The sequence below is a fragment of the Azospirillum palustre genome, assembly GCF_002573965.1.
Taxonomy (GTDB): Bacteria; Pseudomonadota; Alphaproteobacteria; order Azospirillales; family Azospirillaceae; genus Azospirillum; species Azospirillum palustre.
In genome coordinates, this window is the sequence record NZ_PDKW01000043.1 from 518,653 (window position 1) to 574,941 (window position 56,289).

The window sequence follows — 56,289 nt, forward strand, 5'->3', positions numbered from 1 at the left end:
CCTCCGAAAGAGCGATACGGCCATCGAGGACCACGGTCTGGTCGGTCCTCGACGGTGGGTTTGGAGGCGGACCCCGTATGGGCATCCGCCTGACGAGCGAGAGATAATCGACGCTTTTTCCTGTTCAAGAGGGCGGTCGCACAAACGCCGGCCAGACCCCGCCTGGGGTTGCCGGGTACCGCCCAGTCACCAATTGTTAATCAGTTGCGGCAAGGCTCACGCTAGGGCCGTAAGTCCGCGGGAGGGGGCCGACGACCATGACTTCGCACACCTTCTTCTTCAACGGTCCCTACGACGAGACCATGGCCCTCTTGATCGAGGCGCGGAATTACATCGCCTATCATGATGCGGCCGAACACCGGAAGCTGCCGCCGCAGGTCCGCTTGCAGATCTCCTACGAGTCCATGCGGGTGACCAGCCGCCTGACCCAGGTGATGGCGTGGCTGCTGGCGCAGAAGGCCGTTCATGCCGGCGAGATGTCGAAGGAGCAGGCGGCGAGCGAGGATTTCGCGCTGTCCGGCGGCGAGATCTGTTCCGACCCCAGTGGCCCCGACAACGAGGAACTGCCGTCCGGCCTGCGCAGCCTGCTGGAGCGCAGTCACAGCCTCTACATGCGTGTCCACCGGCTCGACGCCATGGTCCGTGCCGATGTGGAGCGCGAGGCCGCCGCGGCGGCTGTGGGGTAAGCTTGCGGTGGGGTGGAGGACCGCCGCCGCGCCATACGCAAACGGAAAAGCACAAACGAAAAGGGCGTCCGAACCGGTCGGGCGCCCTTTTCGCATCGGCAGGATAGAAGTGCGGTAACGCTTACTTCTTGAGGCCGAAGTTCGCGAAGCGCTTGTTGAACTTGGCGATCTGCCCGCCGGTGTCCAGCAGCTTCTGCACACCGGTCCAGGCCGGGTGAGACTTCGGGTCGATGTCGAGGCGCAGCGTGTCGCCCGGCTTGCCCATGGTGGAGCGGGTCGTGAACGAGCTGCCGTCGGTCATGACCACGGTGATCTCGTGATAGTCGGGATGGATGTCAGTCTTCATGGCCGGGGTTCCTGCAAAGCGAGCGGCGTCTATACCAAAACGCCTTCGCCGGTGCAACCCCGGAATCGAGCCTCGTTCGCGGAGTCTTTGCCGCGTTCCAGGGCAGTTTCCACGGCGGTTTCGCCCGTCCATCGCCTTGTTGGCGTCGCCGCACCGCGCTATATGCCACCGATCCGCATCAATAACCCCAACAGACAAGCGGGAACCGCGTGGCTCGCCAACCCTCCCCCGACATGATCGCCGCCTCCGCCCGTGGCGAGGCGGATGCCCGCCGCCGCGACCTCGGTCCCCTGCGCCGGCTGGTGCCGTTCCTGCTTCCCTACAAGTGGCGCATCCTGGGCGCCATGGTGGCGCTGACCGTGGCCGCCGGCACCGTGCTGGGGCTGGGGCAGGGGATGCGGGTGCTGATCGACCAGGGTTTCGCCGGCGGCGACACCTCGCTGCTCGACCGCTCGCTCCTGGTGCTGCTGGCGGTGATCGCGCTGATGGCGGCCTCGACCTATGGCCGCTTCTATCTGGTCAGCTGGATCGGCGAACGGGTGGTCGCCGACATCCGGCGCGCGGTTTACGACCATGTGCTGACCCTGTCGCCCGGCTTCTTCGAGACGACCAAGACCGGCGAGATCCTGTCGCGCCTGACCACCGACACCACGCTGTTGCAGGTGGTGGTCGGTTCGTCCGCCTCCATCGCGCTGCGCAACGCGCTGCTGTTCCTGGGCGGCACCGGCATGCTGCTGATCACCTCGCCCAAGCTGACCGGGCTGGTGGCGCTGGTGGTTCCGCTGGTGGTGGCGCCAATCGTTTTCTTCGGCCGGCGGGTGCGCAAGCTGTCGCGCGACAGCCAGGACCGCATCGCCGACATCGGCTCCTTCGTGGAGGAGACGCTGGCCGCCATCCGGACGGTCCAGGCCTACACCCACGAGGCCATCGACCGCACCCTGTTCGGCAAACGGGTGGAGGAGGCCTTCGACGTCGCCATCCGCCGGGTGCGGGTACGCGCGGTGATGACGGTGATCGTCATCGTCCTTGTCTTCGGCGCCGTCGGCATCATCCTGTGGATCGGCGGCCATGACGTGGTGGCGGGGCGCATCACGCCGGGCCAGCTGTCGGCCTTCGTCATCTACTCCGTGGTGGTCGCCGGATCGGTCGGCGCCATCAGCGAGGTGATCGGCGACCTTCAGCGTGCAGCCGGCGCCACCGAGCGTCTGTTCGGCCTGCTCGCCATCGAGTCGGACATCCGTGCCCCGGCCGCGCCGAAGCCGTTGCCCAGCCCGGCGGCGGGAGCGCTGTCCTTCGACGCTGTCCGCTTCCATTACCCGTCGCGCCCCGACTGGGCGGCGCTGGAAGGCTTCTCGCTGGACGTGAGGCCGGGCGAGCGGGTGGCTCTGGTCGGTCCATCGGGCGCCGGCAAGTCGACGGTGTTCCAGCTTCTGCTGCGCTATTACGACCCGCAGGCCGGTTCGGTGCGGCTCGACGGGGTCGATGTGCGCGATGCCGATCCGGTGGATGTGCGCCGCCGCCTCGGCCTCGTCGCCCAGGACCCGGTGGTCTTCTCCGCCAACGCCTGGGAGAACATCCGCTATGGCCGGCCCGATGCGTCGGATGCCGAGGTGCGGGCCGCCGCCGAGGCCGCCCATGCGCTGGACTTCCTCGATGCGCTGCCGGAGGGGTTCGGCACCTTCCTGGGCGAGAAGGGCGTGCGGCTGTCGGGCGGCCAGCGCCAGCGTCTCGCCATCGCCCGCGCCATCCTGCGCGACCCGCCGGTTCTGCTGCTGGACGAGGCGACCAGCGCGCTCGATGCCGAAAGCGAGCGGATGGTGCAGGACGCGCTCGACCGGCTGATGCATGGCCGCACCACCCTGATCGTCGCCCACCGGCTGGCGACGGTGCTGAACGCCGACCGCATCGTGGTGATGGACAAGGGCCGCGTGGTGGAGACCGGCACCCATGGCGAGCTGGTGGCGCAGGGTGGGCTCTATGCAAGGCTGGCGGCATTGCAGTTCGACCGCGCGGACGGGGTGGCTTAAGTTCAGGGAACATTGGGACATCGACGCCTCCGGCCGACCGCGCTACCCTTGCCGCCATCCCCAGCCCCCATGAGGCAGTGCGATGGCGCGGATATCGGCAGGCCGCCTGATGGCGGTGATGGTGAAGGAATTCATCCAGATGCGGCGCGACCGGCTGACCTTCGCCATGATGGTGGGGGTGCCGATCCTGCAACTGATCCTATTCGGCTTTGCCATCAACTCCGATCCGAAGGCACTGCCGACCGCGCTTCTGGTCGCCGACTCCAGCCCCTTCGCCCGGACGCTGGTCGCGGCGATGGAGAATTCCCGCTACTTCGCCATCACCCGCACGGCCGATTCCGAGGCCGAGATCGACCGGCTGCTGGCGGAGGGGGAGGTGCAGTTCGCCGTCACCATCCCTTCCGGCTTCGCCCGCGACCTCCAGCGCGGCACCCGCTCGGTCCTGCTGGTGGAGGCCGACGCCACCGACCCGGCGGCGACCAGCAACGCCCTGTCGGCGCTGACCGCCATCGCCCGCCAGGCGCTGAACCCCGACCTGACCGGGCCGTTGGCGAGCTTGCGGACCGGTCCAGATCCGGTCGAACTGCGCGTCCACCGCCGCTACAATCCGGAAGGCATCACCCAGTACAATGTGGTGCCCGGCCTGATGGGCGTGGTGCTGACCATGACCATGGTGATGATGACGGCGCTCGCCGTCACCCGCGAGCGGGAACGCGGGACCATGGAGAATTTGCTGGCGATGCCGGTGCGCCCGTTCGAGGTGATGCTGGGCAAGATCGTGCCCTTCGTCGTCATCGGCTATGTCCAGGTGCTTCTGATCGTCGTGGCGGCGCGGCTGCTGTTCGACGTGCCGATCATCGGCAGCCTGGGGTTGCTGTCCGCCGTGCTGATCCTGTTCATCGCCGCCAATCTGGCCGTCGGCTTCACCTTCTCCACGCTGGCGCGCAACCAGTTGCAGGCGATGCAGATGTCCTTCTTCTTCTTCCTGCCGTCGATGCTGCTGTCCGGCTTCATGTTTCCCTTCCGCGGCATGCCCGGCTGGGCGCAGGCGGTGGGGGAGATCCTGCCGCTGACCCATTTCCTGCGCATCGTCCGCGGCATCCTGCTGAAGGGGAACGGGCTGGCCGAGATCGCCGCGGAGGTGCTGGCGCTGGCGCTTTTCCTGACGGTGGTCACGGTGGTGGCGTTGAAACGCTATCGCCAGACGCTGGATTGAGCCGCAGGAACCGCCAGGGGGCGCACCACCGATGGCCCGGCTCTGCGCCTGTCCGTTCGGTTGTGCCGCCGGGGCGCCTCCTCCATCATTCCTTAACCACGACTCCGCTATAGCCGTAACAGTGGCGGTGCTGGCGACGGTGAAGCGGGGGGCAGAGATGGGTTTTCGCGCTTTTGGCGGGCGTGCCTTCAAACTGGTCGCGTGCGTCGGGCTGGCCGTCGCCCTGCTGGCGGCGGGCGAGGCCGACGCCAAGCCCCGCAAGAAGAAGCCGGCACCGATCCCGGCCTATGCCACCAGCGTCGCCTGGGGGGCGGTGACCGGCCCCTCGCTGGGGGCCGCCAAGTCCATCGGCGGCTATGCCGCCGGCTGCATCGCGGGTGCCCGTGCCCTGCCGCCGGAAGGCGTCGGTTATCAGGTGATCCGCCTGTCGCGCCAGCGCAACTACGGACATCCGGTGCTGGTCGACATGCTGCGCGACTTCGGGCAGCGGGTGGCGCTCTCCGGGCTGGGCACCGCGCTGATCGGCGACATGGGGCAGGCGCGCGGCGGGCCGATGCCGTCGGGCCATGCCAGCCACCAGATCGGCCTGGATGCCGACGTCTGGCTGCGTCTGGACCTGCCGCCGATGGGCCGCGCCGGCCGCGAGCGGCTGGACGAGGTCAAATATGTCGATTACGACCGCATGCGGGTCACCGAGGACTGGTCGGACCGGCAGGCGAAGATGATCCAGATCGCCGCCAGCGATGTCCGTGTCACCCGCATCTTCGTCAACCCGGCGATCAAGCTGGCGATGTGCCAGCGCAGTTGGGCCGACCGCAGCTTCCTGAACAAGCTGCGCCCCTGGCACGGCCATGACGGCCACATGCACATCCGGCTGAGCTGCCCCGCCGGCAGTCCGCAGTGCGAGCAGCAGGATGCCCAGCCGGAAGGCGACGGCTGCGGGGACGAGCTGATGTCCTGGCTGGACAGCGCCGCTCCCGCCATCGAGCACCCGCCGGGTTACAAGCCCGAGCCGCGGGTGGTCCGCAAGATGCCGGCAGCCTGCGCTCCCGTGCTGAACGCGGCGGGCACCCGCATGGCGTCGCTGGCCGACTCCGCGGCGGTGCAGACGAAGGCCGCACGCTGACGGGTTGGCGTGTTTCCGCGGAGAAATTTTTCCACTTGCATGCAATTATCGTCCGTCTAACCTGAGGCTGGACAGATTCTTGCGGATGGTGTGCCCGGTGCGTACCGGACAACCGCAAGGATGCTGTGCCGGGCGCTGACGGCCGGGGGTGGCCGGCGGTGCCGGGAGTCGTTCGGCGGATGGGGTGCCACGGCGATGACGGACATGCGGAAATGACGGACAAGGACGGAGCGTCCGGACACGGACCGAGCCTGAAGACGCGCCTGTATGCGTGGTGGGAAGGCTATGACCTGTCCGGCATGAAGGCGAAGAAGGGCGACGAGCCGGCGCCCGAACCGGAGCAGCCGCAGCCTGCCGCTCCCGGTCCGGGCATGAACCGCTGGGGCAAGCCGCTGTGGACAGCCACCCGCATCGAGGTGGCCGAGAAGATGTGGGGCGAGGGCTTCAACACCCCCGGCGGCGCCGACCACATCCCCTATCTGGTCAAGCCGCTGGGCCTGAACCCGGCGATGAGCGTACTCGACCTCGCGGCCGGGCTGGGCGGCACCAGCCGCACCATGGCCGGCAAATACGGCTGCTGGGTCACCGGCCTGGAGGCGTCGGAGCTGCTGGCCAAGGAGGGCATGGTCCGCTCCTTCAAGCTTGGCCTGGAGAAGAAGGCGCCCGTCGAGACCTTCAATCCCGAGCATTTCGGCTATCCCAAGCGCGTCGACGCCATCGTCTACAAGGAAGGCCTGTTCTTCGTCCGCGACAAGGAGCAGATGTTCGACGGGATGGAGTTGGCGCTGAAGCCGCGCGGCCATCTGCTGATCACCGATTACATCGCCGAGGCGGATGTAATGGGGGCAAAGGCGGTGCAGAGCTGGTGCGACAAGGAGCCGCTGACCCCGAACCTCTGGCCCAAGGACCGCATGGCCAATGCGTTCGCCCAGCGCAACCTCGACCTGCGCATCGCCGAGGACATCACCGACACCCACCGCGGCCTGATCCTGTCCGCCATCCAGGGGCTGGTCGAGCATCTGGAGAAATTCCAGCTCGACACCCCGACCAAGCTGGCGGTGATGGAGGAGGTCGAGCTGTGGGCCCGCCGCGTCGCCGCCATCGAGGCCGGCGTGCGGGTCTACCGCTTCTATGCGATCAAGCCGGCGGAGTAGGCCGGCGAAGTAGGGGGCCCGTGCCCCTCTGCCGGGCCTCCCGAAAAAACTTTTGCGCGATTGCATTTTTTCACTTGAGCGCAGCCGCTGCTCTGGGTACATAGAGCGCCCCGCGTGACCCCAAGAAACGCGGACGCGCTTGTGGCGGAATTGGTAGACGCGCTAGGTTCAGGTCCTAGTGGCTGAAAGGCCGTGGGGGTTCGAGTCCCTCCAAGCGCACCAACACTTTCAGTGTTGGTGAAGAGTAAGAGAAATATAGTGGGGCCATAGCTCAGCTGGGAGAGCGCTACAATGGCATTGTAGAGGTCAGGAGTTCGATCCTCCTTGGCTCCACCATTCTCGGACGCCCGCCGGGGCGGAAAATTCCCGGCCAATCCCCGACCTTTCGAATTCACTCCGATCCCCGCTGAACGCGCCGGGATCTTTATCGGTACAGCCACTGTGGCCTTTCCGCATCAGGAAGGCGCGGACAGGGTGTTACCACCTTGGGGCGCATGGCCGAACGGGTGCCGCGCACGGATAATCGCGCCTGTCGAACTGCAAACTCTCTTCTGCACGCTTCGACACAAACACGCACCCACATCGCCCGCCATTCCGATTTTTCCGGAGCGCCCGCCATGTCCACACGGATGGAACACGGGTTGAGGACGCTTGTCCTCGCCCTTTACGATGAAGCTGCATTGACGGCGGCTGCTAAGGGCCTGACCGGGCTGTTGGCCGAACGGGCGGCCTTGAGCGAGGCCGCAAGCCTCGCGTCCGGCCCGGCCCGCCGGATCCTATCCGAGGAAGAGGTGTTGCGCATCGTGCTGTCGGCCCGCCGGCTTCAACGCATGGGCGGCTCGCGCGACGACGGCCCGGTGCTGGTCCCCGGCCTGTCGGCGGTTTCGCCGTTGCCGCCGCTGCATCGGGCGGTTGCTGCGATGAAGCCGCGCCGCGGCCGTCTGGCCCTGTGGGCGATGCGCTCACTGGCACGGCATCCGTCGGCGCCGTTGATCTGACGCGCGCCGGCTGACAGGCAGCGGTCCCGTGCCGGCGACTGGTCCCCGCCGGTGCGGACCGCTGCTGCCTTTCGCCACAACGGTCGGAGTTGCGCGGCAGGCGGCCCGGGACAGGGGCCGGGCCTGACCCTTGTGCCATGCGGCCCCGGTGCGCGCAGTCGGGGGAGGGCTATTGCCGATGCGTGCTGGCGCGCTGCGGCGCGGCAGGCTACATACGCAAGGCTGCGCTTGCGTCGCAGCGATTGCGTCGCGAGCATCCGCGTCTGCGTCGGATTGGCCTCCCCCGGAGTTGACCGTTGACCAGTGGACAGTTGACCAGCATGCCGCCCGTCACCTTTTCCCTGTGGCTTTTCCTGTGCCGGGCCTCGGCAGCCCGCCACCCGGCCTGCCGGCACTGACGGCCGGGGATCGGAACTGGCATGCGCAGGACGACGATGAAGCCGCGGGCCGACTGGCGCCCGGGTCTCCGCAAATACCCCTATGGTGTGCGCGCCATGTCGGCCGGGGCCGGCTGGCGGGAAGACACCGTCTATGAGTTCACGGCCTCGCAGATCGACCTGATCGAAAGCGTGGCGGACGAGCTGCACAGCATGATCGCCGTCGCCGTGCGCCATGTGATGGAGCACAAGCTGTTCGCCTCGCTCGGCATCCGCGGCGATCTGGCGCGCATGCTGGAGGCGTCCTGGGTCGATTACTGGGCCGGCGGACGGCGCAACGAACGGGCGGGTGGGCTGGCCGGCCGGTTGACGCTGGCCTATGACGGGCGCGACAGTGTCAAGCTGCTCGGGTGCAACTACGACACCACCGAAGGGCTGTTCGCCGCCTCGATGATCCAGCGGAACTGGCGCGAGGCGATGGCGCCGGATGCCAACCAGTTCAACGGCCTGCACGAGGCGCTGGTGGAGCGCTGGGAGGAGCTGGCGACGGGCGTGCCCGGCCGCGGCCGCATGCATGCGACCTGCGCCACCCCCGACCCGGTGCGCGAGGGCGAACTGGTCTATCTCGCCGCCACCGCGGCGGAGGCCGGCATCGACACCCGCCTGCTGCCGCTCCAATCCATCGCCTGGGACGGCCGCCGCTTCCTCGACGACGAGGGGCAGCCGATCTCCTGGCTGGCGAAGCTCTATCCGTGGGACGGGCTGGCCGACGACGGCTTCCTCCAGCGCCTGCGCAGCAGCGGCATGAGCGTGCTGTCGCCGCTGTGGTGCTGGCTGTGGTCGAACCACGGCCTGCTGGCGGTGCTGTCCTACCTGTATCCGCGCCACCCGAACCTGTGCCGTGCGGCGCTGGATCCCAGCGGCGTGGCCGGGGCCGACATGGTGACTGTACGCGCCCTGCACGGGCTGGACGGTGCGCCGACCCGGATGCTGCAGCATGGGGAGGTGATCGCCGACGACGGGCCGGACATCGGCGAGGATGTCGCGGCCCATGGTGCGGTCTGGCTGGAAACCCCGTCCTGCTTCAGGGAGGAGGACACCCGCGCCGTCCTGCACGCCTGGATCGTCGGCGACAAGTGCCTGGGCATGGCGGTGCGGGAATCCACCGACCCGCGGCTGGGGGCCGGTGTCGGGCCGGACGCGGCAATGGTCCCGCACCTGTTCAGGGGCTGATTGCCCGCCGGCTGTCCCGACAACCCGTCAGGGCGCGAACGGGTTCTTCAGTGCCGGGCCGAAGGTCGCCTTGCGGGCGGCGCGCCAGATGCTTTCGGCTGCCGCATCGTTGCCGCGGTCGGCGATGGCCATGCCGGAAACGCCGGGTTGATGGCTGAGCCAGTCGCGCAGCAGGTTTTCGAACCGCGTGACGTCACGCGGATCGTCGCTGGCCATGGTGATCGAAACGGTCAGTTCGGTGGTCATGGTCGGTTCCCTCCTGACGGTTGGACGGGCCGGTCGATCCAAAAAATCAGCCGGCCGAAACATCGGCCGGACCGGCGCCGTGGACGAGAAGGTGCCCCCTATGCACGGGGGCAAGCCTGCGCGCCCGGTCCCGCATGCGCAATGAAAAAGGCGGGGTATGACCCCGCCTTCCTCGCGTCCCGTCCACCGGGACCCTGTTCCGCCGGACGGGTCCGGCGGTCCGTTACTTCGTGTCCGACTTGCTGCCGGGAATGGCGATGCTGGCGATCTGCTTCTGCAATTCGTCGATCTGCTTCTGCAATTCGTCGAAGGTGGCGCCGCCCGGATTGGCCGCAGGCGCGGCGTTGCCCCCCTGGCCGGGCTGGCCGGCCGGGCGCTGCGCGCCGGGCACCTCGTCCCCGGCGCCGGGGGTGCCGAAGGGGGTGAACATGCGCATGGCGCGTTCGAACATCGCCATGTTCTGCTTGCTGACCTCGTCCAGCCGGCCGAACGGGAAAATGCCGCCCAGCGTGTTCTGGAAATAGTCGCGCATCTGCTCCTGATTGCGCGAGAAGGCCTGCATCGAATATTCCAGATAGCGCGGCACCACGGACTGCATGTTGTCGCCGTAGAAGCCGATCAGCTGGCGCAGGAAGCTGATGGGCAGCAGGTTCTGCCCCTTGCTTTCCTCTTCCACGATGATCTGGGTCAGAACGGACCGGGTGATGTCCTCCCCGGTCTTCGCGTCATAGACCACGAAGTCCAGCCCATCCTTCACCATCTGGCAGAGATGGTCGAGCGTGACGTAGCTGCTGGTGGCGGTATTGTAGAGCCGCCGGTTGGCGTACTTCTTGATCGTGATCGGAGCGGACTTCTGGTCTTCCTTGTCGGCCATCGCTGAGTCTTTCAAGAAGGGACGCGTTCCAGGTCACGTTCCAGGTCATGGAGTTCCGGAACACGCGTGACTGGCGGCGGAAATTGTTCCGTCATTAGGACTACTCGAAGGGATAGCAATTTGTCCAGCGTTGCGCCGCGGCATAGCGCCGCGGTTGCGCTCGGCCCGGCGGTGCGGATGGAGGATCGGTGCGCAAGCGGCTGCCTCCCGCCGATACCCGAAAGGTCAGGTAAGGGGCCATGCCGGACTGGTCAAGCCGGCCCGGCGGCCCCTATACTCCGGCCATGGCCGACCCGTCGAATCCAGACCGCCCCTCCGATCCGTCCGCCGCCGACCCGCCTTCCTACGAAACGCTGGCGCGCCGCTACCTGGACCTGTGGCAGGACCAATGGACGGCCTGCGCCGCCGATCCGGAAATGGCCGACATGATGACCCGCATGTTCCAGATGATGGGGCAGGGGGCGGGACCGTTCGGCTTCGGTCAGGCGGGGTTCGGCGCGTTCGGTGGCGGGTCCATGCCCGGCACCGGCTGGGATCCGCACCCCTGGCCATTCCCGAACAGCGGCTCCCCCCAACACGGACAGCCTTCCGATGAGCGAGCGTCTGGCGGACGACAGGCAGACGGGCGAGGTTCCGCCCAATCCGGCAGCGGGACCGGCGAAACGGCAGGGACCGCGCCCGCTGGCGCTCCATCTGACGGCGGCTCTGGCCAGCTTGCTCAGCTCCTCGGCCGCATTGCCGTACTTGAGGAGCGGCTTGCTTCCCTGGAACCCGGCCCTGCGGAGCCGGGCGGCGGCGCTTCGGGAGGACATGGCGCGGGCGGACCGGCTGCAGGGCGCCCGAATGCAGGAAAGCCGGGCGCAGGAAAGGGCGCCAGGTCCCGGCGACCGTCTGGCCAGGGAGGTTGACCGGGAGACCCGCCGCCGCATCGACGCCGTCCTGACCGGGGTCGAGCGCTACCGCAGCCACCCCTACCGCCGCGACCTGCCCGATCCGCCGGTGGTCTGGACGGAAGGCGGATCGCGCCTGCTGGATTACGGCCGGGGAGGGGGCGGCCGGCCGGTCCTGTTCGTGCCGTCGCTGGTCAACCGCGCCTATATCCTCGACCTGTCGCGCGACAAGAGCCTGATGCGCTGGCTGGCTGCGCATGGTTTCCGGCCGCTCCTGCTGGATTGGGGCAGGCCGGGGCCGCTGGAGCGGCGCTTCACCCTGACCGACTACATCGCCGGACGGCTGGAACGCGCGCTGGACTTCGCCGTGGAGACGGCCGGCGCGCCGGTCCCGGTGGTCGGCTACTGCATGGGCGGGCTGCTGGCCGCGGCTCTGGCGCAGCGCCGGCCGCGCTCGCTCGCCGGGTTGGGGCTGATGGCGACGCCCTGGGACTTCCATGCGGAGGATGCGGCGACCGCCCGACGGGTGGCGACCTTCATCCAGCCTTGGGGGCCGGTGCTGGACCGCTGGGGCGAGCTGCCGACCGACGCCCTGCAGGCGCTGTTCGCCCAGCTCGACCCGCTGCTGGCGCTGAAGAAATTCTCCGGCTTCGCCCGCATGGCGCCCGGCTCCCGTGCCGCCACCGCCTTCGTCGCGCTGGAGGATTGGCTGAACGACGGGGTGCCGCTGGTGGCCGGGGCGGCGCGCGACGCGCTGGCCGGTTGGTACGGGCGCAACGACACGATGGCGGGGGCCTGGATGGTCGCCGGGCTGCCGGTCGATCCCGGCGCCATCCGCGTGCCGACGCTTGCCCTCATCCCGGAACGTGACCGGATCGTCCCGCCGGCCTCTGCCCTGGCGTTGCCCGCTGCGATTCCCGGGGCCAGAATCCTGCGGCCGCCGCTTGGCCATATCGGTATGGTGGTGAGCGCCGGTGCCGAAACCGGAGTGTGGAATCCTCTGGCCGAATGGCTTGCTGCGACAGGTTAGCGCCGCGACCTTCAGCCAGCTTGCACCCGTCATAGTACCCGACTTAAGGTAAGAATCACTCCGAGCGTCCCACCAGCGCTATAATAAAACTGTCCTATTTCGAGGAGCGTCCAATGACCGAAGTTGTCATCGCCGGTGCCGCCCGTACTCCCATCGGCAGCTTCAACGGCGCTCTCAGCGCCGTTCCCGCCCATGTTCTGGGTGAGGTCGCGATCCGCGAAGCGCTGGCCCGCGCCAAGACCGACGCGGCGGAAGTGAACGAGGTGATCTTTGGCCAGATCCTGACCGCCGGCCAGGGGCAGAATCCGGCCCGTCAGGCCGCCGTCAACGCCGGCATCCCGGTTGAGGCGACCGCCATCGGCGTCAACCAGCTCTGCGGGTCCGGTCTGCGCACCGTGGCTCTCGGCTATCAGGCGATCAAGAACGGCGACGCCGACATCCTGGTCGTCGGCGGCCAGGAAAGCATGAGCATGGCCCCGCACGTCATGCATCTGCGCAACGGCACCAAGATGGGGTCCGCCGAACTGCTCGACACCATGCTGCGCGACGGCCTGACCGATGCCTTCCATGGCTATCACATGGGCACCACGGCGGAGAACGTCGCCCAGAAGTGGCAGCTGACTCGCCAGGAGCAGGACGCCTTCGCCGCCGCCAGCCAGCAGAAGGCCGAGGCCGCCCAGAAGGCCGGCCGCTTCAAGGACGAGATCGTCCCGGTCACCATCAAGGGCCGCAAGGGCGACGTCGTCGTCTCCGACGACGAGTACCCGAAGCACGGCACCACGGAGGAATCGCTGGCCAAGCTGCGCCCGGCCTTCTCGAAGGACGGCACGGTGACCGCCGGCAACGCGTCGGGCATCAATGACGGCGCTGCCGCCCTGGTGCTGATGACGGCGGAGAACGCGGCCAAGCGCGGCGTCACCCCGCTGGCCCGCATCGTTTCCTGGGCGACCGCCGGCGTCGATCCGGCGATCATGGGCACCGGCCCGATCCCGGCCTCGCGCAAGGCGCTGGAAAAGGCCGGCTGGACCGTCGACGACCTCGACCTGATCGAGGCGAACGAGGCCTTCGCCGCCCAGGCGCTGGCCGTCAACAAGGACCTCGGCTGGGATACCGGCAAGGTCAACGTCAATGGCGGGGCCATCGCGCTCGGCCATCCGGTCGGCGCGTCGGGCGCCCGCGTGCTGACCACGCTGCTGTTCGAAATGCAGAAGCGTGACGCGAAGAAGGGCCTCGCCACCCTGTGCATCGGTGGCGGCATGGGCATCGCCCTCTGCGTCCAGCGCGACTGAGGACCGGACGGGCCGCTTTTGAAACGGGAAGCGGCCCGCTTCGCCTAAAGGCCTGGGACATCCGCCGGACCTGCGGAGGGAGTCCCATACCCAACAATAAAAAGTCAAAGAAACCAACCAACTATCACTAAATCTGGGGAGAAGAACTATGGCTCGTGTTGCAGTCGTCACTGGTGGCACCCGCGGCATCGGCGAGGCGGTTGCCGTCGCCCTGAAGAATGCCGGTTACAAGGTCGCCGCCAACTATGCCGGCAACGATCAGGCGGCCGAGGAGTTCACCGCCCGCACCGGCATCCCGACCTACAAGTTCGACGTCGCGGACTTCGACGCCTGCAAGAAGGGAATCGCCGCGATCGAGTCCGACCTGGGCCCGGTCGACGTGCTCATCAACAACGCCGGCATCACCCGTGACGGCGTGATGCACCGCATGACCTACGATCAGTGGGAGAAGGTGATCCACACCAATCTCTCCTCCTGCTTCAACATGTGCCGCAACGTCATCGACGGCATGCGCGAGCGTGGTTTCGGCCGCATCGTCAACATCGGCTCGGTCAACGGCCAGGCCGGCCAGTACGGTCAGGTCAACTACGCCGCGGCGAAGTCCGGCATCCACGGCTTCACCAAGGCGCTGGCGCAAGAGAGCGCCGCCAAGGGCATCACCGTCAACGCCATCGCCCCCGGCTACATCGACACCGACATGGTGCGCGCGGTGCCGGCCAACGTGCTGGAGAAGATCGTCGCCCGCATCCCGGTCGGCCGTCTCGGCCGCGCGTCGGAGATCGCCAAGGCCGTGCTGTACCTCGTCGACGATGACAACGGCTTCATGACCGGCTCGACCCTGTCGGTCAACGGCGGCCAGCACATGTACTGATCCCGGATATTGATCCCTGGCCGGGTCTCGCACCCTGGTTCTTGAGATGTAACGAAACCCCTTTCTCGCCCCTGCCCGGACCTTCGGTCCGCCGGGGGCGGGAGAGGGGTTTCGCTTTAGGGGGATTGCACCCCAGTCTTGATAGTGGTGCTACCTAGTAGTACCATCTGGGGCGGGAGGTGACCTATGACCGTGAAGACTTCGATTTCTTTGACCGACGAGCAGGAAGCCTACGCGCGCAGCCTCGTCGAAGCTGGGCATTATCCAAGCCTCAGCGCTGTCATTCAGCGGGGCCTTGAGGTCCTGCGTCATGAGACGGAAACCCGCGACTTGGAGCTTGAAGCTCTCCGGTTGCTGATCGACCAGCGCCTTGCCGGTCCTTTCATCGATGTTGAAGAGGGAATCGCAGATATCCACGCGATGCTCGATCGTAAGAGGAAAGACCGTGCAGCGTTATAAGGTGCAATATGCGCCAATAGTCACTCGGGACTTCGACTTCACCGAAGGATATCTATTTGAGGCTTACCTGGATTTGGGGGACGACACTGAAAGAGCGGCCAGAAGGGCGTCGAGTCGCGTTTCAGAGGCGGCCAATTACCTTCGGACCTTTGCAACCTATCCCCATCGTGGCACGGAACATCCGGAAATCCGACCGGGCATCCGGACGGTGACGAGCAACAAGTTCACTTTCTATTTCAGTATCGATGATGTGCTCACTGAGGTGTTGATCGTCGGCGTGTTCTTCGGTGGCGTCAATCACCGGCGGCAAATTGTTGATCGGCTTGGGAGCCGATGACCTGGGAGACAATTCTCCGCATATCTGCCTCCACCGCACTTGACGGACCAGCCGCCGAGTTGAAGGTTATCGTCCGTTTCGGACGCACCACCACATCGGACACCCTGCGATGCCTTACACCTCGTTGCGTGACTTCATCGACCGGCTGGAGAAGGCGGGGCGGCTGGTGGTGGTGAAGGAGCCGGTGTCCAGCGTGCTGGAGATGACGGAGATCCAGACCCGTCTGCTGGCCGAGAACGGCCCGGCGGTGCTGTTCGAGAACGTCATCAAGGCCGACGGCACGCGCTCGGAGATGCCGGTGCTGGTCAACCTGTTCGGCACGGTCGAGCGGGTCGCCTGGGGGATGGACCGCGAGCCGCACCAGTTGCGCGCCGTCGGCGAGACGCTGGCATTCCTCAAGCAGCCGGAGCCGCCGGGCGGCTTCCGCGAGGCGCTGGAGCTGATCCCGCTGGCTAAGACCGTGCTGTCGATGAAGCCGAAGACGGTCGGCTCTGCTCCCTGCCAGGAGGTGGTGCTGACCGGCGACGACATCGACCTCGGCCGCCTGCCGGTGCAGAGCTGCTGGCCGGGCGAGCCGGCGCCGCTGATCACCTGGCCGCTGGTGGTGACCAAGGGGCCGACGGGGAAGCGCGAGGACGACTTCAACCTCGGCATCTACCGCATGCAGGTGCTGGGGAAGAACAAGACCATCATGCGCTGGCTGAAGCACCGCGGCGGCGCCCAGCACCATCACCGCTGGGCTGCCAGCGGCAAGCGCGAGCCGCTGCCCTGTGCCGTCGTGCTGGGGGCCGATCCCGGCACCATCCTGGCCGCGGTGACGCCGGTCCCCGACACCCTGTCGGAATACCAGTTCGCCGGCCTGCTGCGCGGCAAGAAGGTGGAGCTGGTGGAGTGCAAGACGGTGCCGCTGAAGGTGCCGGCCCAGGCGGAGATCGTCCTGGAAGGCCATGTCAGCCTGGACGAGTATGCCGACGAGGGGCCGTACGGCGACCACACCGGCTATTACAACTCGGTCGAACCCTTCCCGGTCTTCACCGTCACTGCCATGACGATGCGGCGCAAGCCGATCTACCTCTCCACCTTCACCGGCCGTCCGCCCGACGAGCCGTCGGTGCTGGGCGAGGCGCTGAACGAGGTGTTCATTCCGCTGCTGATCCAGCAGTTTCCGGAGATCGTCGATTTCTGGCTGCCGCCGGAAGGCTGTTCCTACCGCATCGCGGTGGTCAGCATGAAGAAGGCCTATCCCGGCCATGCCAAGCGGGTGATGATGGGCGTCTGGTCCTTCCTGCGCCAGTTCATGTACACGAAGTGGGTGATCGTCGTGGACGACGACATCGACGCGCGGAACTGGAAGGACGTGATGTGGGCAATCTCCACCCGCATGGATCCGGCCCGCGACATCACGGTGATCGAAGGCACGCCCATCGACTATCTCGACTTCGCCAGCCCGGAATCGGGGCTCGGCGGCAAGGTCGGCCTCGACGCCACCAACAAATGGCCGCCGGAAACCAAGCGTGAATGGGGCGAGAAGCTGCACATGACCGACGAGGTCGTCGAGGCGGTCAGCCGGAAGTGGGACCTCTACGGCCTGCCGGGCAGCGGGAAGCCGATCTGGAAGAAGTGAGTGAGTCACCCTCTCCCGGCCGGGGTCGGGAGAGGGAGTTCATCACCGCCGCGGGTCGCGGCTCAGGCCCTTGGCCTGCAACTCTCCGAGATATTCGGCCCACAACGCGTCCTGTTCGGTGCCGATCTCGTAGAGGTATTTCCAGGTGAAGATGCCGCTGTCATGCAGGTCGTCGAAGACGATGCGGATGGCATAATTGCCGACCGGCTCCAACCGCATGATGCCGACATGGCGGCGACCGGCCACCGTCTGCTTCTGGCTGGGGTTGTGGCCCTGCACCTCGGCGGACGGGCTGACGACGCGCAGGAACTCCGCCGGGTAGGAGAAGGTCCGGCCATCGTCGAAATCGACCTCCAGACGCTTTTCCTCCTTCTTCAGGCGGATCTCGGTCGGCCAGTGCACCGTGCCGAATCCATCGCCCGTATCGGAGCCTGCACTCATCGGGATGCCCCCGCCTTGTCCAGGCTGCGGGCCTCGTCGATCAGCATGATCGGAATGCCGTCGCGAATCGGATAGGCCAGACCGGCGCGCTCGCTGACCAGTTCCGCACGCTCGGCGTCGTAGCGCAGCGGACCCTTGGTCAGCGGGCAGACCAGGATCTCCAGCAGCTTCGGATCGACGCGGGCGTTGGTTTTCGCTTCGCTGCTCTTGTCCTCGGGCGTCGCCATGTCGTGTCTCGTGGTGATTGGAAGAAAGGCGGTGATTGGAAGGACTCAGTGCTTGGGCGGCGGACCGTCCCCGTCATGGCTGTCGAGAATGGCCATCTCGACCAGCCCGATCAAGAGCTTCCCACGTTCCGCCAGGGTCGGCGCCTCCAGCAGCGCCTGTTTTTCACCAGGCGTGAAAGGGCAGATCATCGCCAGCGAGTTGACCAGCCGTTCGTCCAACGTCGATTCGATGGATTTCCAGTCGACCGACAGGCCCTGGACCCGGAAGTAGGTCTTCAGGACGCCGAGCAGCCGGTTGCGGTCGATGTCGCCACAGGACTCGGGTTCCAGGTCGGTGCGGAAGGGGCGCCAGTCGGGGACGACCCGCCGGTAACCGCGCGCACCCTCCACCTCCCGCCCGATCTCGAACCGGGCGACACCGGTCAGGGTGATGAGGCACCGGCCGTCGTCGGTCTCGGCGAAGCTGGTAATGCGGCCGGCGCAGCCGCAGGAATAGACGGCCGGCTCGCGCTCCCGCCCGGCGGGGTCGAGGGGCTGGATCATGCCGATCATGCGGCCGCTGCCCAGCGCATCCTCGACCATGGCGAGATAGCGCGGCTCGAAGATGTTCAGCGGCAGCCGTGCCCGCGGCAACAGCAGGACGCCGGCCAGCGGGAAGATCGGCATCATCGCCGGCAAATGGCTGAACTCGGGGTCGAAGGGGTTTCTGGTCATGCCAATCAGATAGAACCCCTTCGCCGGTGGAACAGCCGTCCTCTTTTCGGAAAAAGCGTCAGCTGAACATCATGGTCGACAGGCGGCGGCGGGTCTTCACCGTCAGCGGATCGGTCTGGCCGAACGCCTCGAAGAACTTCACCAGCTGCTTGCGGGCGCCGTCGTCGTTCCAGGTCCGGTCGCGCTTGAAGATCTCCAGCAGCTCGTCCACCGCCGCTTCGCGCTTGCCGGCGGCGAACAGCGCCATGGCGAGATCGAAGCGCGAGGCATGGTCGTTCGGATCGTGGGCGACCTTTTCCATCAGCTCCGGGATCGGGCCGGCGTTGGCGGCCTGTTCCGCCACGTCGAGAGCGGCGCGGACGTTGGCCAGCTCCTTGTCCTTGGCGATCGCTTCCGGGGCCTGGGCCAGCATCTGCTTGGCGTTCTCCAGATCGCCGGCGGCGATCAGGCAGCGGACGATGCCGGCATAGGCCTGGGCGTTCTCCGGCTCGGCCTGCAGGATCTGGCTGTAGAGGTCGAGTGCGCCCTGCAGGTCGCCGCCCTCCAGCATCTCCTTGGCCTGGGCGAAGGCCTCCTCCAGCATGTCGTCGGCGCCGCCGCCGGCACCGGCCTGCTTGGCCAGCGCCACCAGCTTGTCGACGAAGGCCTTCACCTGCGATTCGGGCACTGCGCCCATGAAGCCGTCGACCGGACGGCCCTGGAAAAAGGCGTAGACCGCCGGGATCGACTGGACGCGCAGCTGCGAGGCGATCATCGGGTTGGCGTCGGTGTCGATCTTCACCAGGCGGACCGCGCCCTTGGCGGCGCGCACTACCTTCTCGATGATCGGGCCCAGCTGCTTGCAGGGGCCGCACCAGGGCGCCCAGAAATCGACGATCACCGGGACGTCGCGCGAGGCCTCGATCACGTCGGCCATGAAGGCGCGGTCGGTGGTGTCCTTGACGACGTCAGCGGCACCGGCTGCAGGAGCGGCGGCGGGCTTGGACCCGTTGGCGGGGGGCATGGAGAACATGGCGTGTTTCTGTCCCGTTGGTGATGCCTGGCCCATTAGGACATCCCGGTGGGCCATGGAGTTGCCGATCCGGCCGGCCCGGATCCTCATCGTTGGCGACATATGTGAGCGTGCGGGGCGGCTCAAGCAAGCATTGCGTGGACAGGCTCTGCGGAGAGGCGCCGGCCCGTCACTCCTGCGTGCGGCCGAACTCGACGATTGCCGGTTCGTGACCGCAGGCGCGGATGAAGCGCATCAGGTCGTCCCGCCGGATCGCGGTGGTGCGGTCGTTCAGCAGCGGGTGATAGTTCAGCAGGTCATGCTCCATCATCGCCTGCTGCAGGACCACGCGCACCTTGTGTCCGGTGTCGTTGACCAGGGAGAAGGGCGTGACCGATCCCGGCCGGATGCCGAGGACGCGCCAGAGCCGCTCCGCCGAGGCGAAGGACAGCCGCGCCGACCCGATGGCCTTGTCCAACCGGTTCAGGTCGATTTTCGCATCCTCCAGCGCCACCACCAGCCAATGCTGGTCCTTCTTGTCCTTCAGGAACAGGTTCTTGCAATGGCCGCCGGGCAGGGCGCCACGCAGGGCCTTGCTTTCCTCCACCGTGTGCAGCGGCGGGTGGCTGTGCGTGGTCGCCTGGATGCCCAGCGCGTCGAGCCGCGCCAGCAGTTGATCCGGCGAGGTCGGCAGCGGCGCGTCCCCATCGGGAAGGGAGGCGTCCGGAAGGGAGGTCGATGCGGTGTCCATGACAGCCCTTGTACCGGGCGCGCGGAAAATCGTCCAGCCGGTGAAAAAAACTGAAACAAGGCACTTGCATTGCGTCGGCCGATGAGTATAGTCCGCCGCACACCGCCGGACGGCAGCGACAACGGTCTGAACCGATGAAACGCCGGACGATGGAATGGAGCGCGGGCGTAGCTCAGGGGTAGAGCACAACCTTGCCAAGGTTGGGGTCGAGGGTTCGAATCCCTTCGCCCGCTCCAGTTTCCTCCAGACTTTACGCTGGAGCACGCGATTTCAAAAGGCCGGACCTTTGGGTGCCGGCCTTTCGCATTTTCTCCCTCCTGTTCCCAGTCCATCCGCACTTGCCGGCCTGCCGTCCGCAAGCTCTCCGTGAGGGGATGACTCCTGGCGGGATGATTGCCCATCGGAGCCGCGGCTTTATGGTCGACGACCGGCTTCACGCTTCAAATCGATCCCGATTTTACGCGATCCGATCTAACCCGTGGGATCGACAATCCATCTCATTCTTTCAGCTTTCAATTGCGGCAAGTCAAAGCCTGATCGTCATACAATTGTAGGCGGCTGGTGGAGATGAACGGCGTGACGTTCCTGCCGCTCCGGCCAAAGACCGTTCAGCACGGCCGCAGTTGTGCCTGCTGTCGGCGTCCGTTGTGATTTCCCGATAATTTCGCGTGCCAGCTGTGTGTCGCTTTGTGATAACCCGAAAGGGGATGCGGAATTTCCTATGACGTATTTACAGATTGTCAACCTCCTTGCGTATGACCGCATGGGGAGGTACACTTCAAAATCTAAATAAATAGACTCCAAGGCTCCGGGGGTTGTAGCGAACGAAGACACTCTGCGGAAAATCGGGTCATAATTCAGAAACATTCCCGTTTAAGGATGCTCCGGCCATTTGCCTTCGCTCGGCCGGCACCGCTTCACCGCCGTGGTTCCGGCAGGAATTCGGCGCAGGAATTCGGGATGGCTGAAAGCATGGTTCGGCTCCGCCCCCGCCCCCGCCTCCGTCCAATCTCGCCGGAATCGAGAGATGGTCCCTCACCGGGGGGCCTCTGCCGACTTCCGCCTCTGCGGACTTCGACCCCGACCTCCCGAGCCGGATACGAAGCCCGGATACCAAGACCCAGATACCAGGAAAGGAAACCGCCATGGCTATGCAGCGCTATCTCGTCGACTATCCCCGGCTGTCCACCGATGCCCTCGCCAAATGGTCGTCGGTTCCCAGCAGCGTCGCCTCCGACGCGATGAACCGGTGTCAGAGCATGGATTCGCGGATCAAGCCGATGGTCCCCGGTATGCGCATCTGCGGTCAGGCCCGCACCGTCGTCACCATGCCCGGCGACAACAGCATGGTGCACCATGCCGTCAGCCTGGCGGAACCGGGTGACGTGGTGGTGGTGGCGGGCGGCGGCCTGGACGACGTGGCGCTGGCCGGCGAATGGGTGGTGCGCTGCTGCAAGCGGCGTGCGCTGGGCGGTCTGGTGGTCGACGGCTCGGTCCGCGACCTGCACGAAATCCGCGGGCTGGGCCTGCCGGTCTTCGCCAAGGGTGCCGTGGCCCGCGGCCCGCACAAGAATTTCGGCGGCAAGATGGACGTCATCGCGGCCATCGGCGGCGTCCCGGTCAATCCCGGCGACCTGATCCTGGGCGATGAGGACGGCGTGGTCGTGGTGCCGCTGGCCTTCGCCGATGCCGCCCTGACCCAGAGCCTCGCCCTGCTGGAGCGCGAGCGCAAATGGACCGAACAGATCGAGGCCGGCGCCACCCTGGTGGACGTGCTGGGCGTCCCGCCGCTGGAGATCGTTCCCGCCGACTGAGCGGGACCGTGTAAAGGAAAGCCCCCGCATCGTCGGCCGCATCGTCGACCGTTGCCGACCCCGCCCCCCATGGTGCCGCGTCCATGTCGCTGATTTTCCAGATCGTCCTGCCGATGTTCGGCCTGATCGCCCTTGGCTTCTGGGCGGCGCGCTACCGTGGCTTCAGCACTGCGATGGTCCAGGGGCTTTCCCGTTTCCTCGGCATCTATGCGCTGCCGGCGCTGCTGTTCTCCAACATGGCGCGGGCGGACATCCCGGACCCGCTGGAATGGGCGGTGCTGGGTTCCTTCTACATCGCGGCGGTCGCGGTCTTCCTGGTCGGCGGGCTGTGGATGCGGATGGCCGGCCGGCGGGAGCAGATCGCTCCCATCGGCCTTGCCAGCTCCTTTTCGAACATCGCCCTGCTGGGATCACCGATCATCATGGAGGCCTATGGGCCGACCGTGGCGGTGCCGGTGATGCTGCTGATCGTCTTCCAATCGCCCCTGCTGTTCACCTCGGCCACCATGCTGGCGGAAACCCAGCGATCGGCGCGCAGCGGCCGGGCCGGGCGGCCGGTGAAGGCGACGCTGGACGCCGCCAAGGCGACGTTGACCAGCCCGCTGGTGGTGTCGGTCATTTTGGGGCTGGCCGCCAATTTGATCCATTTGGCGATCCCGCCCATGGTGATGAAGAGCTTCACCATGATGGCCCAGACGGTTCTTCCCTGCGCCTGCTTCACGCTGGGGGCATCGCTGGCGCTCAGCCCGGCCTCGGGCGCGGTGCTGCCGGCCACCGTGGTGGCGCTGTTGAAGACCGGGCTGCACCCGCTGCTGACCTGGCTGCTGGCCACCCAGGTCTTCGACCTGCCGCCGCTGTGGGTCGCCCCGGCCGTGACCGCCGCGGCCTTGCCCATCGGCATCAACGCCTATGTTTTCGCGGAGCGCTACAATGCCGGGCGCGAGGTGGTGTCGATGTCCCTGCTGATCTCCACTCTGCTGTCGCCGGTGTCGATCTCCATCGCCTTCATGGTGTCGTCCGCAGGCTGACGCCGGGGCGGAACGGCCCGCGGGTATTGCCGAAGCAATTTCAAATACGTTTGATTTACTTGATGGATCCGCCGATCCATCCGGAGGGGCGGCGGCGTGCCCCACGCTGCATGCGGCAGTATGGCCGCGATTACCGCCATTGATAGGAGAGAAAAATCCTGTTAGCCTCTAATTGTATGAATTTCTAAGCATCGTGATATCGGCAAGGCTGTGTCTTGATCTTCCAGAACACGGAATATGATAAGCCGACGCTTCAGTGGCGGAAACTGGCCGGCTTCGTTTCGGATAACAATAAAGCCGCCTCTTCTGTCGCATATCATAGTATGTTCAAGACTCTGAACACTTCGGCGCCGAAGAAAGACGGTGAAATTTGTGTCAGGTCAAAGACTCTCATAAATCTAATCGCGTTAATCATTGCAAAAGATTTTCCGGGTGAGATGGCGCAGCGATGGCCGTGCCGGCGGGCAGGCCGCCTCGATGCCATTCCCGGAACCGGCGCGGGAGTCCGTCCCCGCAGGGTTTCATCGACCGGAGCGGCGTCGCGCGGCAGCCGCACGTTCCTCCGCCCCAATGCCATACCGGATCGTTCGCGCCACGGACAGCCGGCCGACGCAGGTGCCCCATGACCCTCCTCAACAACTTCCACATCCCCGTCAAGATGGCCATTCCGGCGACGACGGCGATCATCGGCATGCTGGTGATCGCGCTGCTCGGCTGGTCGGCGATCACCCAGCAGTCGACGCTGCTCGATGCCCTGTTCAACCGTTCCTTCACCCGGGAAGCGGAAATCCAGGGGCTGACCGATACCCTGACGGTGGCCCACGCCGGCATGTACCGGACCGTGATCCTCAGCAGCGCGAACGCCTCGCCGAAGGCGGTGGAAGAGGAGATGAAGGCCCTCGGCAACCAGCTCGGCAAGCTGAAGAGCCAGTCGGAGGCCCTGAAGGGCGCCACCGCCGACACCGACGAAGAGGCGAAGTTCTTCGAGCGGTTCGGTGCCGACAGCGCCACCTATCTGGCGAAGGTGGGCAGCTTCCTCGACCTGCTGAAGATGGGCGTCGATCCGCTGGACTTCCTGCAGGAGGTCCAGGCCGCCTACACCCGATTGCAGGGGACCAGCCGCGACTATCTGACCTACAAGCGCAAGGTCTCCACCGACGCCTATGCCGAAGTCAGTTCATCGGTCGACAACACCACCCAGGCCTTCATGGCGGTGGCCGCGGCGGCCCTGCTGGTGACGGTCGGCGTCGCGCTGTTCATCGGCATGAACATCGCCCGCCCGATCGTGCGCCTGACCGACGTGATGGAGCGGCTGGCCCGCGGCAACCTGGAGGCGGACATTCCCGCCGCGGAGCGCGGCGACGAGATCGGCCAGATGGCCCGCACAGTTCAGGTCTTCAAGGAAAACGCCGTCCGCGTGCAGGAACTCTCGCGGGAGCAGGAAGCGATGCGCCTGCGCAACGAGCAGGAGCGGCGGCAGGCGATGACGGCGCTCGCCAACGACCTGGAGGCATCGGTCAAGGCGATGATGGGCGAGGTGGTGCGGTCGGCGACGTCGATGCGCAACGAAGCCAACTCGATGCTCGACAACGCCAAGCAGACCAGCCACCACAGCGACAGCGTCGCCCATTCGGTGCAGGAGGCGACCAGCGAGGTCGAAAGCGTCGCCGCCGGCGCCGAGCAGCTCCGCGCCTCCATCGACGAGATTACCCGCTCCATCAGCCAGTCGGCGCAACTCGCCCGCGGCGCGGTGGAGGAGGCCGGCCGCACCGACGGCATCGTCCAGGGGCTGAGCGAGGCCAGCCGCAAGATCGAGGAGGTCGTCGGCCTCATCCAGTCCATCGCCGGCCAGACCAACCTGCTGGCGCTGAATGCCACCATCGAGGCGGCGCGCGCCGGCGAGGCTGGCAAGGGCTTCGCCGTGGTGGCGCAGGAGGTGAAAAGCCTCGCCAACCAGACCGCCAAGGCGACCGAGGAGATCGGCGCCGAAATCGCCGCGGTCCAGGCCGCCACCCATGCGGCGGTCGGCGCCATCCGCGCCATCGTCGGCACCATCCGTCAGGTCGACGAGTCCCTCGGCACCGTCGCCGCGGCGGTGGAGGAGCAGGACGCCGCCACCCGCGACATCAGCGCCCGGTCCCAGCGCGCCGCCGTCGACACCATGGCGGTGATGCAGGAGATGCGTCTGGTCCAGCAGGCCGCCGAAACCACCGGCCATTCCGCCGGATCGGTGCAGAACACGACCGAAGAACTGTCGCGCAGCTTCAACCGTCTCGACCACGAGATCGAGGCGTTCATCACCCGCATCACCGCGGCGTGATGGTGGGGCTTAACGGTGAGGTAAAATGAAGAACGCCCTCTCCCGCATTGTGCAGGAGAGGGCGTTTCTCGTTTTGGCTGCCGGTTCTTCGAGGTGTCAGACGCTCTCCAGCACCGTCTTGCGCGCATCCGCCCAGTCGCGTGCCGTCGTTGGCCGGCCGTCGGTGTCGATCAGGCCGCGGGCGAACAGTTCCTCGGCATGGCGGATGAAGAAGGCGGCGGTGCTCGACCGTTCCCAATGCTCCATCCAGTTCTGCTCCAGGAAGGCCAGGATCCCCGGCTGGCCCAGTTCGACCTCCCACAGCACGCCGAGCAGCGACGTCTGCTGCTCCTCATGCATGCAGTCCTCGAAGCACAGGCGCTTGTCGGCGCGCGCCTCCTTGCGGGCGGTGGTCTCCGGACCGGGGCCAAGACCGTAATCGATCAGCGTCCGCCGCTCCGGCGCCGCGCACAGCCAGTGCGCCACCTCATGCACGATCACCGTCGCCTCGACATCGGTGCGGATCACCTTGCCGTCCCACATGAAGGAGCGGCTGGGCGGCTCGTCCAGCGTGTCGATGCCATGGGCATGGGCCAGCCGCACAGCGTCCGCCCGGTGGGCCGGCGTGTCAACGCCACCGCCCGGCTCGTCGTCCGGCCGCACGGGCCAGGTCGCGGCGATCCGGCGGAAGGCGGCGCGCGCTTGGGCATGGCCGTCCAGATGGGCGTCGAAGGCAGCGATGGCCTTCGGCATGTCGTCGATGGCGATGGGGGTCAGGATCATCGGGCCTATGTGCCCAAGAGGGCGTCCCGGTGCAAGGGGAATGTAACCGTGCAGAGCAGCAGGGCTGCCCGGCAAGACAATGGCGCCGGCAAGTCCCGGTCTTTTCGGGTCCTGCCGGCGCCATAACTGTCATGGTGTCGCTTGAGATCGATGCGGTTTCTTACGCAGCGCGCATGTCGGACAGGAAGCGCGACACGAAGCCGCGCAGGTCGGTCGCCTCGTGGTTCAGCCCGTCGGCGGCGGTCAGCACCTCGCGCGAGGCATCGCCGGTGGAGGCCGCGGCCTCCGACACGCCGGCGATGTTGCCGGACACCTGCTGCGTGCCGCGCGCCGCCTGCTGGACGTTGCGGCTGATCTCCTTGGTCGCGGCACCCTGTTCCTCCACCGCGGCGGCGATGGTGGTGGAGATGTGGTTGATCTCGGCGATCACCCGGCCGATCTCGGCGATGGCGCCCGCCGCCTGCCGGCTGATGTCCTGGATGCCGGCGATCTGGCTGCCGATCTCCTCGGTCGCCTTGGCGGTCTGGCTGGCGAGGCTCTTCACCTCGCTCGCCACGACGGCGAAGCCCTTGCCCGCTTCGCCGGCGCGCGCCGCCTCGATGGTCGCGTTCAGCGCCAGCAGGTTGGTCTGGCTGGCGATGTCGGTGATCAGCTGGACCACCTCGCCGATGCGCTGGGCGGCGTCGACCAGCCCGCGGACGGTGCCGTCGGTCCTCTCGGCGGTGGCGACCGCCTGTCCGGCGATCCGGGTGCTTTCCGCCACCTGCCGGCCGATCTCGGCGATGGAGGCGGTCAATTCCTCCGTCGCGGCGGCCACCGTCTCCACATTGCCGGTCGCATCAAGCGAGGCGTTGGCGACCGCATCGGCCTGCCGGGTGGTCTGCTCGGCGGTTGCCGACATGGTCTGGGCGGTCGCCTGCAACTGCGTCGCCGCCGCCGACACCCGGCCCAGCGCCTGCAACACCAGCCGGTCGAACTCCTGGGTCAGCCTGTCGATGCGCTCGCCGCGGCTGCGCCGGGCCTCGTGGTCGGCGCGCTGGGTCTCGGCCAGCCGGTCGCTCTCGATCAGGCTGTCCTTGAATACCTGCAGCGCCTTGGCCATGCCGCCGATCTCGTCGTCGCGTTGCAGGCCAGGAATGTCGACGCTGCGGTCGCCGCCGGCCAAGCGGGTCATGCGGTCGGTCATCGCCACCACCGGCCGCGACAACCCGCGGCCGATCAGCAGCGCCGTCGCCAGACCTAGCACCACCGCGACCAGCGAGGCGATCATCATCCCGCCGCGCGCCTTGTCGATGAAGGCGCCGGTCGCCATGCCCAGGCTCTTCTGGGCGTCGACGCTCGCTACCGTCAGTTGCTCGGCCTCCTTGGCGATGGAATCGCCGACGGGGATCAGCACCTCGTTGACCAGCCGGTCACGCTCGGTGGTCGCCTTGACCACGCCGTTGAAGCCGGTGATGTAGACGCGCAGCATGGCGGTGTAGGACATCGCCATCTTGCGGCGGTCCATGTCGGTCAGCTTCGCCATCATCGCGCCGCCACGGCTGGCGGCGTCGGTGAACTGGGACCGGGTCTGGCTGGCCAGCGCCGGAGAGCCATCGACGTTGTAGCGCGTCGCCGAAATGCGGGCCGACAGCATGTGACGCAACGCCATGCCTGCCAAATAGGCAGCGTCGGTGTCACCCCCGGTGCTGGCGCTGTCCATGATGTTGTCCAGCGCGCTTTCCAGCCGCGGGCCGATCTCGTCCAGTTCGGAGATGGCCTTGCTGCGCCGGGCCTGGAAATCCATCGTGGCAGCGAAGGCTTCCTGGTATTGGGCAATCTCCTGCGCCATATGGTCGGCGGTCTGCAACAGGGCAGGGTCGGTGACCAAGGCGCGGGTCTTGTCGATGGTCTGCGCCGCCTCCTGCGCCGTGCGCCGGACGGTCGCGCCGACCTCCGGATCGCCGGTCAGCAGGAAGCGGGTGGCCTGCTGGCGCATCTCCAGCATCAGGGCCTGGATGCGTCCCAGTTCGTTGGTCTGCTGGCCGAGCTGCCGGTAGGTGTCCACCGCGCCGCCGACCTCCGACAGGGCCGCCACGCCGATGCCGCCGATCAGCACCAGGAACACCAGAATGCCGGCGCTGGCCGCCGTGATCTTCGTTCCTACGGAAAAGCGATTGAAAAGGCTCATGGCCGGGGCCTCCATCGGCACGGGGGTGCTGCGCGGAACCTTAAAAGGTCAGTGATAGCGACCTGTTCCAAGAGGCCGGTTTCAGGAAGCATGCCACATGCCCCGGTATGGACCGGCCTTGCCCGCCGATAGCCGAAGAGACCCATGAATGACCTAGGGGAAAGCAGTCGTTCCGCATCGTTGGAATAAACCGCAACGCCGGATGTTTGCCTGTTTCGTTGGACTGCGGGTGGCGGGTGTCCGGACGCTTTCACGGGCGAACAGTCCATTTTTTGTGCCGCGGCGGTCACAGGAGAGGCATTTTGAACATCCCCCCGTATCGTGATATATGCCAAAGGGCGCAGCGGCCGTCCGGGGTCGTCGCCGATCCCTCCATCTCCCGGTCCCTGACGCTTTGATCCGACGGCTGGCCATGTCCATTCCCGACGCGCCCCTTTCCGCGGCTTCCCCGGATGCCCGCACCGTTCCCGCCCGTCCTGCGGCCGGCCGCCCCCCGGCGGACCGATACGGCCGTCCAAGGCGCGGCTGCCTGTCGGTCGTCATTCCCTTCTACAACGAGGGTCCCAACATCGACGCCCTGTTCGCCCGGCTGGTGCCGGTGCTGGACGGGCTCGGCATGGATTGGGAGGTGGTGTGCGTCAACGACGGCAGCCGCGACGACACCGTCGACCGGCTGCTGGACGTCCATGACCGCGAGCCCCGGGTGAAGGTCGTCGACCTGTCCCGCAATTTCGGCAAGGAACTGGCGCTTTCCGCCGGGCTCAGCCACACCACCGGCGACGCCATCGTGCCGATGGACGCCGACCTGCAACATCCGCCGGAGCTGCTGCCGGCCTTCATCGCCAAGTGGCGCGAGGGCTTCGACGTGGTGGTCGCGGTGCGCCATGCCCGTGTCGGGCAGAGCCTGAAGCACCGGCTGTTCGCCCGTCTGTTCTACTGGGTCTTCGACCATCTGTCGGAGATCAAGCTGCCGCGCGAGGTCGGCGATTTCCGCCTGATGGACCGCCGCGTCGTCGAAGTCATCAACCGGATGCCGGAGCGCACGCGCTTCATGAAGGGCATCTTCGCCTGGGTCGGCTTCCGGCAGGCCGCGATTCCCTACGAGCAGGGCGAGCGCGCCGGCGGCGACACCAAATGGGGCTTCGTCAAGCTGTTGCGCCTGTCCTTCGACGGGCTGACCGCCTTTTCCACCTTCCCGCTGCGGGTGTGGAGTCTGGTCGGCATGGCGGTGTCCGGCGTCGCCTTCGTCTATATCCTGATCCGCCTGATCCGCACGCTGATCCACGGCATCGACGTGCCGGGCTATGAATCGCTGCTGGTCGCCGTGCTGTTCCTGGGCGGCCTCCAGCTGATCACCCTGGGCATCATCGGCGACTATCTGGGCCGCGTCTTCGCCGAGGTGAAGGGGCGTCCGCTGTTCATCGTCCGCTCGGCCCACGGCTTCGGTCCGGCGGACGGCCGGCACGAGCATGATCTGGACCCTGTCGGCGAAAGCTTCGGCGACGGAACAGCGGGGCAGGAGCCGCGCCGATGAGCATCGAGACCCGTCTGCACACCAGCGACGGGGAGGATGCCGGTGGCGCCGCCCGCCGCCCGCGTCCCGCCACCGCCGCACCCTCCACCGCCACGGCGGCCGGCCGCGCGTTGCCGCGTGGCGAGGCGGCCCTGTGGGACGGGTTGTCGCGCGCGCTTCTTCTGGGCGTGCTGATCCTGGCGGCGCTGACCTTCCTCAGCTACGGCATCAGCACCGACGAGGAGGTGCAGCACATCTATGGCAAGAAGCTGCTGTCCTATTACCTCAGCGGCTTCCAGGACCGGTCGGCCTTCCATTTCAAGGATCTGGCCTATTACGGCGGGCTGTTCGACCTCGTCACCGCCGTGATCGTGCCCTTCTCCCCCTTCGAGGAGTATGAGACGCGGCACCTGCTCTGCGCGCTGGTCGGCGTGCTGGGTATCGCCGGAACCTGGCGTTATACCCGGCTGCTGGCCGGTCCGCGCGCCGGTTTCATCGCGGCAGCCCTGCTGTCGCTGAGCGGCGTCTATTACGGCGCCATGTTCAACAACACCAAGGACGTGCCCTTCGCGGCCGGCATGGTGTGGACGCTCTATTTCGCCACCCGCATCCTGAAGCAGATGCCGCGTCCCAGCCGGAGCGCCGTGCTGAAGTTCGGGCTGGTGCTCGGCATGACGCTGGCGATCCGCGTCGGCGCGGTGTTGGCCGGCTTCTATCTGGCGGTCGCCATGGCGCTGCATTTCGCGCTGGTCACCCGGCAGGAGGGGCACCGCTGGGCGCTGGCCGATGCGCGGCGCGCCTTCCTGTCCCTGTGGCCGGCGATCCCGGTCGCCTACGCCATCATGGCGGTGTTCTGGCCCTGGGTGGTGCAGCGGCCGTTCCGCAACCCGCTGGAGGCGCTGCGCGTCGTCTCCCACTTCCCGATCGACATCCAGACACTGTTCATGGGTGAACTGGTCCATTCGAACGACCCGCCCGCCCTGTACCTCCCGGTCTATCTGGCGGTGAAGCTGCCGGAGGCTGTGGTGATCGGCGTCGGGGCCGCGGTCATCATGGCGGCGGTGTGGCTGGCGCGCGGCGGCTGGCGGCGCGCCGGCGCCTTCACCGTGGTCCGCTATACCCCGCTGGTGCTGGCGGGCTTCCTGCCGATCCTGCTGTTCGTGCTGATGCGGCCGTCCGTCTACAACGGCATCCGCCATTTCCTGTTCCTGGCGCCGCCTTTCGTGGTGATGGCCGCCATCGCGGCCGACCGGTTGTGGACGCTGTCGCAGCGCGGCGGCCGGGCGCTGGGGCAGGGGTTCGCCGCCGCGATGACCGTGGTCGCAGTGGTGTACGCGTGGCAGCTGGGCGCCATGCATCCGAACCAGTATGTCTATTACAACCAGTTCGTCGGGGGCGTACGCGGCGCCGATGGCCGGTTCGAGCTGGATTACTGGGGCAACTCCCTGCACGAGGCGTTGCAGGAACTGATCGAGTATGTCGAGCGCGAGAATGACGGCCATGCCCCGCCGCGGCAATACACGCTGACCGTCTGCGGCAACACCCTGGCGGTGCGGTTCGAACTGCCGCCCTGGCTGCGTCTGGTGAACGGGATCGAACCGGATTGGCGCAAGGCGGACTTCTTCCTGGCCTTCACCCAGGTGAAGCGGTGCCCGTCGCTGCTGGACGGCCATCCGATCCTGGAGATCGCCGCCGACGACGTGCCGCTGTCGGTGGTCAAGGACCGCCGTCCGCCAAGGGCCGAAATCCCCACCGAATAGCCGCTGGCGAACAACGGATGCCGGCCTGCCAAGCCTGACCTGATGGGCGGCGATGGGACAGTTGGGGAGTACCCCGGCGGCTCCCGTCCCGTCTTTCGCCGCATCGCCCTTCGCGGACCTGTCCACCCGCCGTACGTCTGCCCACTCTCCAGGCTCGCGGTTGGGAGCGGGCGGAGGTGTGCATGGGGCGCGGACTGCTTTGGGGCGCTTTGTGCCTGCTGCTGTGGAGCGTTCCGCTCGGTCCGACCGGGGCCATCGGCCTGGACCGGGCTCCCGACCCGTTGGTCGATGCGGTCACCCGTGCGGTGGAGGAGCGGCAGCCGGCGGCCGGAACCGGCAGCCTGGTGGTCGGCGTCATCCGCGACGGCCGGACGCTGGTGGTCGGGCGGGGCGATGCCGGGCGCGCGGATGGCGGGCCGGCCGACGGGCGCACCCTGTTCCAGATCGCGTCGCTGACCAAGCCCTTCACCGGCACCATCATGGCGGACCTGATGCGGGAGGGCCGCGTCGACCCCGGCGACCCGCTCCAGCGCCATCTGCGCCGCGTCGGCGCGGTGCCGGTCGCCCATGTGCCGGACTATGACGGCCGTCCGATCCGGCTGCGCGATCTCGCCACCCACACCGCCGGCCTGCCGAACGTGCCGGAAACCTCCCGTTTCTCCTGGAGCCGGCTGGAGGATCCGCGCAATCCCTACAAGCCGCTGTCGCGGGGCGAGTTGGCGCTGTGGCTGTCCGATTACCGGCTGCCGGTGCCGCCGGGGGTGCGTTTCAGCTATTCCAATGCCGGCATGTCGGTGCTGGGCGAGGCGCTGGCGGCGGCGGCCGGCCAGCCTTACGAGACCTTGCTGAAACGGGTGGTGACCGACCGGTTCGGGCTGCGCGACACCACCCTGCACCCGACGGCGGAGCAGCGGATGCGCAAGGCGGCGGGCCATGCCCGTGGCCGGACCGTGCCGGATTGGGAGGCACCGGCGATGCTGCCCGCCTTCGGCCTCTATTCCTCGGCCGACGATCTGCTGCGCTGGCTTTCCGCCAATCTCGGCGACTGCCCAGGCGCTGCCGCCATTGGGCCGGACGGTCACGGCTGTGCGCCGCCGGTGGCGGCCACCCTGGCGTTGGCGCAGTCGGTGCAGGTCGACGGCCGGTCGCTGGCCGATCCGGGCAGCCTGGGAAGCGGGGCGATGGCGCTCGGCTGGTTCGTCGCCTGGGCCGCGGACGGGACGCCGATCCACTGGCACTCCGGCTCCACCGGCGGCTTCAACGCCTATATCGCCTTCTCGAAGGCGCATCGCTGGGGCGTTGTGGCCCTGACCAACAGCGATCCGGATCAGGTCACCGCCGACCATGTGGTGATCGACCTCGTCCGCCGGCTGGAAGCGCGGCCGGAGGTGGCGAGTCTGCCCTGAGGTCCTGTCGTGACGCTGCGGTCCGGTTCAGTGCAGGCGCCGCAGCGGCTTGACCGGGATCTCGACATCGGCGCGGGCTGGGGCGATGGGACCCGCCTGATGATGGGCGAGGCGCCAGTTGCCATTTTCACGGGCGAACAGGTTGGTGGCGGCCAGGACGGCATCGCCCAGCGTTTCCTCGCAGACCACCAGTGCGGTGTTGCCGTGCAGGGTGACCCGCTCGTTCCGGGCCGCCACCGTGATGCCGCTGGGTGTGCGAAGCACGTCGCGCCAGCTGGTCAACACGGCGTCGCGTCCGAAAAGAGCGGTCCAGCCGGGATGGATGCAGGAGACGGGCAGCGTTTCCGCCCACAGGGCTTCCATCGCGGCGGTGTCGCGGTTGGTGAAGGCCCTGTAGAAGGCTTGGTTCAGGGCCAGCAGCGTGTCGCGGTCGGTCATGTCTTCATCCGGGCGATGGTTCCGGGAGGTCGGACGGCGCCCAGCCCGGCGGGCCGGCACCGGGACCGCTTGTAAAGAAGCCATCACTCATGGGCAAGCGCCGGTCCGGACGGATCCGGGCCGGCGCTGTGACAATGAACGCGTCGGAGACTGCATCGGGCCGCCTCAGGCGGTCAGATCGACGCTCTGCGACTTCGCTGGCGTCGCGGCGGTGGCCGCCGTCCCGCTCTTCCCGGCCGACAGCCCTGCGATCGGATTGGACAGGTCGAGCGTCAGGTGGGTGACGCCGTCCTTGGAGGTGGTCGGTTTCAGCACCGCCAGCCCCTTCATCCCGTCGCCGCCGCCGCCTTTGGCGGCCATGTCGTTCAGCTTGCCGAGGATGTCCTTGATCTCATCCTCGCTGAAGCCGTCGGAGCGCACGATCATGCCGGTCGACTTGCCGGTGGCGGTGGTGGTCATGCCGGTGGCGCTGAGCGCCATGTCGCCGCCCTTGCCCAGGGAGGCCTGCAGGCGCTGGTCGTCGCGGCGGAAGTCCAGGGTCGATTTCGCGAAGGAGATCTTGACGCTGCGGTCGCCGTCCTGGATTTCCAGGTCGATCCCGTGCGACTCGATCGACCATTGGGACTGGGTGGCCTGCATGTCCACCGACAGGTCGCTGAGGTTCATGCCGTCCAGCTTGGACTTCAGCCCGTCGCCGAAGCCCTTCACCGCGTCGTCGATCCGGTTCTGCGGAACGCCGAGCGCACTCAGCGTGTCGCCGAGCCCCTGCTTCAGGGCGTCGATGCCCTTGCCGAACATGCCGGCCAGGCCCTTGCCGTGATCCAGTGCCGACTGCATCAGCGACTGGGCCTGCTTGGCACGGTCCACGCCGCTGCCGGATGCCAGGGCGCTACCCCCGCCCGCAGCCCCGCCAGCAGCCTGGGCGCCGCTCTTGCCGGTCATGCTGTCCAGCAGCGATTCCATCGACTGGCTGATGGTGTAGGCCGGCGACTGGGACTTCTTGTCTGCCGTGTCGCCGTCCACCGTTTTCGCGTCCGATTTGGCCAGCGCGTCCTTCACCGTGCCGGTCGTCTTTGACGAACCGTTCTGCACAGCCGTGGACAGCACCGACGGTTTGCCGCTCGGGCCGCTGAGCTCCGCGTAGTACATGGATGCCCCCGCATCGCGTTGTTTGTGTGCAAGCGGAAGCATGACGCCGGCAACCTTTACCGTTTGTTAATTTCATGGATTTCTTTCAATGATTGAAACAAATTCGTTTCCTTACTAAGTGTCGGCGACTGTGAAACTTCATCCGATAACTTGCCGCCACTTGTTCCGCCTGCGTGATGAGCTGCGACGAGCCGCGGCTTTCACCAAGGAGAAGGGGCTGCTACCCTTGTCGCCAAAGGACCCGGAAGAAGGGAGCCAGCCATCATGACCGACCGCCTGTCCATAGCCCTCGCCCAGATCAATCCCGCCGCCGGCAACCTCGCCGCGAATGCCGACCGACTCCGTGCCGCGAGGGCTGAGGCCGCGGCGCGCGGTGCCGATCTGGTCGTCTGCCCCGCAGCCGGCCTGTCCGGTGCCCCGTTGCTGGATCTGGCTGCACTTCCCGCCTTCCTCGACGCGGTGGAGGCAACGGTGCAGGCGCTGGCGGAGGACACGGCCGACGGCGGGCCGGCCCTGCTGGTCGGCGTTCCCTGGCGTGGGGATTCGGTGCCTGGGGGTCTGTGGCGCGACGGATCGAAGCGTCACAATGCCGCGCTGTTGCTCGATGGCGGGACAATCGCTGCGGTTCGTTTCCAAGCCGTAACGGATTCCGGTGAAATCGGTGGGCCGGAGGAAGATCGTTTCGATAGCGGTCCGATGCCGGGCCCGGTGAATGTTCGCGGGGTACGGATCGGCCTGCTGGTCGGCGGCGACCTGGCCACCGGCGACGTTGCGGAAACGCTGGTGGAAAGCGGTGCCGAGCTGCTGGTCGCCATGCTGGCAAGTCCTTTCGCTCCTGGCCGCGCCGATGAGCGGGTCCAGGTCGGCGTCGCGCGGGTGGTGGAATCCGGGTTGCCGCTGGCCGTCGTGAACCTGATCGGCGGGCAGGACGAGCGGGTGTTCGATGGCGGCAGCTTCGCGCTCGCCCCCGGCGGGCGGCTGGTCGCCCAGGCTCCGCTGTTCGCCGAACATCTTCTGCTGACCCGGTGGGAACGCGGAGACGATGATGGCTGGGACAGTTCCGAGGCCGAAACGATTGCTCCGGCTGAAGGAGTCGAGGCGCTCTATGGCGCGCTGGTGCTGGGTCTGCACGATGCCGTAACGAAATCCGGCGCGCCGGGGGTGGCGGTCGGTCTGACCGGCGGTCTGGACTCGGCGCTTGTCGCTGCCATCGCCGTCGATGCGCTGGGGCCGGAGCGGGTCCTGGCGGTCAGGGCACCCCTGCCGGGCAGTCCAGAGGCGGAGTTTGCCGGTGCCTTGGCCGACAGCCTGGATGACGCGGCGGAGATCGTGGACTTGCTGGGTTGCCGCCTCGACAATGTCGCGCTGGCGCCGCTGCTGAAGGCCGCCGACTCGCTGCTGGCACCCGCCTTTGCCGGCCGCGATCCGGCCGTGGCGGTCGACCGCATGCATTCCCGCCTGCGTGCCGCGACTCTGGCGGCGTTGGCGGAGCGGATGGGCGCCTTGCTGCTGTCGAGCGTGGACCGCACCGACCGGTTGCTCGGCCTTGCGCCGGAGGAGACGGGTTGTGGCTATGCCGTGCTGGCCGACGTGCCGAAGACGGCGGTGCTGGAACTGGCGCGCTGGCGCAACGGCAACCAGCCGGCGGCATCGCGCGGGCCGGCCGGGCTGGTGGTGCCGGAGCGGGTGCTGACGCGCCGGATGAAGGCCGAAACCCCGGCTGGGCTACCGCCGGCGGAGGCATTGGACGATCTGCTCGCCGCTCTTGTCGATGAGGGGATGGCGCCGGCCGGCCTCATGGCGCGCGGTCATGGCGCGGAGACGGTGACGGCGGTCTGGCGATTGGTGGTTCAGGCGGAAGCGGGCCGCCGCAGGGCTCCACCGGGTCCGCAGGTGTCGCGCCGGCGGGCGGCGCGGTTGCGGTGCTTTCCGATTGCCGGCGGCTTCACCGATCTGATGTAAAGCGGGCGGGGTGAAGGGGGAGCAGCGGTCCCCTTCGCCCCCATCCCGATGTCGTGCAGGGGTCAGCCGCGTGTCAGCTTGATGATCGTGGCGATCATGCCGAAGGTCCACAGCACGGCCGGCAGAACCACCCAGGTCGGATGGAAGATGATCGCCAGCGGCATGATGAAGATCAGCAGCATGGCGGGAAAGACGAAGAAGGGCGAATTTCCCCAGTTGCTCAACAACCCGGCCGGGTTCGCGTCTTCAACAAGATAAGCATCGGCGGTAACCGCTTGATCCGTCATCTCCATCACCCAAAGTTTTTGTGGTTATTCCCTGTCCTGCAGTGCAGCAAGACAAGGGTTCATACGCCACGATGCTTTGGATGACCAGAGTGCAGCCTTTGCCCTTGCTTGCGACTTTGGTCGAAGATCAGGTTCGGGGACGTACGGTTACGCGGCTTCGGTCAGCGCCAGTTGCGGGCGGCGCAGGCTGGACTGGATGGTGAAGGGCGCACGGACGCCGCCGTTGAACAGCTCTGCGCATTCCAGGGCCTTCAGCACGCGCTCTTCCGGCGGCTGGCCGGCGGTGGAGGCGAGCGAACCCAACGCATAATCCGACCCGCAGCCGATGGCGTGGTAGCCGCGCACCGCCTCGCCGACCTGATAGTCGGACTGCACGGTGAAGAGACGGCCTTCCAGCCCGACCATGAAGGTGCCGCCCGTCTCCACGTCGTTGGAGCGGTGGGCGTAACCGCCGTCCTTCAGGCAGTTGCGGACGGCATCGACGAAGTCGACGACCATGTAGCGGAACAGGTCGGCGTCATGGTCGCGGGATGGGACCTCCAGCCGGTAATGCAACAGCTGGCCCATGCGGAAGGAACTGGTGAAGCCGATCAGGCTGTCGCCGTTGCGGAACACCTTGGTGTCGGCACGGACGGTGATGTCCAGCCCGTTCACCCCGGCGCTGTCGCCGCCCATCCACACCCGGTCGCCGTCCACCAATCCCACAATGCAGGTCATCGCCAGCCCTCGCCTGGAAAAAAGAAACCGAGGCAAAGGGTGTGGGAAGGCGGTTAATGAATTATTGCCCAGCTTTGTGACATTGCGCGTGAAAAAGGAGGTATCGCTACCCCCTTCGTCGTGCGTTTGTCTTGCTTACTTCGCCAGATCGACCAGAGCCTTGACAGTATTCTCCGCTCCCTCGGCGATCTGGGCCAGAGTGGCGTCCAGCATATAGCAGGGTGAGGTGACCACCTTCAGCCCCGGATCGACCACAATCTCGCCATGGGTGGCGGTGCGATGGACCGCCCCCATCGCTTCCAGGGCGGCGACGGTGCCGGGATCGTTGCCGACGGTCAATTCCACCCCCTGCTGGCCCAGGATCTTGGCGAGGATGGCCGGTGCGATGCACAGCGCGCCGATCGGCTTGCCGGCCGCACGCATGGCGGCGACGGCGGCCACCACCTGCGGGTTGACCGAGCAGTCGGCCCCCTTGAAGGCGAAGTCGCTGAGGTTCTTGGCAGCGCCGAATCCGCCGGGGAAGATCAGCGCATCGACGTCGCCGGCCGAGAACTCGCTGAGCGCGGTGATCTTGCCGCGGGCGATTCGTGCCGATTCGACCAGCACGTTGCGGCTTTCGCCGGTCTCCTGGCCGGTCAGGTGGTTGACGACATGGGCCTGCGGAATGTCGGGGGCGTAGCACACCGCCACCGCGCCCACCCTGGCGATGGTCAGCAGGGTGCAGACCGCCTCGTGGATTTCCGCGCCGTCATACACGCCGCAGCCCGACAGCACGACGCCGATGCGCAAGCTCTTGTCCGCCATAGGATGTCTCCGAGATTGGATTTGCCGCCAAGCTAACGCAGCCCGTTTCCCACGCCTACCGTGGCAACCGACGCAATGCCCGACCTGTTGCGCGGATGCATCGGTCGCGGACCGCTTTCGGAAGGCGCGCCCGCCGTGCTAGGACTGCCCGCCTGTCCCGTCTGCAACCCGAGTCCTGCCATGTCCACCGCCGTCCGTTTCGCCCCCAGCCCGACCGGCCGCATCCATGTCGGCAATGTGCGCCTTGCGCTTGTGAACTGGCTGTTTGCGCGCAAGACCGGCGGAAGCTTCATGTTCCGGCTTGACGACACCGACGAGGAGCGCTCCACCCAGGAATTCGCCGACGCCATCGCTGCTGACCTGACCTGGCTGGGCTTGATCTGGGATCGTTTCGCCCGCGAAAGCGACCGCTATCCGCGCTATGACGAAGCGGCATCGGCGTTGAAGGCCGCCGGTCGGCTCTATCCCTGCTACGAGACGCCGGAGGAACTGAACCTCAAGCGCGCCAGTCTGGTGTCGCAGGGCCGTCCGCCGATCTACGACCGCACCGCGCTGCGCCTGACCGACGAGGACCGCGCCCGGCTGGAAGGGGAGGGGCGGAAGGCCCATTGGCGCTTCAAGCTGAACCCGACTCCGGTGGAATGGACAGATCTCGTCCGCGGGCCGGTGCGGTTCGAGGGCACGGCGCTGAGCGATCCGGTGCTGATCCGCGAGGACGGGCGGCCGCTCTACACGCTGACCAGCGTGGTCGACGATGCCGACTTCGCCATCACCCACATCATCCGCGGCGAGGACCATGTCGCCAACACCGCGGTGCAGATTCAGATTTTCGAAGCCCTGGGCGAGGCGCTCGGTGCCGTGGTGCCGACCTTCGCCCATCTGCCGCTGCTGACCGATGCCGGCGGGCAGGGGCTGTCGAAGCGGCTGGGCAGCCTGTCGGTCGGCAGCCTGCGCGACGAAGACGGCATCGAGCCGATGGCGGTCAACAGCCTGCTGGCGAAGCTCGGCACCTCCGATCCCATCGAGGCGCGGCTGACGCTGGACGAGCTGGTGGCGGAGTTCGACCTGTCGAAGATCGCCCGCGGCACGCCGAAGTTCGATCCGGATGAGCTGGGCCGGTTGAATGCCCGCATCCTGCACCTGACGCCGTTCGAGGCGGTGGCCGCCCGGCTGGAGGCGCTGGGCCTGGCCGGCGCCGACGCCGCTTTCTGGGACGCGGTGCGGCCCAATCTGGCCCGGCTGAGCGACGCGCAGGACTGGTGGGCGGTGACCCATGCGCCGGTGACGCCGCTGGTGGAGGATGCCGCTTTCCTGGCCCAGGCGGCGGCGCTGCTGCCCGACGAGCCGTGGGACCTCGGCACCTGGGGCGCCTGGACCAACGCGGTGAAGGGTGCAACGGGCCGCAAGGGCAAGGAGCTGTTCCTTCCTCTGCGCCGCGCGCTGACCGGGCGCGACCATGGACCGGAATTGAAGAACCTGCTACCCCTGATCGGACGGGCGCGCAGCCTCCGGCGTCTGGCCGGCGAAACCGCCTGAACCTTTCTTCATCCAGGAGTTCGGACCGTGCCGTTGGACCTCTACAACACGCTGACCCGCCGTAAGGAGCGCTTCGAGCCGCTTCGCCCGGACCATGTCGGCATGTATGTCTGTGGTCCGACCGTCTACGACACGGCCCATATCGGCAACGCCCGGCCGGTGGTGGTGTTCGACCTGCTGTTCCGGCTGCTGTCGCGGCTCTATCCGGCGGTGACCTATGTCCGCAACATCACCGATGTGGACGACAAGATCATCGACCGGGCGCGGGACAGCGGCGAGCCGATCGATGCGTTGACCGCGCGCACCACCGACCTGTTCCATGCCGACATGGACGCGCTGAACGCGCTGCGCCCGACCATCGAGCCGCGGGCGACCCAGCATATCGGCCAGATGATCGCGCTGATCGCCACGCTGATCGAGCGCGGCAACGCCTATGCCGCGGAAGGGCATGTGCTGTTTTCCGTGCCGTCGATGCCGAGCTATGGCCAGCTGTCCCGCCGCTCGCTGGAGGACATGATCGCCGGTGCGCGGGTCGAGGTGGCGCCCTACAAGCGCGACAGCTCCGACTTCGTGCTGTGGAAGCCGAGCAGCCCCGACCAGCCCGGCTGGGACAGCCCGTGGGGCCGCGGCCGTCCGGGCTGGCACATCGAATGCTCCGCCATGGCGAAGGAACATCTCGGCGCCACCTTCGACATCCATGGCGGCGGTCTGGACCTGATCTTCCCGCACCATGAGAACGAGATCGCGCAGAGCTGCTGCGCCAACGGCACCGACCGGCTGGCCCGCACCTGGGTCCACAACGGCTTCGTGACGGTCGAAGGCGAGAAGATGTCGAAATCTCTCGGCAACTTCTTCACCGTGCACGACCTGCTGGACGAGTTCCCGGGCGAGGCGATCCGCCTGACCCTGCTCGGTGCCCATTACCGCCAGCCGCTGGACTTCACCCGCGAGGGCATCCGGCAGGCCAAGGGTGCGCTCGACCGCTGGTACCAGGCCCTGCGCGGCGAGCCGGCGGCGATTCCGGCCGAGCTGCCCTTCGACGTGCTGGCGGCGCTGGAGGACGACCTGAACAGCCCGCTCGCCATCGCTCATCTGCACGAGCTGGCGACCGCGGTGAACAAGGCCAAGAGCGATGCCGAGAAGGCTGCGGCCAAGGGCGCGCTGCTGGCGGCCGGACAACAGCTCGGCCTGTTGCAGCAGGATCCGGAAGCATGGTTCCGCTGGGCGCCGACCGGTGGGGCCGAAGGGTTGACCGACGCCGAGGTCGAGCAGCTGATCGTCGACCGCAAGTCCGCTCGCGCCGCCAAGAACTTTGCCGAGGCTGACCGCATCCGCAAGGAGCTGGCCGACAAGGGCATCATCCTCGAAGACGGTCCGCAGGGTACGAGCTGGAAGCGGGGGTAAACAGTCGATCCGCCCTTTCCCAATGAGGGAAAGGGCGGCCCGCCAGCATTGTCCCCTGAGGCACAACAAACCTTCGCCAACTCTGCGGATTATCCCGCACGCCGATCCGGCCTAATCTCCTCCTCAGACAAAACGCGGCCCATCTGGCCCACCTGATCGAGGAGACCCTGACCATGATCGACAACCGCACCGCTCCCTATGCCGCCTTCCTTCTGCGCGTCGGCCTCGGCCTGCTTTTCCTGGCGCACGGCCTTGTGCTGAAGGTGCTGACCTTCACCATTCCCGGCACCGTCGGTTATTTCGAGAGCATCGGCTATCCCGGCTTCTTCGCCTATCTCGTGATCCTGGGCGAGATCGGTGGCGGGCTGCTGCTGATCGCCGGTGTCTACACCCGCTGGATCGCGCTGGCCCTGCTGCCGCTGATGATCGGCGCCACGCTCCAGCATGTCGGCAATGGCTGGGTGTTCAATGCGCAGGGCGGCGGTTGGGAGTTCCCGGCCTTCTGGACGGTCCTGCTGGTGGTGCAGTCTCTGCTGGGCGAGGGGGCCTTCGCCCTGAAGGTTCCGGCGCTGGGCGCCCCGGCCGACCGTCGCGAACTGGCCTGATCCGCAACCAGAACCGGTATTCGACGGCGGTGCGGAGCGGGGAGGGGGCAATTTGCCTCTTCTCCGTTCCGCGTCGCCGTCCCATTTGGTAGACAGGACGGAGACCAACCGGAGAGCCTGATGACCGTTTCGCCGAACGACCAGCACAAGACGGAGTCCTCCGGGGTCCTGAATTTGCTGGACGACCTGATCGCCAAGGCGCGCGCCGCCGGTGCGGATGCCGCCGATGCCGTGCTGTTCGACAGCGCGTCCGTGTCCCTCGCCCACCGGCTGGGCAAGACCGAGAAGCTTGAGCGCTCCGAATCCGGCGATCTCGGCCTCAGGGTGTTCGTCGGCAAGCGGCAGGCCATCGTCTCCTCGACCGACCGCAGCGGCAAGGCGCTGGACGAGTTGGTCGAGCGTGCCATCGCCATGGCCCGCGTGGTGCCGGAGGACGGCTTCGCCGGCATCGCCGATCCGGAGCAGTTGTCCCGCAGCTGGCCCGACCTCGACATCTGCGACGATGAGGAGCCGTCGGCGGAAACGCTGATCGAGCGCGCGCGAATCGCCGAAGAGGCGGCGCTGGCGGTCCAGGGCGTCACCAACTCCGAAGGGGGCGATGCCGGCTGGAGCCGCTCGACCATCGCGATTGCCGCCTCCAACGGCTTCGCCGGCACCTACGGGGTGTCGCGGCAGTCCTTGTCGGCCTCCGTCCTGGCCGGCACCGGCACCGGGATGGAGCGCGACTATGATTATGACAGCAAGGTCTATGGCGCCGACCTGCGCGATCCCGCCGCGATCGGGCGCGAGGCCGGCGAGCGCGCCGTCCGCCGCCTGAACCCGCGCCGGGTCAAGAGCTGCAAGGTACCGGTGTTCTTCGATCCTCGGGTGTCGCGCGGCCTGCTCGGTCACCTGACCGGCGCCATCAGCGGTCCCAGCATCGCCCGCGGCACCAGCTTCCTCAAGGACAGGATGGGGCAGCAGATCTTCGCGTCCTCCATCACCATCGTCGACGACCCGCATGTGAAGCGCGGCCTGCGCTCCCGTCCCTTCGATGCCGAGGGCGTCGAAGTGTCGCGGCGCACGCTGATCGAGGACGGTGTGCTGACCACCTGGCTGCTCGACCTGCGCTCCGCCCGGCAGCTCGGCCTGACGACCACCGGCCACGCCGCCCGCGGCACCTCCGGCCCGCCCGGCCCGGCTCCCGCCAACGTCTACATGGCTGCCGGCAAGCGCAGCCGCGCTGACATGCTGGCGGAGATCAAGGACGGCTTCTACGTCACCGACCTGATGGGCATGGGCGTCAATGGCGTCACCGGCGATTACAGCCGCGGCGCCGGCGGATTCTGGATCGAGAACGGCCAGATCACCTATCCCGTCAACGAGATCACCATTGCCGGCAACCTCAAGGACATGTTCCTGAACATGGAGGCGGCCGACGACCTGGAACTGCGCTTCGGCATGGATGCGCCGACCGTGCGCATCGACGGCATGACCATCGCCGGCATGTAGGCGTCGCTTAGGGCGGAGGCATCTCCGCCCACCTCTTCATCAATTGGCATCGTTCTTGCGCAGACAGCGGGCAACCCAACGCGGGTTCGCCCGCTTTTTGTGCTGCATTTCCGCCACTCTGCCTGTCCAAACGTCAGCTAGGCCCTTGCGCATATCTGCCTGATCTGTTAGCAATCTGCCGCTTTTTTGGGCGAAATGCTGAAGGTTTGTGCAAATGGATGCGGCAAAGACGGGTGGCGACGTCCTTTTCGTGCTGATGGGCGCGGTGATGGTGCTGGCGATGCATTGCGGCTTCGCCCTGCTGGAGGTCGGGACGGTCCGGCGCAAGAATCAGGTCAACGCGCTGGTGAAGATCCTGTCGGACTTCGCCATGTCGACCATCGCCTATTTCTTCGTCGGCTATGCCGTGGCCTACGGCATCGACTTCTTCGCCGACGCCCACACGCTGGTCGGCAAGGGAAGCGGCGGCTTCGCGGCCTATGGCTACGATCTGGTGAAGTTCTTCTTCCTGGCGACCTTCGCCGCCGCGGTGCCGGCCATCGTCTCGGGCGGCATCGCCGAGCGCGCCAGGTTCTGGCCGCAGGCCGGCGCCACGCTGGCGCTGATCGCGCTGTTCTATCCGCTGCTGGAAGGCACGGTGTGGGGCACCCGCTTCGGCCTGCAAGGCTGGATGGCTGCGACCTTCGGCCAGCCCTTCCATGACTTCGCCGGATCGGTGGTGGTGCATGCCTTCGGCGGCTGGGTGGCGCTGGGTGCTGTGCTGAACCTCGGCAACCGCCGCGGCCGCTACCGCCCCAACGGTTCGCTGATCGCCATCCCGCCGTCGAACATCCCCTTCCTGGCGCTCGGCGCCTGGGTGCTGTGCGTGGGGTGGTTCGGCTTCAACGTGATGAGCGCCCAGGTGCTGGACGGCGTGACGGGTCTGGTGGCGCTGAACTCGCTGATGGCGATGGTCGGCGGCATCGTCACCTCGCTGGTCATCAGCCGCACCGACCCCGGCTTCGTCCACAACGGCGCGCTGGCCGGTCTGGTGGCGGTCTGCGCCGGGTCCGACGTGATGCATCCGCTGGGCGCGCTGGTCACCGGCGGCATCGCCGGCCTGCTGTTCGTCTGGGCCTTCAACAAATGCCAGATCGACTGGAAGATCGACGACGTGCTGGGCGTCTGGCCGCTGCACGGTCTGTGCGGCCTGACCGGCGGCCTGCTGGCCGGCGTCTTCGGGCAGGAGGCGCTGGGCGGCCTGGGCGGCGTGTCGATCCTAAGCCAGATCGTTGGGACGCTGGGCGGCGCCGGCTTCGGTCTGGCCTCGGGCCTGGCGGTCTACGGCCTGCTGCGCGTCACCGTCGGCATCCGCCTCGATCCCGAGCAGGAGTACAAGGGCGCCGACCTGTCGTTGCATCACATCACCGCGTACCCGGAAGAGGACGCGCCCAGCATGTAATGCGCCGCGCACAACGCCGCCGCCCTTTGGCCAACTCTTGCTTTGCCGGGGCGGCGGCTTTAGTGTCCGGCGCGAACTCCTCCCCCTCACGACGCCGGATTTTGACCGCCCCATGAAGGCCGCCATCGTCGTTTTCCCCGGCTCCAACCGCGAACGCGACGCCGTCGCCGCGCTGGAGGCCGTCAGCGGGACCAAGCCGCATCTGGTCTGGCACCGCGACACCGAACTGCCCAAGGTCGACCTGATCGTCGTGCCCGGCGGCTTCTCCTATGGCGATTACCTGCGCTCCGGCGCCATGGCGGCGCATTCGCCGATCATGCGCGAGGTGAAGGCGCGAGCCGATCAGGGCGTGCGGGTGCTCGGCATCTGCAACGGCTTTCAGATCATCACCGAGGCCGGTCTGCTGCCCGGCGCGCTGATGCGCAACGGCGGACTGAAGTTCATTTGCCGCGTCCAGCATCTGCGTGTGGAGAACACCGACAGCCCCTTCACGGCAAAATACGCCAAGGGTCAGGTCGTGCGTTACCCGATCGCCCATGGCGACGGCAACTATTGGACCGACGCCGAAACGGTGAAGCGTCTGGACGGCGAGGGCCAAGTGGCCTTCCGCTACATCGCCGACGAGGCCCGCGCCGATCCGCGCGGCAATCCCAACGGTTCGGTCACGGACATCGCCGGCATCTTCAACGCCAAGCGCACCGTGCTCGGCCTGATGCCGCACCCCGAGGACGCGGTGGAGGCCCTGCACGGCAACACCGACGGCAAGCCCATGTTCGAAGGTCTGGTGGAGGCCCTGTCGTGAGCGCTGAAGCTACCAAGGCGCAGGAGCGTCCGGTCACCGTCGAACTCGCCAAGGAGTTCGGCCTGTCCGCCGAGGAGTACCAGAACGCCCTGGACATCCTGGGCCGCACCCCGACCTTCACCGAGATGGGCATCATTTCGGTCATGTGGTCGGAGCATTGCTCCTACAAGTCGTCGAAGGTTTGGTTGAAGACGCTGCCGACCACCGGCCCGCAGGTGATCTGCGGCCCCGGCGAGAATGCCGGCGTGGTCGACATCGGCGATGGCGACGCCGTCATCTTCAAGATGGAAAGCCACAACCACCCGTCCTACATCGAGCCCTTCCAGGGCGCGGCGACGGGCGTCGGCGGCATCCTGCGCGACGTGTTCACCATGGGCGCCCGACCCATCGCCAACATGAACGCGCTGCGTTTCGGCTCGCCCGACCATTCCAAGACCCGCCATCTGGTGTCGGGCGTGGTCGCCGGCATCGCCCATTACGGCAACTGCGTCGGCGTGCCGACCGTGGGCGGCGAGACCAACTTCCACCCGGCCTTCAACGGCAACATCCTGGTCAATGCCATGACCGTGGGTGTCGCCAAGACCGACAGGATCTTCTATTCGGCCGCCGCCGGCATCGGCAACCCGGTCGTCTATGTCGGCTCCAAGACCGGCCGCGACGGCATCCACGGCGCCACCATGGCGTCGGCCGAGTTCACCGAGGATTCGGAGGAGAAGCGCCCGACCGTGCAGGTCGGCGATCCGTTCACCGAGAAGCTGCTGATCGAAGCCTGCCTGGAACTGATGGAGACGGACGCCATCGTCGCCATCCAGGACATGGGTGCCGCCGGCCTGACCTCGTCGTCGGTCGAAATGGCCGGCAAGGGCGGTCTGGGCATCGAGCTGACGCTCGACACCCTGCCGATGCGCGAAGAGGCGATGACGCCCTATGAGATCATGCTCTCCGAAAGCCAGGAGCGCATGCTGATCATCCTGAAGCCCGGCCGCGAGGAGGTGGCGAAGGCCATCTTCGACAAGTGGGAGCTGGACTTCGCCGTCATCGGCCACCTGACCGACACCGGCAACCTCGTCATCAAGATGTATGGCGAGACCTGGTGCGACATGCCGATCGCCCCGGTGTCCAACGCCGCACCCGAGTACAACCGTCCGTGGGAGCCGACGCCGAAGGCTTCGGATGTCGCCGACAGCGTGTTCGACGGCTATTCCGAGGAGCTGGGCGACATGCTGACCAAGCTGTTCGGCTGCCCCGATTTGGCCTCCAAGCGCTGGATCTGGGAGCAGTATGACAGCCTCGTCGGCGGCGACACCCGCTTCATGTCGGGTCAGGCCGACGCCGCGGTCGTCCGTGTGCCGGGCCAGACCAAGGCGGTCGCCATCACCACCGACTGCACCCCGCGCTACTGCCTCGCCGACCCGGTCGAAGGCGGCAAGCAGGCTGTGGCCGAGGCGTGGCGCAACCTGTCGGCGGTGGGCGCGCTGCCGCTCGCCATCACCGACAACATGAACTTCGGCAACCCCGAGAAGCCGCGGATCATGGGCCAGTTCGTCGGCGCCGTTCAGGGCATCGGCGAAGCTTGCAAGGCGCTGGACTTCCCGGTCGTGTCCGGCAACGTCTCGCTCTACAACGAGACCAACGGCGAGGCGATCCTGCCGACCCCGGCCATCGGTGGCGTCGGCATCATGCCGGACGCGATGATCGCCGTCGGCATCGCCTTCAAGAACGAGGGCGACGTGATCCTCGCGGTGGGCGAGACGAAGGGCCACATCGGCCAATCGATCTTCCTGCGCGAGATCCTCGGCCGCGAGGAGGGGGCACCCCCGCCGGTCGATCTGGCGGTGGAGCGCCGCAACGGCGATTTCGTCCGCGGCCTGATCCATGAGGGTCTGGTCGTGTCGAGCCACGATGCGGCCGACGGCGGCCTGATCGTCACCATCGCCGAGATGGCGCTGGCCGGCGGCATCGGCGCTTACCTGACCGGCTTCGACGGCCAGCATGTCCGCGTGCTGTTCGGCGAGGACCAGGGCCGCTACGTCCTGGCCGTCCGTCCGGACGTTGCCGCGACGGTGCAGGAGAAGGCCAAGGCCGCCGGGGTTCCGGTCACCGTGCTGGGCGAAACCCGCGGCACCTCGCTGTCGGGCCGCGGTGGCGAGATCGTCTCGCTGACGCGTCTGCGCGAAGCGAACGAAGGCTGGCTGCCGACCTACATGGCCGCCGAGCTGTAAGACGGCCGGGTCGTAAAGAAAACGGCCAAGCCTGATCGAGGTGACGGATCGAGGTCGACGGGGCTGCTTCATGCGAGGCGGCCCCGTTTCTTTTTCCGGCCGGGGAGCGGCGAGCACCCTGCGCCGTTCATGCTCTGTCGTGTACAGACCGGAAAATCGCGTTAAACTCGCCGTTCCAAAGGGTCGGATCGGCATATGAGCGCGCCTGGAGGCGGGGAATGGGGTTTTCAGTCACCTTTTGGGGCGTGCGCGGCACCATTCCCTGCCCAATGGCCTCGCATCTGGGGTTCGGTGGCAACACCTCCTGCGTCGAAGTGCAGGCCGGCAAGCAGCGGATCATCATCGACGCCGGTACCGGGCTGCGGATGCTGGGACGCAAGCTTCTGGCCGAAGGGGTGACCGGCGCCACGCTGTTGCTGAGCCACACCCATCTCGACCACATCAGCGGCTTTCCCTTCTTCGCGCCGGCCTACACCAAGGGCTTCGCTCTTCGCGTCATCTCCGGCCATCTCAACGGCGGTCCCGACATCGAATCGGTGATGGCGCGCCAGATGGAACGGCCACTCTTCCCGGTGCCGCTGCGCACCATGGGCGGTGACCTGAGCTTCCTTGAGGTGCCGCCCGGCCACAGCTTCAAGCTGGAGGGCGGGGTGCGCATCCACACCGCGGCGCTGAACCATCCCGACGGCGCCACCGGCTACCGGATCGAGTATCAGGGGCGGTCGGTCGCCTACGTCACCGACACCGAACATGTGCCCGACCACCCCGACCGCAACATCCTGAACCTTGTCGACGGGGTGGATCTGCTGCTCTACGACTCGACCTACACCGACGAGGAATGGGGGCAGCGGATCGGCTGGGGCCATTCCACCTGGATGGAAGCGGTGCGGATCGCCCGCGCGGCCCATGTGAAGACGCTGGGCCTGTTCCACCACGATCCGGACCACGACGACGCGACGATGGAACGGATCGAGGCGGCGGCCAAGGCAGAGTTCGCAAATTGCTTTGCCGCGCGCGAGGGAACCACCATCTCCCTCGACTGACATTCCCTGTGCATCGGGCATTATGACCGCAACCATCCTGATTCTGTTCGTCGCCACCTATCTGGGCATGGCGCTGGGTGGCTTTCCCGGCCTGCGCATCGACCGCACCGGCATCGCGCTGGTCGCAGCGATCCTGTTGCTGGCAACCGGGGCGCTGGACACCGCCGCCGCCGTGTCGGCCATCGATTTCCCGACGATCTTCATCCTGCTGGGTCTGATGATCCTGTCGGCGCAATATGCCGGCAGCGGCTTCTACGACTGGTGCGCGCTGAAGGTGGCGCAGGCGGCGAAGTCGCCGGCGCGGCTCCTTGCGGTGATCGTGCTGGTCGCCGGCGGGCTGTCGGCGGTGCTGGCGAACGATGTGGTCGTCTTCGCCATGACGCCGATGCTGTGCCTGGGCCTCCAGGCGCGCAAGCTGGACCCGCGGCCCTACCTGATCGGGCTGGCGGGCGCCGCCAATGCCGGGTCGGCGGCGACGATGATCGGCAACCCGCAGAACATCCTGATCGGTCAGGTCGGGCATCTCGATTTTTGGCGCTTCCTGGCGATCTGCGGCGGCCCGGCGCTGGCGGCCATGGCCATCGCCTATGCGACCGTCTGGTTGGTCTGGCGCGGCCGTTTCGGCATGCCGCAGGAGGGGCACGGGGACGCCGTGCGGGCGGCGCCGAAGCTCGACCGCTGGCAGTTGGGCAAGGCGGTGGCGGCGACGCTTGTCCTGCTGATCCTGTTCACCCGCGACATCCCGCAGGAACATGCAGTGCTGCTGATCGCCGGCATCATGATGGTCAGCCGCCGCATGGCCAGCCGCGACATGCTGGGCATGGTCGACTGGCACCTTCTGGTGCTGTTCGGCGCGCTCTTCGCGATCAACCATGCGCTAGGGCTGACCGGCATCCCGACGGCCCTGGTCAACGACCTGAGCGCGGCAGGATGGCTTCCCGACCGGCTGGCGGTGATGCTGCCGCTGTCGCTGGCAGGCAGCAACACCATCGGCAACGTTCCGGCGGTGATCCTGCTACTGGCCGCCTGGCCGTCGCCGCCGGAAGGAGCGCTCTACGGGCTGGCGCTGCTGTCGACCCTGGCCGGAAACCTGCTGCTGCCGGGCAGTCTCGCCAACATCATCGTGGCGGAGCGGGCTGCGGCGGCCGGCGTCAAGCTGGGCTTTGTCGAGCATGCGCGCTGCGGCGTGCCGATGGCGCTGCTGTCGATGGCGGTTGCGGCGGTCTGGCTGTGGGCCGGCGGGTGGATGGGGCTGTGACGGGCAGGCTGTGACCTGTGATCGGTGCGTGACTTTCGGAACTGCAAGCCCCTTCTGCCGGGTGCGACAAATGGGGTACTCTGTTCGGAGCGCCATTGTCGTGCGCCGGGGTGGGGGAGCGCTGTGGGTCTGGTCGGCCAATTTCTTGAATTTATCGAAAGTGCCCCCAACCAGTCGCTGCGGTCGCTCAGCGATCGTGTGCTGCGCAAGTGCCGCGAACTGACGGGTGCCGAGGCCGGCACGGTCTTCATGCTGCGCGGGCAAGGGCGGTACCGGCATCTCGATGCGGTCAGTGTGCAGAACGACGTGATCCGCGCCAGGCCGACCCTGTTTTCGGTGCCGGTCAGCCAGGCCTCCATCGTCGGCTATGTCGCCGCGACCGGCGAGACGCTGCTGCTGGAGGATGCCTACGCCATTCCGGCCGACCGGCCTTACAGCTTCAACTCCGCCTTCGACCAGCGCACCGGCTTCCGCACCCGGTCCATAATGGCCTTCGCGTTGAAAGGGTTCCGTGACCGGCCCATCGGCGTGGTGCAGCTGATCAACCGCCGCCCGCTGGAGGGGCCGCCGGCCTTTCTGCCCGATCACGAGCAGATGATCGCCCCGGTCAACCACATCGTCGGCCGGGCGCTGGAGCGCGCTGCGACGCTGGAGCGGCTGACCGAACGCAACCGCGCCCTGACCAAGGAGCGCCGCCGTGTCGCCGAACTCCAGGCGGAGACGGAGCGGGCCTTCATGGTGTCGGTCAATCTGCTGGCCCGCGCTGCCGAGGTGCATGACGAGGACACCGGCAACCACATCCTGCGGGTCAACGAATATTCCTACATGCTGGCGACCTGGGCCGGTTGCAGCCGCGCCTTTTGCCAGGAGATCCGCTTTTCCGCCGCCCTGCACGATGTCGGCAAGATGAGCGTCGATCAGGCGGTTCTGCACAAGCGGGGCCGGCTTGACGAGCGCGAGCTTGCGGAAATGCGGCGCCATCCGGTCTATGGCCACGACATCCTGGTCGCATCGGACCGGCTGAAGATGGCCGCCGAGATCGCGCTGTACCATCACGAGCAATGGGCCGGCACCGGCTATCCGTTCGGCATGAAGGGCGAGGAAATTCCCCTCGCCGCCCGCATCGTCGCCATTGCCGACTGCTATGACGCGCTGCGCAGCGCCCGGCCCTACAAGCCGTCATTCAGCCATGAGAAGACGGTGGACATCCTGCTGAACGGTGACGATCGCCTGGACCCGAAGGTTCATTTCGATCCGCGCCTGCTGGCGCTGTTCGCCGCCCGCCATGCGGAATTCGGCGAGATCTGGGAGCGGCTGAAGGATCAGGAAACGCAGGATGCCTGAGGCCTGACGAAAGAGGGCCGGTGCGGGCGGTCCATGACCTCCTGCACCGGCCCTGTCTCAGGCTCAACCCGTTCAGGCGCGGAGTTACTCGGCCGGGTTGGTCGCGGCAAGCGCGCGGCGGCGGACCCAGCGGATGCTCTTGATTGCGAGCCACAGACCACCGATGGCAAGGCCGGTCAGCAGCAGGATCTTCGGCCCATCCTCGCCGATGGCGGCGGCAGCCTCACCGAACAGGTAACCGGCGCCGGCGAAGCTCCAGGCCCAGATGCCGGCGGCGATGAAGTTCCAGAACAGGAAGCGCGACCACGGCATCCCAGAGGTGCCGATGGCGACCGACGCGATGTTCCGGACGCCGTAGAGGAAACGGAAGACCAGGATGAAGGCGACGCCGTATTTCTCCAGCCAACCCAGCACCCGGCAGGCATGGGCATCGGCGGAAGGGAAACGGGCCAGAGCCTTCTTGCCCCAGCGGCGGCCCAGCCAGAACCAGACCTGATCGCCCAGGAAACTGCCGACCCACACCGACCCGACCAGCCAGTAAAGATTGACGATACCGAGCTTTGCCCCCATCCCGCCGAAGATTACAAATGTTTCACCTTCAAAAAAGGCCCAGACAAAGGCCATCGGGTAAAAGGCGTTCCCCCATTCCTGCAACCACGAAATCCAGTCCAAAGCTCCCTCCGGGAGACGTCGCATGTGGGTTCGGCGTGCCCGGCGGCGCTTTGATACCGCTTTATTGTGCGATGCGGCATATAAAGCGTGGGCTGGAAGCGATCATGACATAAAGCCGTGTGGTTTGTCTCGGAAACTTTATTGACGAAGGGACGCACCCGGCGGTGAGATTGGGGTGTCAGAAATCCTCGCCCGAAAGCTCTCCCACCGCCTGACGTGCGGCACGCAGCAGGGCGGGGTTCGGCTCCGTAGCACCCTCTCCGTCCTCGCCGTCGGTATCCCCGGAGTCGGGGACGGCACGGCGCTTCAGTTCGCGCGCCGCCTCGATCAGCAGATGGGCCAGCCGCTGGTCGGGCAGCGCCTGCACCAGTGCCCGCAATTCCGCGTTGGACAGTGCTGCCGGGTCGAAGGCCGGCGGGGGAGGCGGCGGGGCCGGGGGGGCGAGCGGCAGGGTCGCGACGGTCGCCGCCATCGCCGCCGCCCGCGGCAGCGGCGCGGCTTCCCGCACCATGTCCACGGCGACCTGGGCGGCCATGGTCGAGGGGGCGGCGCCCGTCGCGGAAGCCCGCGCCCGGCGCGGCTTGCGCACCGGCTCGCTTTCCGGCAGGTCGTCGAACAATAGCCGTTGGACGCTCATCGCTGCAGATGCCCCCTGCGCTCCATCGATGCCGCCAGCGCTGCAGCGGCCAATCCCGTTCACTCGCAGTTTGCGATGTGTTCTCTTTTCATTCTAGAAATCGCGGTCGGTTTGTCGAGTGGATTCTGTCGGGCTATGCCTGAGGGGCATCCTGGACGGCCACCGTCTCCAGGAATCGCTCGGGCCGCAGAACGCGTGTGGCGCCGGCTTGGCGCACCGACAGGAGCTGGCGGTCGACCGTCACCAGCCAGGGAACCGAGCCGCCGACGGCGGCGGCCAGGAACATGTCGTCCTCCGGATCGCGGCACAGCCGACCGACCGCGGCCGGTGCGACCAAGGTCGTCTCCTCGCCGACCCTCTCCAGGAAGGCGCGGCGTTCGGCCGCGGCGGCGTAGCGGTCGAAGGTGGGGCGCATCAGCACCTCCCGCAGTTCCGCCAGCGTTTCGCTGCTGCCGACGAGGCCGCGGTCGGCACGCACCCGCTCCACGCACCGGCGGATCGCATCGTGGCGCCGGGCAGCAGCGCTTCCCAGCAGCGCATAGGCCACCAGGATGTTGGTGTCGAGCACGGCCCGGACGGGGGAGCGGATGGGGGAGCCAGCCATGTCGGAGGCGGCTTTGTCGGAACTGAGCATTGATATATTGCAGGGCTGTGTCGGTTGAAGTTGTCGGGCCCGATACGAGGCGTCTGTTGTGGGCAGGAGCGCTTTGCGGTAATAACCCGGTAAGGTGTGAACGGACTCTTTAGGACGGAAGTATCGGCATGACCAGCATCCTCGTCGTCGACGACAGCCGACTTGCGCGCAACATGGTTTCCAGCGTCATCGCCTCCTTGCGGCCCGACTGGACCATCGTCACCGCGGCGAGCGGCGAGGAGGGGCTGGAGATCGTCGGCGAGGTGCCGCCGGTCGCCGCCATCGTCGATTACAACATGCCGGGCATGGACGGGCTCGCTCTCGCCGAACGGCTGAAGGAGCGTTTCGTCGGCCTGCCCATCGGGCTGCTGACCGCCAACGTCCAGGATACGCTGAGGCGCAAGGCCGAGGCGCTGGGCGTCCGCTTCATCGCCAAGCCGATCACCTCGGACAAGATCCGCGACTTCCTCGCCGCGGCCGGGCAGTGACGGCGATGGGACAGCCCGGATCGGTTCCATCGGCGGACGACCCGCTCCGTCTCGACGCCGACGAGGCCGACGCCATCGCCGAACTGTTCAACATCGGCATGGGTGAGGCGGCGGCCGGCCTCAGTTCCATGCTGGGGGAGGAGGTTCATCTGTCGGTGCCGTCCTTCGCAGTCTCGACCCGTGCCCGCATCACCAGCGAGGTCGGCGACGAGCTGGATGGCGAGCAGCCGGTCTGCGCGGTGCGCGGTGCCTTCACCGGTCCCTTCACCGGCGAAGCGATGCTGATCTTTCCCGAGCGCGGCACGCTGGCCCTGGTCGGCCGCCTCGTCCCCGTCGATCCCGCCGCCGAGGCGCCGGGCGAGATGGAGCAGGACGCGCTGACCGAGATCGGCAACATCATCCTGAACGGCTGCCTCGCCAGCCTGTCCAACCTGATCGGCGGCGAGCTGTCGGGTGCGGTTCCGGGCTATGGAGCCGGCGCGCCGGCGGCTGTGATCGGGTCCGGCACCGATCCGGTGCTGTTCGTGCGAATCGACATGGCGCTGGCCGCCGGCGATGCCAGCGGTCATGCGCTGTTCCTGCTGGACATCGCGTCGCTCGACGCCTTCCGCGAGGCGATCCGGCGGGCTTTGGCGGGGCTGTAAAAAAGGGGGGCGCGAACGCCCCCCGATTCCATCATCCCTCGATCTTCGAGAAGTCGGCCACCGCGTTCAGCGTCGTGCGGATCTGCGTCAGCAGGCGCAGGCGGTTGGCGCGCAGGTCCTTGTCCTCCGCGTTCACCGTGACCTTCTCGAAGAAGGCGTCCACCGGGCCGCGCAGCTTCGCCAGCGCCGCCATGGTGCCGGTGAAGTCCTCGGCATCCAACTGCGGCTTGGCGGTGGCCGAGGCCTCGTTCAGCGCCGCGAACAGCGCCTTTTCCTCGTCCTGGGCCAGAAGGGCGGCATCGACCGGCCGGTCGAAACTCGCACCGTCCTTCTTCTCCTCGATGCGGACGATGTTGGACGCGCGCTTGTAGGCCGCCAACAGGTTGGCACCCTCGTCGGAGCCGACGAACGCCTGGAGAGCCTTCACGCGGGCCAGCAACCGGACCAGATCGTCCTCGCCGCCGAGGGCGAACACGGCATCGACCAGATCGTGACGGACGCCCTGCTCGCGCAGCACCACCTTCAGGCGGTCGGCGAAAAAGGACATCAGGTCGCCGCCGACGCTGCCGGCCGGGGCGAAGCCGCTGACCTTGTAGGCGCCATGCGCCGCCGCGAAGATGTCGCCCAGCTTCACCCGCAGCCCGTTCTCCAGCACCAGACGGATCACGCCCAGTGCGGCACGGCGCAGCGCGTAGGGGTCCTTCGATCCCGTCGGCTTCTCGTCGATGGCGAAGAAGCCGACCAGCGTGTCGATCTTGTCGGCCAGCGCCACCGAAACCGAAACCGGCGCGGTCGGGCAGCTGTCCGACGGACCCAGCGGCTTGTAATGGTCGGCGATGGCGTTGGCGACGTCGGCGCTCTCGCCCTGGCCCAGCGCGTAGTAGCGGCCCATGATCCCCTGGACCTCGGGGAACTCGCCGACCACCTCGGTCACCAGATCGGCCTTGCACAGCAGCGCGGCCCGGCTGGCGGCGTCGCTGTCGGCACCGATGGCGCGGGCGATCTCGGCGGCCAGCAGCTGCACGCGGGTGACCTTTTCGGCCACCGTGCCCAGCTTGGCGTGGAAGGTGATCTTCTCCAGCGCCGGGACGCGGGCTTCCAGCTTGGTCTTGCGGTCCTGGTCCCAGAAGAACTTGGCGTCGGACAGGCGGGCGCGCAGAACGCGCTCGTTGCCGGCGACCACGGCCTTGCCGCCGTCCAGCGTCTCGGTGTTCGCCACGACGATGAAGCGCGGGGCCATCTTGGCCTCGGCGTCCAGCACGGCGAAATACTTCTGGTGGGTGCGCATGGAGGTGATCAGCACCTCCGACGGCACGTCCATGAAGCTCTCGTCGATGCTGCCCATCAGCACGACCGGCCATTCGACGAGGCCGGCGACCTCCTCCAGCAGGGCGTCGTCGGGCGACAGGGTCAGGCCCTGGGCCTTGGCCAGCGTCTCGGCGTCGGCCTTGATCTTGGCCTTGCGCTCCTCGCGGCCGAGCACGACCTTGGCGGCGCGCAGCTTCTCCTTGTAGTCGGCGAAGCTCTCCACCGTGAAGGCGTCGGGCGCCAGGAAGCGATGGCCGCGAGTGCCGTTGCCGAAGACGATGCGGCCCTGGGTGCCGCCGATGTCATAGCCGCCGTCGAGCACGCGTCCGCCGAACAGGGCGACGATCGAGTGCAGCGGACGGACCCAGCGCACGGTGCCGGTGCCCCAGCGCATCGACTTCGGCCAGGGCAGCTCGGCCATGGCGGCGGGGATGATCTCCGCCAGCACCGCGGCGGTCTCGCGGCCCTTCTTCTCGGTCACCGCGAAATAGAACACGCCCTTGCCGGTGTCGCGCTGCTCGCACTGGTCGAGGCTGTCGAGCCCGGCCGACTTCAGGAAGCCGGCGACCGCCTGCTCCGGCGAGCCGACGCGCGGACCCTTCTTCTCCTCGCGCACGTCGGCGGTGCGCTCCGGCAGCCCGTCGACCACCAGCGCCAGACGGCGCGGGGTGGAATGGGCATCGGCGGCCGTGAAGGTCAGGCCGTTCGCCGCCAGCTTGTCGG

Annotated in this window: 51 protein-coding genes and 3 tRNA genes (1 of these 54 only partly in view); 35 read left to right on the forward strand and 19 right to left on the reverse strand. The window is 67.2% G+C overall.

Features of this window, described 5'->3' with window-relative positions; genetic code table 11:
• Positions 1-257 precede the first annotated feature (257 nt).
• On the forward strand, positions 258-686 hold the full coding sequence (locus CRT60_RS24775; protein WP_098739216.1) for a DUF1465 family protein: 429 nt from the start codon (positions 258-260) through the stop codon (positions 684-686).
• A 121-nt stretch (positions 687-807) separates the two neighbouring features.
• On the opposite strand, the gene rpmE is transcribed toward CRT60_RS24775, so the two are convergent.
• A complete protein-coding gene (gene rpmE, locus CRT60_RS24780; protein WP_012974887.1) occupies positions 808-1,032 on the reverse strand; it encodes a 50S ribosomal protein L31 in 225 nt (74 codons plus the stop codon).
• A gap of 233 nt (positions 1,033-1,265) precedes the next feature.
• Here rpmE and CRT60_RS24785 point away from each other — a divergent pair, with 233 nt between their 5' ends.
• From CRT60_RS24785 to CRT60_RS24820, 8 genes are all read left to right on the forward strand, one after another.
• On the forward strand, positions 1,266-3,059 hold the full coding sequence (locus tag CRT60_RS24785; protein WP_167421884.1) for an ABC transporter transmembrane domain-containing protein: 1,794 nt from the start codon (positions 1,266-1,268) through the stop codon (positions 3,057-3,059).
• 82 nt (positions 3,060-3,141) lie between these two features.
• On the forward strand, positions 3,142-4,275 hold the full coding sequence (locus CRT60_RS24790; RefSeq protein ID WP_098739218.1) for an ABC transporter permease: 1,134 nt from the start codon (positions 3,142-3,144) through the stop codon (positions 4,273-4,275).
• Positions 4,276-4,432: 157 nt separating this feature from the next.
• Positions 4,433-5,401, forward strand: coding sequence for a penicillin-insensitive murein endopeptidase (gene mepA / locus CRT60_RS24795; protein ID WP_098739219.1), 969 nt, complete (start codon positions 4,433-4,435; stop codon positions 5,399-5,401).
• Between the two features lie 212 nt (positions 5,402-5,613).
• Complete coding sequence (locus tag CRT60_RS24800; protein WP_109048983.1) at positions 5,614-6,555, forward strand: methyltransferase domain-containing protein; 942 nt, start codon at positions 5,614-5,616, stop codon at positions 6,553-6,555.
• A 135-nt stretch (positions 6,556-6,690) separates the two neighbouring features.
• Positions 6,691-6,777, forward strand: a tRNA-Leu gene (locus CRT60_RS24805).
• A 38-nt stretch (positions 6,778-6,815) separates the two neighbouring features.
• Positions 6,816-6,891, forward strand: a tRNA-Ala gene (locus tag CRT60_RS24810).
• Positions 6,892-7,049: 158 nt separating this feature from the next.
• Entirely contained in the window at positions 7,050-7,553 is a 504-nt protein-coding gene (locus tag CRT60_RS24815) for a hypothetical protein (protein ID WP_244592739.1), read from the forward strand.
• A 419-nt stretch (positions 7,554-7,972) separates the two neighbouring features.
• Positions 7,973-9,163, forward strand: coding sequence for a glutathionylspermidine synthase family protein (locus CRT60_RS24820; protein WP_098739222.1), 1,191 nt, complete (start codon positions 7,973-7,975; stop codon positions 9,161-9,163).
• Positions 9,164-9,190: 27 nt separating this feature from the next.
• Here the strand turns inward: CRT60_RS24820 and CRT60_RS24825 are convergent, their stop codons facing one another.
• Positions 9,191-9,409 carry a hypothetical protein gene (locus CRT60_RS24825; RefSeq protein WP_098739223.1) on the reverse strand — a complete coding sequence of 73 codons (219 nt, stop codon included), beginning with the start codon at positions 9,407-9,409 and terminating at the stop codon, positions 9,191-9,193.
• Between the two features lie 223 nt (positions 9,410-9,632).
• On the reverse strand, positions 9,633-10,283 hold the full coding sequence (phaR, locus tag CRT60_RS24830; protein ID WP_098739224.1) for a polyhydroxyalkanoate synthesis repressor PhaR: 651 nt from the start codon (positions 10,281-10,283) through the stop codon (positions 9,633-9,635).
• Between the two features lie 591 nt (positions 10,284-10,874).
• Here phaR and CRT60_RS24835 point away from each other — a divergent pair.
• From CRT60_RS24835 to CRT60_RS24855, 6 genes are all read left to right on the forward strand, one after another.
• Positions 10,875-12,203, forward strand: coding sequence for an alpha/beta fold hydrolase (locus CRT60_RS24835; protein WP_098739225.1), 1,329 nt, complete (start codon positions 10,875-10,877; stop codon positions 12,201-12,203).
• Between the two features lie 113 nt (positions 12,204-12,316).
• Positions 12,317-13,492, forward strand: a complete 1,176-nt coding sequence (locus CRT60_RS24840) for an acetyl-CoA C-acetyltransferase (RefSeq protein ID WP_098739226.1) — start codon at positions 12,317-12,319, stop codon at positions 13,490-13,492.
• Positions 13,493-13,640: 148 nt separating this feature from the next.
• Positions 13,641-14,363, forward strand: coding sequence for an acetoacetyl-CoA reductase (gene phbB / locus CRT60_RS24845; RefSeq protein ID WP_063635164.1), 723 nt, complete (start codon positions 13,641-13,643; stop codon positions 14,361-14,363).
• A 186-nt stretch (positions 14,364-14,549) separates the two neighbouring features.
• A complete protein-coding gene (locus CRT60_RS24850; RefSeq protein ID WP_098739227.1) occupies positions 14,550-14,822 on the forward strand; it encodes a ribbon-helix-helix domain-containing protein in 273 nt (90 codons plus the stop codon).
• Entirely contained in the window at positions 14,809-15,159 is a 351-nt protein-coding gene (locus tag CRT60_RS35850; protein WP_143273381.1) for a type II toxin-antitoxin system RelE/ParE family toxin, read from the forward strand. Before CRT60_RS24850 ends, CRT60_RS35850 begins: the two co-directional genes overlap by 14 nt.
• A gap of 109 nt (positions 15,160-15,268) precedes the next feature.
• Complete coding sequence (locus tag CRT60_RS24855; RefSeq protein ID WP_098739228.1) at positions 15,269-16,783, forward strand: UbiD family decarboxylase; 1,515 nt, start codon at positions 15,269-15,271, stop codon at positions 16,781-16,783.
• Between the two features lie 42 nt (positions 16,784-16,825).
• Here the strand turns inward: CRT60_RS24855 and CRT60_RS24860 are convergent, their stop codons facing one another.
• The 5 genes from CRT60_RS24860 to CRT60_RS24880 all read right to left on the reverse strand — a co-directional run bounded on the left by CRT60_RS24860 (position 16,826) and on the right by CRT60_RS24880 (position 19,907).
• Complete coding sequence (locus tag CRT60_RS24860; protein ID WP_098739229.1) at positions 16,826-17,224, reverse strand: gamma-butyrobetaine hydroxylase family protein; 399 nt, start codon at positions 17,222-17,224, stop codon at positions 16,826-16,828.
• Positions 17,221-17,451, reverse strand: coding sequence for a Trm112 family protein (locus CRT60_RS24865; RefSeq protein ID WP_098739230.1), 231 nt, complete (start codon positions 17,449-17,451; stop codon positions 17,221-17,223). The genes CRT60_RS24860 and CRT60_RS24865 overlap by 4 nt, the downstream gene beginning before the upstream one ends.
• A 45-nt stretch (positions 17,452-17,496) precedes the next feature.
• On the reverse strand, positions 17,497-18,165 hold the full coding sequence (locus tag CRT60_RS24870) for an LON peptidase substrate-binding domain-containing protein (protein ID WP_098739231.1): 669 nt from the start codon (positions 18,163-18,165) through the stop codon (positions 17,497-17,499).
• Between the two features lie 58 nt (positions 18,166-18,223).
• Positions 18,224-19,177, reverse strand: coding sequence for a thioredoxin family protein (locus CRT60_RS24875; RefSeq protein WP_098739232.1), 954 nt, complete (start codon positions 19,175-19,177; stop codon positions 18,224-18,226).
• A 169-nt stretch (positions 19,178-19,346) separates the two neighbouring features.
• Positions 19,347-19,907: a prolyl-tRNA synthetase associated domain-containing protein gene (locus CRT60_RS24880; protein WP_098739233.1), complete on the reverse strand. Its 561-nt coding sequence runs from the start codon at positions 19,905-19,907 to the stop codon at positions 19,347-19,349.
• A 161-nt stretch (positions 19,908-20,068) separates the two neighbouring features.
• Here CRT60_RS24880 and CRT60_RS24885 point away from each other — a divergent pair.
• The 4 genes from CRT60_RS24885 (at position 20,069) to CRT60_RS24900 (ending at position 25,069) form a co-directional block, all read left to right on the forward strand.
• Positions 20,069-20,143 (forward strand) — tRNA-Gly (locus tag CRT60_RS24885).
• Positions 20,144-21,052: 909 nt separating this feature from the next.
• Positions 21,053-21,721, forward strand: coding sequence for an RraA family protein (locus CRT60_RS24890; protein ID WP_098739234.1), 669 nt, complete (start codon positions 21,053-21,055; stop codon positions 21,719-21,721).
• 83 nt (positions 21,722-21,804) lie between these two features.
• Positions 21,805-22,749, forward strand: coding sequence for an AEC family transporter (locus CRT60_RS24895; protein WP_098739235.1), 945 nt, complete (start codon positions 21,805-21,807; stop codon positions 22,747-22,749).
• Between the two features lie 622 nt (positions 22,750-23,371).
• Positions 23,372-25,069, forward strand: a complete 1,698-nt coding sequence (locus CRT60_RS24900; protein WP_098739236.1) for a methyl-accepting chemotaxis protein — start codon at positions 23,372-23,374, stop codon at positions 25,067-25,069.
• Between the two features lie 96 nt (positions 25,070-25,165).
• Here CRT60_RS24900 and CRT60_RS24905 read toward each other — a convergent pair whose 3' ends face one another.
• A complete protein-coding gene (locus CRT60_RS24905; protein WP_098739237.1) occupies positions 25,166-25,831 on the reverse strand; it encodes an elongation factor P hydroxylase in 666 nt (221 codons plus the stop codon).
• Between the two features lie 160 nt (positions 25,832-25,991).
• Positions 25,992-28,001, reverse strand: a complete 2,010-nt coding sequence (locus CRT60_RS24910) for a HAMP domain-containing methyl-accepting chemotaxis protein (RefSeq protein WP_098741017.1) — start codon at positions 27,999-28,001, stop codon at positions 25,992-25,994.
• A 412-nt stretch (positions 28,002-28,413) separates the two neighbouring features.
• Here CRT60_RS24910 and CRT60_RS24915 point away from each other — a divergent pair, with 412 nt between their 5' ends.
• The 3 genes from CRT60_RS24915 to CRT60_RS24925 all read left to right on the forward strand — a co-directional run bounded on the left by CRT60_RS24915 (position 28,414) and on the right by CRT60_RS24925 (position 32,680).
• Positions 28,414-29,535: a glycosyltransferase family 2 protein gene (locus CRT60_RS24915; protein ID WP_098739238.1), complete on the forward strand. Its 1,122-nt coding sequence runs from the start codon at positions 28,414-28,416 to the stop codon at positions 29,533-29,535.
• Positions 29,532-31,274, forward strand: coding sequence for an ArnT family glycosyltransferase (locus tag CRT60_RS24920; protein ID WP_098739239.1), 1,743 nt, complete (start codon positions 29,532-29,534; stop codon positions 31,272-31,274). The genes CRT60_RS24915 and CRT60_RS24920 overlap by 4 nt, the downstream gene beginning before the upstream one ends.
• A 182-nt stretch (positions 31,275-31,456) precedes the next feature.
• Positions 31,457-32,680 (forward strand): serine hydrolase domain-containing protein, encoded by a 1,224-nt coding sequence (locus CRT60_RS24925; protein ID WP_098739240.1) that lies wholly within the window; start codon positions 31,457-31,459, stop codon positions 32,678-32,680.
• A gap of 27 nt (positions 32,681-32,707) precedes the next feature.
• Here CRT60_RS24925 and CRT60_RS24930 read toward each other — a convergent pair whose 3' ends face one another.
• Together CRT60_RS24930 and CRT60_RS24935 are read right to left on the reverse strand one after the other, a co-directional pair.
• On the reverse strand, positions 32,708-33,118 hold the full coding sequence (locus CRT60_RS24930; RefSeq protein ID WP_098739241.1) for a nuclear transport factor 2 family protein: 411 nt from the start codon (positions 33,116-33,118) through the stop codon (positions 32,708-32,710).
• 165 nt (positions 33,119-33,283) lie between these two features.
• Positions 33,284-34,267, reverse strand: a complete 984-nt coding sequence (locus tag CRT60_RS24935; protein WP_244592740.1) for a hypothetical protein — start codon at positions 34,265-34,267, stop codon at positions 33,284-33,286.
• A 264-nt stretch (positions 34,268-34,531) separates the two neighbouring features.
• On the opposite strand from CRT60_RS24935, the gene nadE reads away from it, so the two are divergent.
• A complete protein-coding gene (gene nadE, locus CRT60_RS24940) occupies positions 34,532-36,229 on the forward strand; it encodes an NAD(+) synthase (RefSeq protein WP_098739243.1) in 1,698 nt (565 codons plus the stop codon).
• Between the two features lie 62 nt (positions 36,230-36,291).
• Here nadE and CRT60_RS24945 read toward each other — a convergent pair whose 3' ends face one another.
• From CRT60_RS24945 to elbB, 3 genes are all read right to left on the reverse strand, one after another.
• Positions 36,292-36,522, reverse strand: coding sequence for a hypothetical protein (locus CRT60_RS24945; protein WP_098739244.1), 231 nt, complete (start codon positions 36,520-36,522; stop codon positions 36,292-36,294).
• Positions 36,523-36,663: 141 nt separating this feature from the next.
• On the reverse strand, positions 36,664-37,233 hold the full coding sequence (locus tag CRT60_RS24950) for a hypothetical protein (protein WP_098739245.1): 570 nt from the start codon (positions 37,231-37,233) through the stop codon (positions 36,664-36,666).
• Between the two features lie 135 nt (positions 37,234-37,368).
• Positions 37,369-38,037, reverse strand: coding sequence for an isoprenoid biosynthesis glyoxalase ElbB (gene elbB / locus CRT60_RS24955; protein ID WP_098739246.1), 669 nt, complete (start codon positions 38,035-38,037; stop codon positions 37,369-37,371).
• Between the two features lie 180 nt (positions 38,038-38,217).
• Here elbB and gltX point away from each other — a divergent pair, with 180 nt between their 5' ends.
• From gltX to CRT60_RS25005, 10 genes are all read left to right on the forward strand, one after another.
• Positions 38,218-39,573 carry a glutamate--tRNA ligase gene (gltX, locus tag CRT60_RS24960; RefSeq protein ID WP_098739247.1) on the forward strand — a complete coding sequence of 452 codons (1,356 nt, stop codon included), beginning with the start codon at positions 38,218-38,220 and terminating at the stop codon, positions 39,571-39,573.
• A 27-nt stretch (positions 39,574-39,600) separates the two neighbouring features.
• Positions 39,601-40,977 (forward strand): cysteine--tRNA ligase, encoded by a 1,377-nt coding sequence (gene cysS / locus CRT60_RS24965; protein ID WP_098739248.1) that lies wholly within the window; start codon positions 39,601-39,603, stop codon positions 40,975-40,977.
• A 173-nt stretch (positions 40,978-41,150) separates the two neighbouring features.
• On the forward strand, positions 41,151-41,582 hold the full coding sequence (locus tag CRT60_RS24970) for a DoxX family protein (RefSeq protein WP_098739249.1): 432 nt from the start codon (positions 41,151-41,153) through the stop codon (positions 41,580-41,582).
• A 120-nt stretch (positions 41,583-41,702) separates the two neighbouring features.
• On the forward strand, positions 41,703-43,073 hold the full coding sequence (locus CRT60_RS24975) for a TldD/PmbA family protein (RefSeq protein ID WP_098739250.1): 1,371 nt from the start codon (positions 41,703-41,705) through the stop codon (positions 43,071-43,073).
• Between the two features lie 214 nt (positions 43,074-43,287).
• Complete coding sequence (locus CRT60_RS24980) at positions 43,288-44,514, forward strand: ammonium transporter (RefSeq protein ID WP_098739251.1); 1,227 nt, start codon at positions 43,288-43,290, stop codon at positions 44,512-44,514.
• Positions 44,515-44,626: 112 nt separating this feature from the next.
• The gene (purQ, locus tag CRT60_RS24985) at positions 44,627-45,316 is read left to right on the forward strand and encodes a phosphoribosylformylglycinamidine synthase subunit PurQ (RefSeq protein WP_098739252.1); all 690 of its coding nucleotides are present in this window, start codon (positions 44,627-44,629) and stop codon (positions 45,314-45,316) included.
• Positions 45,313-47,538: a phosphoribosylformylglycinamidine synthase subunit PurL gene (purL, locus tag CRT60_RS24990; RefSeq protein WP_098739253.1), complete on the forward strand. Its 2,226-nt coding sequence runs from the start codon at positions 45,313-45,315 to the stop codon at positions 47,536-47,538. Before purQ ends, purL begins: the two co-directional genes overlap by 4 nt.
• Before the next feature lie 218 nt (positions 47,539-47,756).
• A complete protein-coding gene (locus CRT60_RS24995) occupies positions 47,757-48,581 on the forward strand; it encodes an MBL fold metallo-hydrolase (protein WP_098739254.1) in 825 nt (274 codons plus the stop codon).
• A gap of 22 nt (positions 48,582-48,603) precedes the next feature.
• A complete protein-coding gene (locus CRT60_RS25000; RefSeq protein WP_098739255.1) occupies positions 48,604-49,839 on the forward strand; it encodes an SLC13 family permease in 1,236 nt (411 codons plus the stop codon).
• A 123-nt stretch (positions 49,840-49,962) separates the two neighbouring features.
• Complete coding sequence (locus CRT60_RS25005) at positions 49,963-51,183, forward strand: HD-GYP domain-containing protein (RefSeq protein ID WP_244592741.1); 1,221 nt, start codon at positions 49,963-49,965, stop codon at positions 51,181-51,183.
• 84 nt (positions 51,184-51,267) lie between these two features.
• On the opposite strand, the gene CRT60_RS25010 is transcribed toward CRT60_RS25005, so the two are convergent.
• The 3 genes from CRT60_RS25010 to CRT60_RS25020 form a co-directional block, all read right to left on the reverse strand.
• Positions 51,268-51,879, reverse strand: a complete 612-nt coding sequence (locus CRT60_RS25010) for a DedA family protein (protein ID WP_098739256.1) — start codon at positions 51,877-51,879, stop codon at positions 51,268-51,270.
• Between the two features lie 154 nt (positions 51,880-52,033).
• Positions 52,034-52,492, reverse strand: a complete 459-nt coding sequence (locus tag CRT60_RS25015) for a hypothetical protein (protein WP_098739257.1) — start codon at positions 52,490-52,492, stop codon at positions 52,034-52,036.
• 133 nt (positions 52,493-52,625) lie between these two features.
• Complete coding sequence (locus CRT60_RS25020; RefSeq protein WP_098741019.1) at positions 52,626-53,096, reverse strand: putative toxin-antitoxin system toxin component, PIN family; 471 nt, start codon at positions 53,094-53,096, stop codon at positions 52,626-52,628.
• A 158-nt stretch (positions 53,097-53,254) separates the two neighbouring features.
• Here CRT60_RS25020 and CRT60_RS25025 point away from each other — a divergent pair, with 158 nt between their 5' ends.
• Positions 53,255-53,614: a response regulator gene (locus CRT60_RS25025; protein WP_098739258.1), complete on the forward strand. Its 360-nt coding sequence runs from the start codon at positions 53,255-53,257 to the stop codon at positions 53,612-53,614.
• 5 nt (positions 53,615-53,619) lie between these two features.
• Positions 53,620-54,258, forward strand: coding sequence for a chemotaxis protein CheC (locus CRT60_RS25030; RefSeq protein WP_098741020.1), 639 nt, complete (start codon positions 53,620-53,622; stop codon positions 54,256-54,258).
• Positions 54,259-54,289: 31 nt separating this feature from the next.
• On the opposite strand, the gene glyS is transcribed toward CRT60_RS25030, so the two are convergent.
• Positions 54,290-56,289, reverse strand: partial view of a glycine--tRNA ligase subunit beta gene (gene glyS / locus CRT60_RS25035; RefSeq protein WP_098739259.1) — the 3' portion only. The gene runs 88 nt beyond the window's last position; the window shows 2,000 of its 2,088 coding nt (coding positions 89-2,088); its start codon lies beyond the right edge, outside the window — the gene reads right to left on this strand; the stop codon is at positions 54,290-54,292.

Excerpts from the sequence above, each read along its gene's own strand:
- CRT60_RS24775 (WP_098739216.1), top strand. The coding sequence starts at position 258 with ATGACTTCGCACACCTTCTTCTTCAACGGTCCCTACGACGAGACCATG.
- rpmE (WP_012974887.1), bottom strand. The coding sequence starts at position 1,032 with ATGAAGACTGACATCCATCCCGACTATCACGAGATCACCGTGGTCATG.
- CRT60_RS24785 (WP_167421884.1), top strand. The coding sequence starts at position 1,266 with ATGATCGCCGCCTCCGCCCGTGGCGAGGCGGATGCCCGCCGCCGCGAC.
- CRT60_RS24790 (WP_098739218.1), top strand. The coding sequence starts at position 3,142 with ATGGCGCGGATATCGGCAGGCCGCCTGATGGCGGTGATGGTGAAGGAA.
- mepA (WP_098739219.1), top strand. The coding sequence starts at position 4,433 with ATGGGTTTTCGCGCTTTTGGCGGGCGTGCCTTCAAACTGGTCGCGTGC.
- CRT60_RS24800 (WP_109048983.1), top strand. The coding sequence starts at position 5,614 with ATGACGGACAAGGACGGAGCGTCCGGACACGGACCGAGCCTGAAGACG.
- CRT60_RS24815 (WP_244592739.1), top strand. The coding sequence starts at position 7,050 with ATGGCCGAACGGGTGCCGCGCACGGATAATCGCGCCTGTCGAACTGCA.
- CRT60_RS24820 (WP_098739222.1), top strand. The coding sequence starts at position 7,973 with ATGCGCAGGACGACGATGAAGCCGCGGGCCGACTGGCGCCCGGGTCTC.
- CRT60_RS24825 (WP_098739223.1), bottom strand. The coding sequence starts at position 9,409 with ATGACCACCGAACTGACCGTTTCGATCACCATGGCCAGCGACGATCCG.
- phaR (WP_098739224.1), bottom strand. The coding sequence starts at position 10,283 with ATGGCCGACAAGGAAGACCAGAAGTCCGCTCCGATCACGATCAAGAAG.
- CRT60_RS24835 (WP_098739225.1), top strand. The coding sequence starts at position 10,875 with ATGAGCGAGCGTCTGGCGGACGACAGGCAGACGGGCGAGGTTCCGCCC.
- CRT60_RS24840 (WP_098739226.1), top strand. The coding sequence starts at position 12,317 with ATGACCGAAGTTGTCATCGCCGGTGCCGCCCGTACTCCCATCGGCAGC.
- phbB (WP_063635164.1), top strand. The coding sequence starts at position 13,641 with ATGGCTCGTGTTGCAGTCGTCACTGGTGGCACCCGCGGCATCGGCGAG.
- CRT60_RS24850 (WP_098739227.1), top strand. The coding sequence starts at position 14,550 with ATGACCGTGAAGACTTCGATTTCTTTGACCGACGAGCAGGAAGCCTAC.
- CRT60_RS24855 (WP_098739228.1), top strand. The coding sequence starts at position 15,269 with ATGCCTTACACCTCGTTGCGTGACTTCATCGACCGGCTGGAGAAGGCG.
- CRT60_RS24860 (WP_098739229.1), bottom strand. The coding sequence starts at position 17,224 with ATGAGTGCAGGCTCCGATACGGGCGATGGATTCGGCACGGTGCACTGG.
- CRT60_RS24865 (WP_098739230.1), bottom strand. The coding sequence starts at position 17,451 with ATGGCGACGCCCGAGGACAAGAGCAGCGAAGCGAAAACCAACGCCCGC.
- CRT60_RS24870 (WP_098739231.1), bottom strand. The coding sequence starts at position 18,165 with ATGACCAGAAACCCCTTCGACCCCGAGTTCAGCCATTTGCCGGCGATG.
- CRT60_RS24875 (WP_098739232.1), bottom strand. The coding sequence starts at position 19,177 with ATGTTCTCCATGCCCCCCGCCAACGGGTCCAAGCCCGCCGCCGCTCCT.
- CRT60_RS24880 (WP_098739233.1), bottom strand. The coding sequence starts at position 19,907 with ATGGACACCGCATCGACCTCCCTTCCGGACGCCTCCCTTCCCGATGGG.
- CRT60_RS24890 (WP_098739234.1), top strand. The coding sequence starts at position 21,053 with ATGGCTATGCAGCGCTATCTCGTCGACTATCCCCGGCTGTCCACCGAT.
- CRT60_RS24895 (WP_098739235.1), top strand. The coding sequence starts at position 21,805 with ATGTCGCTGATTTTCCAGATCGTCCTGCCGATGTTCGGCCTGATCGCC.
- CRT60_RS24900 (WP_098739236.1), top strand. The coding sequence starts at position 23,372 with ATGACCCTCCTCAACAACTTCCACATCCCCGTCAAGATGGCCATTCCG.
- CRT60_RS24905 (WP_098739237.1), bottom strand. The coding sequence starts at position 25,831 with ATGATCCTGACCCCCATCGCCATCGACGACATGCCGAAGGCCATCGCT.
- CRT60_RS24910 (WP_098741017.1), bottom strand. The coding sequence starts at position 28,001 with ATGAGCCTTTTCAATCGCTTTTCCGTAGGAACGAAGATCACGGCGGCC.
- CRT60_RS24915 (WP_098739238.1), top strand. The coding sequence starts at position 28,414 with ATGTCCATTCCCGACGCGCCCCTTTCCGCGGCTTCCCCGGATGCCCGC.
- CRT60_RS24920 (WP_098739239.1), top strand. The coding sequence starts at position 29,532 with ATGAGCATCGAGACCCGTCTGCACACCAGCGACGGGGAGGATGCCGGT.
- CRT60_RS24925 (WP_098739240.1), top strand. The coding sequence starts at position 31,457 with ATGGGGCGCGGACTGCTTTGGGGCGCTTTGTGCCTGCTGCTGTGGAGC.
- CRT60_RS24930 (WP_098739241.1), bottom strand. The coding sequence starts at position 33,118 with ATGACCGACCGCGACACGCTGCTGGCCCTGAACCAAGCCTTCTACAGG.
- CRT60_RS24935 (WP_244592740.1), bottom strand. The coding sequence starts at position 34,267 with ATGTACTACGCGGAGCTCAGCGGCCCGAGCGGCAAACCGTCGGTGCTG.
- nadE (WP_098739243.1), top strand. The coding sequence starts at position 34,532 with ATGACCGACCGCCTGTCCATAGCCCTCGCCCAGATCAATCCCGCCGCC.
- CRT60_RS24945 (WP_098739244.1), bottom strand. The coding sequence starts at position 36,522 with ATGGAGATGACGGATCAAGCGGTTACCGCCGATGCTTATCTTGTTGAA.
- CRT60_RS24950 (WP_098739245.1), bottom strand. The coding sequence starts at position 37,233 with ATGACCTGCATTGTGGGATTGGTGGACGGCGACCGGGTGTGGATGGGC.
- elbB (WP_098739246.1), bottom strand. The coding sequence starts at position 38,037 with ATGGCGGACAAGAGCTTGCGCATCGGCGTCGTGCTGTCGGGCTGCGGC.
- gltX (WP_098739247.1), top strand. The coding sequence starts at position 38,218 with ATGTCCACCGCCGTCCGTTTCGCCCCCAGCCCGACCGGCCGCATCCAT.
- CRT60_RS24970 (WP_098739249.1), top strand. The coding sequence starts at position 41,151 with ATGATCGACAACCGCACCGCTCCCTATGCCGCCTTCCTTCTGCGCGTC.
- CRT60_RS24975 (WP_098739250.1), top strand. The coding sequence starts at position 41,703 with ATGACCGTTTCGCCGAACGACCAGCACAAGACGGAGTCCTCCGGGGTC.
- CRT60_RS24980 (WP_098739251.1), top strand. The coding sequence starts at position 43,288 with ATGGATGCGGCAAAGACGGGTGGCGACGTCCTTTTCGTGCTGATGGGC.
- purQ (WP_098739252.1), top strand. The coding sequence starts at position 44,627 with ATGAAGGCCGCCATCGTCGTTTTCCCCGGCTCCAACCGCGAACGCGAC.
- CRT60_RS24995 (WP_098739254.1), top strand. The coding sequence starts at position 47,757 with ATGGGGTTTTCAGTCACCTTTTGGGGCGTGCGCGGCACCATTCCCTGC.
- CRT60_RS25000 (WP_098739255.1), top strand. The coding sequence starts at position 48,604 with ATGACCGCAACCATCCTGATTCTGTTCGTCGCCACCTATCTGGGCATG.
- CRT60_RS25010 (WP_098739256.1), bottom strand. The coding sequence starts at position 51,879 with ATGCGACGTCTCCCGGAGGGAGCTTTGGACTGGATTTCGTGGTTGCAG.
- CRT60_RS25015 (WP_098739257.1), bottom strand. The coding sequence starts at position 52,492 with ATGAGCGTCCAACGGCTATTGTTCGACGACCTGCCGGAAAGCGAGCCG.
- CRT60_RS25020 (WP_098741019.1), bottom strand. The coding sequence starts at position 53,096 with ATGGCTGGCTCCCCCATCCGCTCCCCCGTCCGGGCCGTGCTCGACACC.
- CRT60_RS25025 (WP_098739258.1), top strand. The coding sequence starts at position 53,255 with ATGACCAGCATCCTCGTCGTCGACGACAGCCGACTTGCGCGCAACATG.
- CRT60_RS25030 (WP_098741020.1), top strand. The coding sequence starts at position 53,620 with ATGGGACAGCCCGGATCGGTTCCATCGGCGGACGACCCGCTCCGTCTC.